This is a genomic window from Neomegalonema sp. (assembly GCF_028688855.1).
GTDB lineage: Bacteria > Pseudomonadota > Alphaproteobacteria > Rhodobacterales > Rhodobacteraceae > Neomegalonema.
The window spans coordinates 1-54,478 of the sequence record NZ_JAQTXI010000003.1 but is presented as its reverse complement, the minus strand read 5'-3'; the positions used below and the strand labels follow the sequence as shown (position 1 = coordinate 54,478).

Annotated in this window: 56 protein-coding genes, 1 tRNA gene and 1 pseudogene (1 of these 58 cut by a window edge); 32 read left to right on the top strand and 26 right to left on the bottom strand. The window is 69.2% G+C overall.

Translation table 11 applies throughout. The annotated features are described in order from the left end of the window. From ychF to PHN62_RS03005, 4 genes are all read right to left on the bottom strand, one after another. Positions 1–227: the start of a redox-regulated ATPase YchF gene (gene ychF, locus PHN62_RS03020; RefSeq protein WP_300146113.1), read on the bottom strand. The gene continues 871 nt to the left of window position 1, outside the view; the window shows 227 of its 1,098 coding nt (coding positions 1–227); the start codon lies at positions 225–227; its stop codon lies beyond the left edge, outside the window. Between the two features lie 68 nt (positions 228–295). Then, complete coding sequence (locus PHN62_RS03015) at positions 296–1,222, bottom strand: DMT family transporter (RefSeq protein ID WP_300146110.1); 927 nt, start codon at positions 1,220–1,222, stop codon at positions 296–298. 93 nt (positions 1,223–1,315) lie between these two features. Continuing rightward, on the bottom strand, positions 1,316–2,188 hold the full coding sequence (gene purU / locus PHN62_RS03010) for a formyltetrahydrofolate deformylase (RefSeq protein WP_300146107.1): 873 nt from the start codon (positions 2,186–2,188) through the stop codon (positions 1,316–1,318). Between the two features lie 233 nt (positions 2,189–2,421). Next, positions 2,422–2,943 carry a CreA family protein gene (locus tag PHN62_RS03005; protein WP_300146104.1) on the bottom strand — a complete coding sequence of 174 codons (522 nt, stop codon included), beginning with the start codon at positions 2,941–2,943 and terminating at the stop codon, positions 2,422–2,424. Positions 2,944–3,137: 194 nt separating this feature from the next. Between PHN62_RS03005 and PHN62_RS03000 the strand changes: the two genes are divergently transcribed. Further along, positions 3,138–3,728 (top strand): ATP-dependent Clp protease proteolytic subunit, encoded by a 591-nt coding sequence (locus PHN62_RS03000; RefSeq protein ID WP_300146101.1) that lies wholly within the window; start codon positions 3,138–3,140, stop codon positions 3,726–3,728. Between the two features lie 58 nt (positions 3,729–3,786). Here PHN62_RS03000 and ispH read toward each other — a convergent pair whose 3' ends face one another. Together ispH and PHN62_RS02990 are read right to left on the bottom strand one after the other, a co-directional pair. Beyond that, entirely contained in the window at positions 3,787–4,734 is a 948-nt protein-coding gene (ispH, locus tag PHN62_RS02995; RefSeq protein WP_300146524.1) for a 4-hydroxy-3-methylbut-2-enyl diphosphate reductase, read from the bottom strand. A gap of 123 nt (positions 4,735–4,857) precedes the next feature. Then, positions 4,858–5,082, bottom strand: coding sequence for a hypothetical protein (locus tag PHN62_RS02990; RefSeq protein WP_300146098.1), 225 nt, complete (start codon positions 5,080–5,082; stop codon positions 4,858–4,860). A 105-nt stretch (positions 5,083–5,187) separates the two neighbouring features. Between PHN62_RS02990 and PHN62_RS02985 the strand changes: the two genes are divergently transcribed. After that, positions 5,188–5,445, top strand: coding sequence for a hypothetical protein (locus PHN62_RS02985; protein WP_300146096.1), 258 nt, complete (start codon positions 5,188–5,190; stop codon positions 5,443–5,445). A 54-nt stretch (positions 5,446–5,499) separates the two neighbouring features. Here PHN62_RS02985 and scpA read toward each other — a convergent pair whose 3' ends face one another. Next, positions 5,500–7,665: a methylmalonyl-CoA mutase gene (gene scpA / locus PHN62_RS02980; protein ID WP_300146092.1), complete on the bottom strand. Its 2,166-nt coding sequence runs from the start codon at positions 7,663–7,665 to the stop codon at positions 5,500–5,502. 212 nt (positions 7,666–7,877) lie between these two features. Here scpA and PHN62_RS02975 point away from each other — a divergent pair, with 212 nt between their 5' ends. Both PHN62_RS02975 and PHN62_RS02970 read left to right on the top strand, forming a co-directional pair. Further along, on the top strand, positions 7,878–8,777 hold the full coding sequence (locus PHN62_RS02975) for a ParA family protein (protein ID WP_300146089.1): 900 nt from the start codon (positions 7,878–7,880) through the stop codon (positions 8,775–8,777). 244 nt (positions 8,778–9,021) lie between these two features. After that, complete coding sequence (locus PHN62_RS02970) at positions 9,022–9,903, top strand: ParA family protein (RefSeq protein ID WP_300146086.1); 882 nt, start codon at positions 9,022–9,024, stop codon at positions 9,901–9,903. Between the two features lie 13 nt (positions 9,904–9,916). On the opposite strand, the gene PHN62_RS02965 is transcribed toward PHN62_RS02970, so the two are convergent. After that, the gene (locus tag PHN62_RS02965) at positions 9,917–10,645 is read right to left on the bottom strand and encodes a GNAT family N-acetyltransferase (RefSeq protein WP_300146083.1); all 729 of its coding nucleotides are present in this window, start codon (positions 10,643–10,645) and stop codon (positions 9,917–9,919) included. Between the two features lie 176 nt (positions 10,646–10,821). On the opposite strand from PHN62_RS02965, the gene rpe reads away from it, so the two are divergent. The 11 genes from rpe (at position 10,822) to PHN62_RS02910 (ending at position 23,672) form a co-directional block, all read left to right on the top strand. Continuing rightward, positions 10,822–11,493: a ribulose-phosphate 3-epimerase gene (gene rpe / locus PHN62_RS02960; RefSeq protein WP_300146081.1), complete on the top strand. Its 672-nt coding sequence runs from the start codon at positions 10,822–10,824 to the stop codon at positions 11,491–11,493. Between the two features lies 1 nt (position 11,494). Beyond that, on the top strand, positions 11,495–12,187 hold the full coding sequence (gph, locus tag PHN62_RS02955; protein ID WP_300146078.1) for a phosphoglycolate phosphatase: 693 nt from the start codon (positions 11,495–11,497) through the stop codon (positions 12,185–12,187). A gap of 124 nt (positions 12,188–12,311) precedes the next feature. Continuing rightward, entirely contained in the window at positions 12,312–12,905 is a 594-nt protein-coding gene (locus tag PHN62_RS02950; protein WP_300146075.1) for a 50S ribosomal protein L25/general stress protein Ctc, read from the top strand. A gap of 83 nt (positions 12,906–12,988) precedes the next feature. After that, positions 12,989–13,714, top strand: coding sequence for an aminoacyl-tRNA hydrolase (gene pth / locus PHN62_RS02945; protein ID WP_367186985.1), 726 nt, complete (start codon positions 12,989–12,991; stop codon positions 13,712–13,714). Continuing rightward, positions 13,714–14,886, top strand: a complete 1,173-nt coding sequence (locus PHN62_RS02940; protein WP_300146072.1) for an aminotransferase class I/II-fold pyridoxal phosphate-dependent enzyme — start codon at positions 13,714–13,716, stop codon at positions 14,884–14,886. The genes pth and PHN62_RS02940 overlap by 1 nt, the downstream gene beginning before the upstream one ends. Positions 14,887–14,931: 45 nt before the next feature. Continuing rightward, complete coding sequence (locus PHN62_RS02935; RefSeq protein ID WP_300146069.1) at positions 14,932–16,389, top strand: NAD-dependent succinate-semialdehyde dehydrogenase; 1,458 nt, start codon at positions 14,932–14,934, stop codon at positions 16,387–16,389. A 190-nt stretch (positions 16,390–16,579) separates the two neighbouring features. Beyond that, positions 16,580–17,881, top strand: coding sequence for a capsule biosynthesis protein CapA (locus PHN62_RS02930; RefSeq protein ID WP_300146067.1), 1,302 nt, complete (start codon positions 16,580–16,582; stop codon positions 17,879–17,881). 35 nt (positions 17,882–17,916) lie between these two features. Beyond that, the gene (locus PHN62_RS02925; RefSeq protein WP_300146064.1) at positions 17,917–19,125 is read left to right on the top strand and encodes a polysaccharide biosynthesis/export family protein; all 1,209 of its coding nucleotides are present in this window, start codon (positions 17,917–17,919) and stop codon (positions 19,123–19,125) included. Further along, entirely contained in the window at positions 19,112–21,202 is a 2,091-nt protein-coding gene (locus PHN62_RS02920) for a capsular polysaccharide biosynthesis protein (RefSeq protein ID WP_300146061.1), read from the top strand. The genes PHN62_RS02925 and PHN62_RS02920 overlap by 14 nt, the downstream gene beginning before the upstream one ends. 209 nt (positions 21,203–21,411) lie before the next feature. Then, positions 21,412–21,741 carry a DUF485 domain-containing protein gene (locus PHN62_RS02915; protein WP_300146058.1) on the top strand — a complete coding sequence of 110 codons (330 nt, stop codon included), beginning with the start codon at positions 21,412–21,414 and terminating at the stop codon, positions 21,739–21,741. Positions 21,742–21,752: 11 nt separating this feature from the next. Then, positions 21,753–23,672, top strand: coding sequence for a cation acetate symporter (locus PHN62_RS02910; RefSeq protein ID WP_300146055.1), 1,920 nt, complete (start codon positions 21,753–21,755; stop codon positions 23,670–23,672). A gap of 352 nt (positions 23,673–24,024) precedes the next feature. On the opposite strand, the gene PHN62_RS02905 is transcribed toward PHN62_RS02910, so the two are convergent. The 5 genes from PHN62_RS02905 to PHN62_RS02885 form a co-directional block, all read right to left on the bottom strand. Then, the gene (locus tag PHN62_RS02905; RefSeq protein ID WP_300146053.1) at positions 24,025–24,237 is read right to left on the bottom strand and encodes a hypothetical protein; all 213 of its coding nucleotides are present in this window, start codon (positions 24,235–24,237) and stop codon (positions 24,025–24,027) included. A gap of 163 nt (positions 24,238–24,400) precedes the next feature. Further along, positions 24,401–25,210 carry an ATP-binding cassette domain-containing protein gene (locus PHN62_RS02900; RefSeq protein ID WP_300146050.1) on the bottom strand — a complete coding sequence of 270 codons (810 nt, stop codon included), beginning with the start codon at positions 25,208–25,210 and terminating at the stop codon, positions 24,401–24,403. Next, positions 25,203–26,267, bottom strand: coding sequence for an iron ABC transporter permease (locus PHN62_RS02895; RefSeq protein WP_300146521.1), 1,065 nt, complete (start codon positions 26,265–26,267; stop codon positions 25,203–25,205). The genes PHN62_RS02900 and PHN62_RS02895 overlap by 8 nt, the downstream gene beginning before the upstream one ends. Before the next feature lie 5 nt (positions 26,268–26,272). After that, complete coding sequence (locus PHN62_RS02890) at positions 26,273–27,178, bottom strand: hemin ABC transporter substrate-binding protein (protein ID WP_300146047.1); 906 nt, start codon at positions 27,176–27,178, stop codon at positions 26,273–26,275. Continuing rightward, positions 27,178–28,257, bottom strand: a complete 1,080-nt coding sequence (locus PHN62_RS02885) for a ChuX/HutX family heme-like substrate-binding protein (protein WP_300146045.1) — start codon at positions 28,255–28,257, stop codon at positions 27,178–27,180. Before PHN62_RS02885 ends, PHN62_RS02890 begins: the two co-directional genes overlap by 1 nt. Here PHN62_RS02885 and PHN62_RS02880 point away from each other — a divergent pair. From PHN62_RS02880 to PHN62_RS02870, 3 genes are all read left to right on the top strand, one after another. Further along, entirely contained in the window at positions 28,241–28,447 is a 207-nt protein-coding gene (locus PHN62_RS02880) for a hypothetical protein (protein WP_300146043.1), read from the top strand. The two genes, PHN62_RS02885 and PHN62_RS02880, sit on opposite strands and share 17 nt — an antisense overlap. A gap of 152 nt (positions 28,448–28,599) precedes the next feature. Then, positions 28,600–28,794, top strand: a complete 195-nt coding sequence (gene hemP, locus PHN62_RS02875) for a hemin uptake protein HemP (RefSeq protein ID WP_300146040.1) — start codon at positions 28,600–28,602, stop codon at positions 28,792–28,794. Between the two features lie 89 nt (positions 28,795–28,883). Continuing rightward, entirely contained in the window at positions 28,884–30,437 is a 1,554-nt protein-coding gene (locus PHN62_RS02870) for an energy transducer TonB (protein ID WP_300146037.1), read from the top strand. Between the two features lie 93 nt (positions 30,438–30,530). Here PHN62_RS02870 and PHN62_RS02865 read toward each other — a convergent pair whose 3' ends face one another. The 10 genes from PHN62_RS02865 to PHN62_RS02820 all read right to left on the bottom strand — a co-directional run bounded on the left by PHN62_RS02865 (position 30,531) and on the right by PHN62_RS02820 (position 37,886). Further along, positions 30,531–30,959, bottom strand: coding sequence for a cytochrome c family protein (locus PHN62_RS02865; RefSeq protein ID WP_300146034.1), 429 nt, complete (start codon positions 30,957–30,959; stop codon positions 30,531–30,533). A gap of 199 nt (positions 30,960–31,158) precedes the next feature. Then, complete coding sequence (locus PHN62_RS02860; RefSeq protein ID WP_300146031.1) at positions 31,159–31,725, bottom strand: rhodanese-like domain-containing protein; 567 nt, start codon at positions 31,723–31,725, stop codon at positions 31,159–31,161. Positions 31,726–31,863: 138 nt separating this feature from the next. After that, on the bottom strand, positions 31,864–32,253 hold the full coding sequence (rplS, locus tag PHN62_RS02855) for a 50S ribosomal protein L19 (protein ID WP_300146028.1): 390 nt from the start codon (positions 32,251–32,253) through the stop codon (positions 31,864–31,866). Beyond that, positions 32,250–33,113 carry a tRNA (guanosine(37)-N1)-methyltransferase TrmD gene (gene trmD / locus PHN62_RS02850; protein ID WP_300146025.1) on the bottom strand — a complete coding sequence of 288 codons (864 nt, stop codon included), beginning with the start codon at positions 33,111–33,113 and terminating at the stop codon, positions 32,250–32,252. Before trmD ends, rplS begins: the two co-directional genes overlap by 4 nt. Further along, positions 33,110–33,688 (bottom strand): ribosome maturation factor RimM, encoded by a 579-nt coding sequence (rimM, locus tag PHN62_RS02845; protein ID WP_300146022.1) that lies wholly within the window; start codon positions 33,686–33,688, stop codon positions 33,110–33,112. Before rimM ends, trmD begins: the two co-directional genes overlap by 4 nt. After that, positions 33,685–34,380, bottom strand: coding sequence for a GNAT family protein (locus PHN62_RS02840; RefSeq protein WP_300146019.1), 696 nt, complete (start codon positions 34,378–34,380; stop codon positions 33,685–33,687). The genes rimM and PHN62_RS02840 overlap by 4 nt, the downstream gene beginning before the upstream one ends. Positions 34,381–34,402: 22 nt before the next feature. Then, positions 34,403–34,774: a 30S ribosomal protein S16 gene (gene rpsP / locus PHN62_RS02835; protein ID WP_300146016.1), complete on the bottom strand. Its 372-nt coding sequence runs from the start codon at positions 34,772–34,774 to the stop codon at positions 34,403–34,405. A gap of 25 nt (positions 34,775–34,799) precedes the next feature. Beyond that, positions 34,800–36,275: a signal recognition particle protein gene (gene ffh / locus PHN62_RS02830; RefSeq protein WP_300146013.1), complete on the bottom strand. Its 1,476-nt coding sequence runs from the start codon at positions 36,273–36,275 to the stop codon at positions 34,800–34,802. Between the two features lie 166 nt (positions 36,276–36,441). Further along, positions 36,442–37,002, bottom strand: a complete 561-nt coding sequence (locus PHN62_RS02825; RefSeq protein ID WP_300146010.1) for a GNAT family N-acetyltransferase — start codon at positions 37,000–37,002, stop codon at positions 36,442–36,444. Next, the gene (locus PHN62_RS02820) at positions 36,999–37,886 is read right to left on the bottom strand and encodes a DMT family transporter (RefSeq protein ID WP_300146007.1); all 888 of its coding nucleotides are present in this window, start codon (positions 37,884–37,886) and stop codon (positions 36,999–37,001) included. The genes PHN62_RS02825 and PHN62_RS02820 overlap by 4 nt, the downstream gene beginning before the upstream one ends. Positions 37,887–38,038: 152 nt before the next feature. Here PHN62_RS02820 and PHN62_RS02815 point away from each other — a divergent pair, with 152 nt between their 5' ends. Continuing rightward, entirely contained in the window at positions 38,039–38,905 is an 867-nt protein-coding gene (locus PHN62_RS02815; protein ID WP_300146004.1) for a tetratricopeptide repeat protein, read from the top strand. 54 nt (positions 38,906–38,959) lie between these two features. On the opposite strand, the gene PHN62_RS02810 is transcribed toward PHN62_RS02815, so the two are convergent. After that, a tRNA-Leu gene (locus PHN62_RS02810) sits at positions 38,960–39,043 on the bottom strand. A gap of 126 nt (positions 39,044–39,169) precedes the next feature. Here PHN62_RS02810 and PHN62_RS02805 point away from each other — a divergent pair. Both PHN62_RS02805 and PHN62_RS02800 read left to right on the top strand, forming a co-directional pair. Further along, positions 39,170–39,847 carry a CPBP family intramembrane glutamic endopeptidase gene (locus PHN62_RS02805; RefSeq protein ID WP_300146001.1) on the top strand — a complete coding sequence of 226 codons (678 nt, stop codon included), beginning with the start codon at positions 39,170–39,172 and terminating at the stop codon, positions 39,845–39,847. A 68-nt stretch (positions 39,848–39,915) separates the two neighbouring features. Next, positions 39,916–40,359, top strand: coding sequence for a hypothetical protein (locus PHN62_RS02800; RefSeq protein ID WP_300145998.1), 444 nt, complete (start codon positions 39,916–39,918; stop codon positions 40,357–40,359). A gap of 37 nt (positions 40,360–40,396) precedes the next feature. Here PHN62_RS02800 and gloB read toward each other — a convergent pair whose 3' ends face one another. After that, on the bottom strand, positions 40,397–41,167 hold the full coding sequence (gene gloB / locus PHN62_RS02795; RefSeq protein ID WP_300145995.1) for a hydroxyacylglutathione hydrolase: 771 nt from the start codon (positions 41,165–41,167) through the stop codon (positions 40,397–40,399). 315 nt (positions 41,168–41,482) lie between these two features. Here gloB and PHN62_RS02790 point away from each other — a divergent pair, with 315 nt between their 5' ends. From PHN62_RS02790 to PHN62_RS02765, 6 genes are all read left to right on the top strand, one after another. After that, a complete protein-coding gene (locus PHN62_RS02790) occupies positions 41,483–42,064 on the top strand; it encodes a YceI family protein (protein ID WP_300145991.1) in 582 nt (193 codons plus the stop codon). A gap of 80 nt (positions 42,065–42,144) precedes the next feature. Continuing rightward, positions 42,145–42,786, top strand: a complete 642-nt coding sequence (locus PHN62_RS02785) for a cytochrome b (RefSeq protein ID WP_300145988.1) — start codon at positions 42,145–42,147, stop codon at positions 42,784–42,786. A gap of 113 nt (positions 42,787–42,899) precedes the next feature. Then, positions 42,900–43,691 (top strand): exodeoxyribonuclease III, encoded by a 792-nt coding sequence (locus PHN62_RS02780; RefSeq protein WP_300145985.1) that lies wholly within the window; start codon positions 42,900–42,902, stop codon positions 43,689–43,691. Between the two features lie 62 nt (positions 43,692–43,753). Continuing rightward, positions 43,754–44,980: a Na+/H+ antiporter NhaA gene (locus PHN62_RS02775; RefSeq protein ID WP_300145983.1), complete on the top strand. Its 1,227-nt coding sequence runs from the start codon at positions 43,754–43,756 to the stop codon at positions 44,978–44,980. A gap of 535 nt (positions 44,981–45,515) precedes the next feature. After that, on the top strand, positions 45,516–45,701 hold the full coding sequence (locus tag PHN62_RS02770; RefSeq protein WP_300145980.1) for a hypothetical protein: 186 nt from the start codon (positions 45,516–45,518) through the stop codon (positions 45,699–45,701). A 255-nt stretch (positions 45,702–45,956) separates the two neighbouring features. Beyond that, a complete protein-coding gene (locus PHN62_RS02765) occupies positions 45,957–46,223 on the top strand; it encodes a hypothetical protein (protein ID WP_300145978.1) in 267 nt (88 codons plus the stop codon). On the opposite strand, the gene carB is transcribed toward PHN62_RS02765, so the two are convergent. Then, on the bottom strand, positions 46,202–49,573 hold the full coding sequence (gene carB / locus PHN62_RS02760) for a carbamoyl-phosphate synthase large subunit (protein ID WP_300145976.1): 3,372 nt from the start codon (positions 49,571–49,573) through the stop codon (positions 46,202–46,204). The genes PHN62_RS02765 and carB overlap by 22 nt on opposite strands. A gap of 290 nt (positions 49,574–49,863) precedes the next feature. Between carB and rpmE the strand changes: the two genes are divergently transcribed. The 5 genes and pseudogenes from rpmE to PHN62_RS02735 all read left to right on the top strand — a co-directional run bounded on the left by rpmE (position 49,864) and on the right by PHN62_RS02735 (position 54,232). Continuing rightward, positions 49,864–50,082 (top strand): 50S ribosomal protein L31, encoded by a 219-nt coding sequence (gene rpmE / locus PHN62_RS02755; RefSeq protein WP_300145974.1) that lies wholly within the window; start codon positions 49,864–49,866, stop codon positions 50,080–50,082. 67 nt (positions 50,083–50,149) lie between these two features. Further along, positions 50,150–50,953, top strand: a pseudogene (locus tag PHN62_RS02750) (division plane positioning ATPase MipZ); the annotation flags it as partial. Positions 50,954–51,331: 378 nt separating this feature from the next. Then, the gene (gene fabA / locus PHN62_RS02745; RefSeq protein WP_300145971.1) at positions 51,332–51,847 is read left to right on the top strand and encodes a 3-hydroxyacyl-[acyl-carrier-protein] dehydratase FabA; all 516 of its coding nucleotides are present in this window, start codon (positions 51,332–51,334) and stop codon (positions 51,845–51,847) included. A gap of 216 nt (positions 51,848–52,063) precedes the next feature. Next, on the top strand, positions 52,064–53,281 hold the full coding sequence (fabB, locus tag PHN62_RS02740; protein WP_300145968.1) for a beta-ketoacyl-ACP synthase I: 1,218 nt from the start codon (positions 52,064–52,066) through the stop codon (positions 53,279–53,281). A 159-nt stretch (positions 53,282–53,440) separates the two neighbouring features. Further along, positions 53,441–54,232, top strand: a complete 792-nt coding sequence (locus PHN62_RS02735; RefSeq protein WP_300145965.1) for an SDR family oxidoreductase — start codon at positions 53,441–53,443, stop codon at positions 54,230–54,232. Positions 54,233–54,478: the final 246 nt, after the last annotated feature.

Below are 54,478 nucleotides of genomic sequence, written 5' to 3'. Positions count from 1 at the left end.
CCCGCGATGTCCACGAAGCCGAGCCGCGCGGGCAGGATCTGCGCCGAGCCCGCGATCTGCGCCAGAGGCGCGAGCCGGGCGTCGGGCACCGAGACTTCGCCCACATTGGGTTCGATGGTGCAGAAGGGGTAATTCGCCGCCTGAGCCGCGGCGGTGCGGGTCAAGGCGTTGAACAGCGTGGACTTGCCCACGTTGGGCAGGCCCACGATGCCGGTCTGAAAGCCCACGGGCGGCTCCTCTGGCTGAAAAGATGGGGTTCTCTCGCAAGGGGCGGCGCGAAAGTCAATGAGTCGGGCTAATGGGTGCGGCCGCTGGAATCGACGGCTCCGGCGCGGGCTCTGGCGTTGAGCGCCCCCGCGCTCGCCGCCGCCGCCACGATGACCGCCGCTCCGGACAGCTTCATCCAGCCGGGAACCTGGCCGAAGATGAAGACGTCGAAGCCCAGAGCCCAGACCATCGCGACATATTCGAAGGCCGCCAGAGCCGAGACCGGCGCCCGCGCCAGAGCCTCCGTCATGGAGATCTGGGCCATGCCGCCGAGGATTCCCGCCGCCATCAGCCACCAGAGCGTCGCGCCCTGAAAGCTCGGCCAGTCGCCCCGCAGAAAGGTCGCCGCCCCCGCCAGAGCGCAGAAGACCGAGAAATAGAAGGCGATGGTCGAGGGGCTTTCGGTGCGGGTCAGATCGCGCACCTGGATCATGGCCAGCACGGTGAATCCCGCGCCCGCCAGGCCCGCCAGCACGCCGATCAGCAGGCCCTGCGGCGTCTCGACCGGCGAGAACCCCGCCTCCGGCGCGGGCGCGAGCAGGATCAGCGCCACGCCGCCGAAGCCCAGAGCCGTCAGCGCCACCACCGAGGCCCTCGGCTTCTCGCCGAGCAGGACCATCGCCGCCGGAACCGACATCAGCGGCGCAAGGAAGCTCATGGCCGTGGCGAGCGTCAGCGGCAGATGCGCCAGAGCCGTGAAGCCCAGGAACATCGAGACGCAGCCGAATCCGCTGCGCAGGGCGTGGCCGTAGGCGTTGCTCGTCTTGAGCGCGCGCGGCAGGCTGCGCCGCCAGGCCATGTAGAGCAGGATCGGCGGAATCGCCATGAAGCTGCGCCAGAAGACCGTCTGGCCGACCGCCGCCCCATCCAGAGCCGCCTTGCGGATGCAAAGCGCCATCAGGGCGAACAGGACCGTCGCCAGAAGGCGCAGCCAGACGGCGCGGGCGTAATTCATGGCGTGAGGAATCCGGAAAATGAAGAGGGGCGCGAAGCCGCGAAACGGACGGCGCGCCCCCTCATGGACCGGAAAGCCGGAGCGGGAAAGAGGTCAGTCGCGGAAGACGACGGTCTTGCGTCCGTTGAGCAACACGCGGCGCTCCAGATGCAGCTTCACCGCCCGCGCCAGCACCCGGGATTCGATGTCGCGCCCGGTGGCCACGAGGTCTTCGGGGCTCTGGGCGTGGCCGACGCGCTCGGTCTCCTGCTCGATGATCGGGCCTTCGTCGAGTTCGGCGGTGACGTAATGGGCCGTGGCGCCGATCAGCTTCACGCCGCGCTCATGAGCCTGGTGATAGGGCCTGGCCCCCTTGAAGCTCGGCAGGAAGCTGTGATGGATGTTGATGGCCTTGCCGAAATGCCGGGCCGAAAACTCGTTGGACATCACCTGCATGTAGCGCGCCAGCACGATGAGATCGGGATTCTCGGCCTCGATCAGGCCCTCGATCAGGCCTTCCTGACGCGCCTTCGTGGCCTTGTTCACCGGCCAGTGATGGAAGGGCAGACCCGCCCGCACGGCGATGATCGCGGCGTCCTCGTGGTTCGAGACGATGCCCGCCACCTCGGCCTTCAGCCAGCCCACCCGGATCTGATAGAGCAGATGCTCGAGGCAGTGGTCGAATTTCGAGACGAGGATGAGAATCCGCGGCGGGCGCGCCAGATCCGTCACCTGAAGATCCAGACCGAACTCCTCGGCGGCGGGCGCGAGCCGCGCCAGGATCGCGTCGCGGTCCACGCCCTTGGGCGAGATGAAGGCGATGCGCATGAAGAAGCGGTTCGGCCCCCGGTCCCAGAACTGCGCGCTCTCGGCGATGTTGCCGCCGAAAGCCGCGATCTCGCCCGCCACGCGCGCCACGATGCCGGGGCGGTCGGCGCAGGAGAGGGTCAGGATATGCGTGGGCTCCGAAGAGACGGTCTCAGACATGATGCGGCGAGCTTTCCCGGCAGGACTCAGGAGCGTCTCCCGATCCTTCTGGATCGGTCGAACGCTCCAACTTCTTTGTGGTCGCGTTTTCGCGACGCGAAGCCGAGGCGGCTTCGCTGGAAAACGCTCAAGGTTCCGCGCGGGTTTACCACCTGTATCTTGTCGAAACATCCCGAAATTCGGGCGGCCGCGTCCGGATCCCGGTTTTTCTCCGGATTCCGGGGGTTTGCGCCTCAGTCGCGATATTCGGGCGGATCGGGCTCCAGCCCCTCGGCGCCCCAGGGCTGGACGGCCACCGCCGAAATCGCGTTCTTGGGCGAGCCCTCGATCACCTTGTCCGAATAGACCAGATAGACCAGCGTCCTGCGCTTGGGGTCATAGAAGCGCACCACCTGGATCGTCTTGAAGAGGATCGAGCTGCGCGCCTGGAACACTTCCTCGCCCGCGTTCAGCCGCTCCTTGTAGCTGATCGGCCCCACCTGACGGCAGGCCACGGAGGCGTCCGAGGTGTCTTCGGCCAGCCCGAGCGAGCCCTTGATGCCGCCTGTCCGGGCGCGGGAGAGGAAACAGGCCACGCCCTCCACCTTGGGATCGTCGAAGGCCTCGACCACGATGCGGTGATTGGCCCCGAGCAGCTTGAAAACCGTGGTCACCTCGCCGATCTGCTCGGCGGAGGCGGGCGCGGCGGAAAACCCGAGGCTCAGGCCCAGGGCCCCGAGCAGGGCGGCGGAGCGGCGGCGAAGGGGAGACGTCATCGACGGAGCCTCTCGAAGGATCTGGCCGCAGGATCCGGCCGCCTCAGAGATAGGGCGTCCTTCCGCTCCGCGAAAGGCCCCTGCGCGACCCCGAAAAGCGCGCCTCCTGCGCAAGCGCGCCTTGACGCGGCCGAGATCGGACGCGAGAACCGCATGCGGCCCTCAGGCCGCATCCCCGAGGAGAAGGACTCCCCATGGCCGAAGACGAGAAGAAATCCGAAGAGCCCGCCGCCGCGAAAGCCGCCGCCGAGCTTCTGTTCAAGAGCCGCAACGTGCTGATCACCGGCCAGATCGACGACAAGCTCGCGCGCGGCGTTGTGGCCCAGCTTCTGGCTCTGGCCGAGGATAACGACAAGCCGATCAACCTCTTCGTCAGCTCGCCCGGCGGGCACGTCGAATCCGGCGACATGATCCACGACGTGATCAAGTTCATCAAACCGGAAGTGCGGGCCATCGGCTCGGGCTGGGTGGCGAGCGCGGGCGCGCTGATCTTCGTCGCCGCCGAGAAGAAGAACCGCTTCTGCCTGCCCAACACCCGCTTCCTGCTCCATCAACCGAGCGGCGGCGTGGGCGGTCAGGTCTCGGACATCTACATCCAGGCCCAGCAGATGCTCTACATGCAGGAGCGTCTGGAGAAGGTCTTCGCCGAAGCCACCGGCCAGACCGTCGAGCGCATCCGCAAGGACACCCAGCGCGACTTCTGGCTGACCACCCAGGAGGCCCTCGATTACGGCCTCGTGGGCTCGGTGATCCGCAGCTCGGACGAGCTGCCCAAGAAGAGCTGAGGCTTCCGGCTTCGAGCCCGAGGCGGGGGGCGCGGCCGAAGCCGCGCCCTTTTCTCGTTCAGATTCTCAGGATCCGGGGCGTCTTGAATTCGACGTCCTCGCGGGCGGTCTCGACCATCTCCACCTCGACCTCGTAGCGGGCGCGGAAGGCGTCGATGACCTCGTTGACCAGCTCCTCGGGGGCGCTGGCGCCGGCGGTCACGCCCACGGAGGTCACGCCCTCCAGAGCGCGCCAGTCGATGTCCGAGGCGCGCGGCGCCAGCTGGGCGTAGGCGCAGCCCGCCCGACGCCCCACCTCCACCAGACGCAGCGAATTCGAGGAGTTCGGCGCCCCGATCACGATCAGGGCCTGGATCTTCGGCGCCACGGCCTTCACCGCCGCCTGACGATTGGTCGTGGCGTAACAGACGTCCTCGCGATGAGGCCCGGCGATCTCGGGGAAGCGGGCGCGCAGGGCGTCGATGGTGGCGGCGGCGTCGTCCACGGAAAGGGTCGTCTGGGTGGCGAAGGCCAGCTTCGCGCGGTCGGCGGGCTCGGGCAGAGCCGCCACGTCGGCGGGGGTGTCCACCAGAGTCACGGCGCCGGGCGGAAGCTGACCCATCGAGCCCACCACCTCGATATGTCCCGCATGGCCGATCAGATAGATGTGGCGGCCCTCGGCGTGATGGCGCGTCATCTCGATATGGACCTTGGACACCAGAGGACAGGTGGCGTCCACGGCGATCATCTCGCGGCGGGCGGCCTCGGCGGGCACGGATTTCGGCACCCCATGCGCCGAGAACACCACCGGACGGTCGTCGGGGCATTCCTCCAGCTCCTCGACGAAGATGGCGCCCTTGGCGCGCAGGCCGTCCACCACGAACTTGTTGTGGACGATCTCGTGACGCACATAGACCGGCGCGCCCCATTTCTCGATGGCCATCTCGACGATGCGCACGGCGCGGTCGACGCCTGCGCAGAATCCGCGCGGCGCGGCGAGATAGAGTTTGAGGGGGGGCTTGGTCATGAGGTTCATGGCGGCGGCTCTCCGACTTGATCGCGCCTTGCCTATCAGAGGCCGAGGCCGAGGCCAAGACAAGCCGGATTCTTGCTAAAGAAGCCTTGCCGCCGGAGGATGCGACGCGCCGCCTCAGCCGGACATGGCCCGGTCCAGCAGGATCAGGGCGATTCCCGCCACCACGCAGAACCAGCCCAGACGCCGCAGCAAGGCCCGGACTCCGGCGTCCGCGAGGGCGCGCAGGCCGCCTCCGGTCTCCGCGACGCCATGGAGGTCCCGACGGTCGATCTCCCGCCGCAGCAGGAGAACCAGAATCCCCGCGCCCATCGCCAGAACCAGGCCGCCCAGAATCGTCATCTTCGCCGCCCTCCGCAGACCATGGACGCCCGAAGCTTGCGGAGAAGCGCCGCCGGACGCAATCTGATTCCTCAAGCTCGAATCAGCCCGCAACGCGAGGAACCCATGGCCCTGACGAAAGACGACTTCCGGCGCGAAAGAGACCGCAGGCTGGCCGAAGCGACCGCGCGGCGCGCGCCCTATGTGGATCTGAACGCGGGCGAGCTGCATCGGGCGCTCGGCGATTATCCCGGCCCGGACCACCGCATGCCCGTCTGCTGCGACGTGCTCCAGCAGGAGCAGCGCCTCGGAGACGTGATCCTCTCGCAGCCTCTCAAGGGCAAGGGCGCCTCCCTGACCATCCGCTTCAAGCTGCCGCGCTGAATCGAAAACGGCCCCTCGCGGGGCCGTTCGTCGCTCCGTCGCCGCCGAAAGGACTCAGGCGGCCTTGTCGTGACGCGCGCGCAGGAGCCGCAGCACCTCGCGGGCGGCGTCGGGAATCGAGGTGCCGGGGCCGAAGATCCCCGCCACGCCCGCCGAGCGCAGATAATCGTAGTCCTGCTGCGGAATCACGCCGCCGCAGACCACCAGAACCTCTTCGGCGCCCTGATCCTTCAGCGCCTTGATCAGCGCCGGAGCCAGGGTCTTGTGTCCCGCCGCCAGCGAAGAGACGCCCACCACATGCACGTCGTTGTCGATGGCGTCCTGAGCGGCCTCTTCGGGCGTCTGGAAGAGCGGCCCCACGTCGACGTCGAATCCGATGTCGGCGAAGGCGGTGGCGATCACCTTGGCGCCGCGGTCATGGCCGTCCTGGCCCATCTTGACCACCATCATGCGCGGACGACGGCCCTCGACCTCGGCGAAATCGGCGATCTCCTTCTGGATGGCGGCGTAATCGGCGTCGCCCTCGTAGGCCGCTCCGTAGACTCCCGACAAGGTGCGCACCTCCGCCCGATGACGTCCGAAGACCTTCTCCAGATAATAGCTGATCTCGCCGACGCTGGCGCGGGCGCGGGCGGCCTCGACGGCGGCCGCGAGCAGATTGCCCTTCCCCGAACGCGCCACCTCTTCGAGATCGTCCAGCGCCTTCTGGCAGACGGCCTCGTCGCGGGTGGAGCGGATCTTCTCCAGGCGGGCGATCTGGGCCACGCGCACCTTGGCGTTGTCCACCTCGAGGATCTCGATGGGGTCTTCCTTCGGCGGACGGAACTTGTTCACGCCGACGATGACTTCCTCGCCGCGGTCCACGCGGGCCTGACGCCGGGCGGCGGCCTCCTCGATGCGCAGCTTGGGCAGGCCCGAGGCCACGGCCTTGGTCATGCCGCCCATGGCCTCGACCTCGTCGATGAGCTTGCGCGCCTCCTTGATGAGCTCGTTCGTCAGGCTCTCGACGTAATAGCTGCCCGCCAGCGGATCCACGACGTCGCAGACGCCGGTCTCGTTCTGCAGGATGAGCTGCGTGTTGCGGGCGATGCGCGCCGAGAAGTCGGTGGGCAGCGCGATGGCCTCGTCAAGCGCGTTGGTGTGCAGCGACTGCGTGCCGCCGAGCGCCGCCGACATGGCCTCGTAGGCGGTGCGGACGACGTTGTTGTAGGGATCCTGCTCCTGAAGGCTGACGCCCGAGGTCTGGCAATGGGTGCGCAGCATCAGGCTGCTCTGCTTCTTGGCGCCGAAGCCCTTCATGATGTCGGCCCAGATGGTCCGGGCGGCGCGCAGCTTGGCGGCCTCCATGAAGAAATTCATGCCGATGGCGAAGAAGAAGGACAGACGCCCCGCGAATTCATCCACGTCGAGGCCCTTGGCCTGAGCGGCGCGCACATATTCCATGCCGTCGGCGAGGGTGTAGCCCAGCTCCTGGGCGAGGGTCGAACCCGCCTCCTGCATGTGGTAGCCGGAGATCGAGATGGAGTTGAACTTCGGCATCTCGGACGCGGTGTAGGCGATGATGTCCGCGATGATCCGCATCGAGGGCTCGGGCGGATAGATGTAGGTGTTGCGGACCATGAACTCCTTGAGGATGTCGTTCTGGATGGTGCCGCTGAGATCCGCCGTGGAGGCGCCCTGCTCCTGGCCCGCGACGATGAAGTTCGCGAGGATCGGAATCACCGCGCCGTTCATGGTCATCGAGACCGACATCTCCTTGAGCGGAATCCCGTCGAAGAGGATCTTCATGTCCTCGACCGAATCGATGGCCACGCCCGCCTTGCCGACGTCGCCCACCACGCGCGGATGATCCGAATCATAGCCGCGATGGGTCGCGAGGTCGAAGGCGACCGAAAGGCCCTTCTGCCCGCCCGCGAGGTTGCGCCGGTAGAAGGCGTTGGATTCCTCGGCCGTCGAGAAGCCCGCATATTGCCGGATCGTCCAGGGCCGCCCGGCGTACATCGTCGCGCGGACGCCGCGCGTGAAGGGGAAAAAGCCCGGCAAGCCGTCCAGATGGGCGATTCCCTCGAGATCCTCCGCCGTGTAGAGCGGCTTGACGGCGATCCCTTCCGGAGTCTCCACCGTGAGGTCGGAGAGGGGACGATCCCGGAGCTCCTTCTGAGCGAGACGCTCCCAATCCCCGAGTTTCGGGGCCGCGGAATCAGGCGTTTTGGAGGTCATGGCGCGGCGCTCTCCATCGAACGAAGATTACGGATGCAAAAATGTTGCGTCGCACGATAGCTTGACGAAAGGAACGAAGGCAAGCGCCGCCAGGCTCCCCGGGCCCCAAACCCGCCAGGCGCCAAACCTGCAAGACCGGACCCGCAAGATCGTGTTAAGCTCGCCCGGAGGCGTCCAGCGCCGGAAAGGCGTCCCAGAAACGGATGAACAAGATGCAGATCGTCGCGTTCTTCAACAACAAGGGAGGCGTGGGCAAGACCACGCTCCTCTGCAACATCGCGGCGGCCTGCGCGCAGGATCTGGGCAAGCGCGTGCTGATCGTCGACGCCGATCCGCAGCGCAACGCCAGCTTCTACACGCTGGAGGCCCCCGCCTTCGCCGCCGTGGCCCGGACGGGCGGCCTGCACCGGATGCTCAGCAATCCGAAGGCGCCTCCGGCCACGCTGCTGGGCAGCGCGCATTTCGGCTGCCACGTGCTGCCCGGCGAGCCCGCCATGGCCGACCTCGCCCCGCAGTTCGACGTCGCCTGGGGCGGCGGAGACGCCCCCTACATCCTGAACCTCAAGAGCGTGCTCGACGCCCAGCGCCCCGATTACGACCTGATCCTGCTGGACCTGCCGCCGACCCTCAACGGCCTGACCCGCGCCGGGCTGATCGCCGCCGACGCCTTCGTCGCGCCCTTCGACATGGACATGTTCAGCCTCGAAGGGCTCAAGCTCATCAAGGACTGGATCCGCCGCTGGGAGCCCGCATGGCGCGGTCTGACCGAAGCCTCGCCCGAATCCTCGGCGCGGGCCCGGTTCATCGGCGGCGTCGCCAACCGCATGACCCGGGATTCGGGCGAAAGCTCCGAGCAATACGGCGTCATCACGCGGCAGATCGATTCGCTGACCACCGCCATGGCCCGCGACCTCGCCGACCGGGTGCGCGGCGCGGATTACGTCATCGCCGAGGTGCCCAACTTCGGAGAGGCCGCCGCTCTGGCCAACCGCCTGCGCCGGCCGATCTTCGACGCCCGGGTGCATCCTGCGGCGCGTCCGGTCTTCGTGCGGGCGGCCGAGCAGATGCTCGCCAATCTGGAGCGCTTCGCCACCCAGGCCAGAGCCGCCTGAAGCGCCCTTGCGGGACGCCCCGTCTTCGGGGCGTCTTCATCCTGTCGCGCCTCCTCACCAGTTCTTCACGCCCCGTCGGCAGAATCGCGACGGGCGATCCGGCGATTCGGCTCCCGCGCGACGCGCGGCGGGCCGGAGCCCAGGCCGGGTCTCGGACGTGATTCCTGCGGCGGAGCGGCGACTCCGCCCGCCCGGATCGCGCCCCGAACGGCGGAGAAGATGCGGCGGACGGAGACGCGGACGGATGCGAATCGTGGCTTTCCTGACCAGCAAGGGGGGCGTGGGCAAAACCACCTTTCTTCTGCATCTGGCGGCTCTCTGCGCGCAGGGAGGGCTGCGCGTGCTGGTGGCCGACGCCGATCCCCAGCGCAACGCCAGCTTCCACAGTCTGGAGACGGGCGCCTTGCGCGGTCTGCGCGAAAGCGCCCTGCGGCGGGCCCTGCGCGACGACGAGGAGCTGGATCCCGCGCCCTTCGTGATGCGCAGCCCGCATTTCGGCTTCGACATCCTGCCGGGCGACACCAGCCTGCTGGAGGTCCTGCCCCGGCTCGAAGCCGCCTGGAGCCGCGGCGACGCTCAGGCGATGCTGCGGATGCGGCGTCTGCTGCTGCGGCTGCATCGGGGCTACGACATCGCCTTTCTGGACCTCGCGCCCGGCCCGAGCGCTCTGGCCAAGGCGGGGCTGATCGCCGCCGACGGCTTCGTGACCGCCTTCGGCATGTCGGCGCAGAGCCTCGACGGGCTGCGCGCCTCCCGGGACTGGATCCTCCATTGGGAGCCCCATTGGCGGACGGCTCTGGGGGCGCGTCCGCGCGGGGGCGTGCGGGCGCGGTTCCTCGGCGGGCTGGCGAATCGCGTCTCCATCGAGTCCCCGGCGCACCGGACCCTGATCGAGGGCGCGGGGCGTCTGACGCGCAGCATGGCCCGCGATCTGGACGACCATGTCCCCGGCGCGAGCTACATTCTCGGAGCGGCGCCGGATTTCGGCCCCCGCACTCTGGCCGCCCAGCTCGCCAAGCGGCCGATCTTCGCCGAGGCGGCTCCGGAATCCCGCGAGATCTTCGCGCGGGCCGCGCGCCGCCTGCTCGACGGCCTCGGCGAGGCGCGCAGCTTCGCGGTGGCGTGACCTCGCCCCGCGATCACTCCGGAATCCCGGCGTAGGCGTAGCTGAAGGCCTCCCGAAACCCGAGCCGCGCGTAGAGCCGCCGCGCCGGAGCGTTGGCCGCCTCCACCTGCACCGTCGCGCGCGCGGCGCCCAGAGCCGCCGCCCGCTCCAGAGCCGCCCCCATCAGCGCCCCTCCGAGTCCCCGGCCCCGCGCCTCGGGCCGCACCGAAACCGCCGAGATCAGCGCCAGATCCTCCGCCGCCGCGACATGGGCCGTCCCCAGAGCCTCCGCCCCCTCGAAGAGCGTGACGAAGCTCCGCCGCTCCGGACGCAGCATCACCGCCAGACGGGCCGGGAAATCCTCGGGGCCATGGGATTCGACCTCCGCCCAGACCGCCGGAGGCTCCGGGGCGGATTCGACGCGCAGGCCCTCCCGGGCGGCCGCGACGGGCGGCCGGACCACCATCACGCAGGTCGCGCCGAAGGGCGTCGAGCCCCGCGCCGCCAGCCAGTCCCGCGCCGCCCGGTCCTCGAGGCGGATCTGCGCCAGAGGCCGACGCCCGCGCGCCGCATACCAGGCCCGGGCCCCCGCCATGGCCCGATCCATGGATTCCTCCGGCGGGCCGAAGACGCCCAGGGCGTTGGCCCTCCTGGTCGTCGAGGGATCGGCCCGCAGCAGCCAAGGCCCGAGCGGCGCCGTCTCGGCGGCGGGCCAGAGCCGGGCGCTCAGGGCGAACAGACGCATCGCCTCCTGTCGGTCCATCTTCCGCCTCCTGCGGCGAACGCCCATATGCGGCGGGGCCATGTGAGGCCGGGATGTTAAGCCCTGCGCGCTCGCGCCGCATCCCCCGAAAAGCGGGCCTGCGCTTCAAGAAAAGCGGTTTCCGTTTCCGGCGGCGCCCCTTAGCCTGCGTCGCAGATGTTCAGAGGAGTCCCTTCATGTCCGCGCGTCAGCTTCGTCTCGCCCCCTCGATCCTCTCGGCCGATTTCGCGAAGATCGGCGAGGAGATCCAGGCCATGGAGGCCGCCGGGGCCGACTGGATCCACGTGGACGTCATGGACAATCATTTCGTGCCGAACCTGACCTTCGGCCCGCCGGTCTGCTCGGCGATGCGCCCGCACATCCGGACCTTCATGGACGTCCATCTGATGATCTCGCCGGTGGACGCCTCGCTGGAGGCCTACGCCAGGGCCGGCGCCGACCTCATCACCGTCCACGCCGAGGCCGGGCCGCATCTCGACCGCACGCTGCAGGCCATCAAGAATCTCGGCAAGCAGGCGGGCGTGGCGCTGAATCCCTCGACGCCGGAAAGCGCCGTCGCCTACGTCCTCGACCGCATCGACCTGATCTGCGTCATGACCGTGAATCCGGGCTTCGGCGGACAGAGCTTCATCCGCAGCCAGATCGAGAAGGTGAAGAACCTCCGCAAGATGATCGGCGACCGGGACATCCGCATCGAGATCGACGGCGGCGTGACTCCCGAGACCGCGCCTCTGGTGGTCGCGGCGGGGGCCGACGTGCTGGTCGCGGGTTCGGCGGCCTTCAAGGGCGGCCCGACCTTCTATCGCTCCAATCTGGCGGAGATCCGCCGCGCCGGGGAGGCTGTCTGACATGCGCAAGGCCGTGATCTTCGACCTCGACGGAACGCTGATCGACAGCGCCCCCGACATCGCCCACGCCCTGAACCGGCTGCTGGAGGAGCGCGGGCTCGAAGCCTACGACCTCCCGACGGTCACCAGCTTCGTGGGCCATGGCGCGCCGCGTCTGCTGGAGCAGGCCTGGGCCGGACGCGGACAGCGCGCGCGCGAGGCTCACGAGGCGAAAACCGATCTCCAGCGTTTCGAAGCCCTCTACGCCGAGGAGCCCACCCAGCGCACGCGGCTTTATCCCGGCGCCCGCGAGGCTCTGACCGCCTTGCGCGCGGCGGGCTATGATCTGGGGATCTGCACCAACAAGCCCGAGGCGCTCACCCATCAGGCGCTCAAACGACTAGGGATAGACGGTCTGTTCAAGGCGGTGGTCGGCGGCGACACCCTGCCCGAGCGCAAGCCCTCTCCGGAGCCTCTGGCGCTTTGCGCGCGCCATCTCGGAGCCGAACCGGCCTCCACGGCCTATGTCGGCGACAGCGAAGTGGACGCCGCCACCGCCGAGGCCGCAGGCGCGCCCTTCCTTCTCCATACGGAAGGCTACCGCAAGGGCCCGATCAGATCCCGGACGCTGCGCGCGGAGTTCTCCGATTTCGCCCGCCTGCCCGAACTCGTCGACCGGCTCACCCGCGAAGGCGAGGCCCGCCACAAGGCGTAAGGCGCGCCTGCGGACGAGGCCTCCGATAAGGCTTCCGATTCGCGCGCGAAGCGCCTATAAGGCGCGCTTCCCGCCCTTTCCCCCCTGGAGGGGGGCGGGTCGCATCGTCATATGGAGAATTCAGATGTCCGACGTCGTCGTCATGGTCGCCGAAGCGCGTCCGGGAGTGGGCAAGGGGGCCGCTCGCCAGACCCGCCGCGAGGGCTATGTTCCCGCCGTGATCTACGGCTCCAAGAAGGAGCCCGTCACCATCCGCCTGCAGGGCAACCAGCTGCTGAAGACGCTGCACAAGGGCGGCTTCTTCACCACGATCTTCGAGATCCAGGTCGGCGGCGACTCGCATCACGCGATCCCGAAGGCGATCCAGAAGGACAAGCTCAACGGCCTGCCGACTCATGTGGACTTCCTGCGCATCGAGCGCGGCGCCCTCATCGAGATCGAAGTCCCGGTGCATTTCGTGAATCACGAAGCCTCGCCGGGTCTGAAGGCGGGCGGCTCGCTGAACGTGGCGCGCCATGTGGTCGAGCTGCGCGTCCCGAACAACGCCATTCCGGATTCGCTCACGGTCGACCTGACCGGGCTCGAGATCGGCGACACGGTGCACATCAGCAAGGTGACCCTGCCCAAGGGCGCCGCGCCGGTCATCGACCGCGACTTCACCGTGGCCTCCATCGCTCCGCCGGCCGAGGCCGAAGCCGAGGGCGCAGCCGAAGCCTGAGACCCTGCGTCTCCGGCCTCGTGAGGTTTCAGCGCCCTCTCCGCCCCCGGAGAGGGCGTCTTCATGTTCGGGAGTCCTTCTTCATGCTGCTGCTCGTGGGCCTTGGCAATCCGGGGCCGGACTATGAACGCACGCGCCACAACGTCGGCTTTCTGGCCGTCGAGGAGATCGCGCGGGAGGCGGGCTTCGGCCCCTTCGGCAAACGCTTCCAGGGGCTGCTCGCGGAAGGCAGGCTCGGGGGGGAGAAGGCGCTGATCCTCAAGCCGCTGACCTACATGAACCTCTCGGGGCAATCGGTCGCCGAGGCGGCGCGCTTCTTCAAGATCCGTCCCGGACAGGTCGTGGTCTTCCATGACGAGATCGACCTCGCGCCGGGCAGGTTGCGCGTGAAGACCGGCGGCGGCCATGCGGGCCATAACGGCCTGCGCTCCATCGGCCAGCATCTCGGGCTGGACTTCCACCGGATCCGGATCGGCGTCGGACATCCCGGCGTGAAGGAGGAGGTGGCGAATTACGTCCTCCACGCCTTCGCCAAGGCCGACGAGGCCTGGCTCGGGCCGATGCTCTCGGCGCTCGGCGCAGAGGCCCCCGCGCTGGTCGAGGAGGATCCCGGCAAGGCCCTCGACAGATATCAGCAAAGGGTCATGGCGCGGCTCCAGCCGCCCAAACCTCCGAAGCCGCCGAGGCCTCCCGAGGCTCCGGCGGGCGAGGGCGGGTCCGGGGCCAGACCTGCGGCCGAAACGCCGCCCGCCGCCCCTCTCGACCCTCTGGAGGCCCTGCGCGCCCGCTTCTCCAAGGATGCTCCCTGATGACCTATCCCGCTCCCGCCCGCCGCTCCGAGGTGGCCCCCTTCATCGTCATGGATGTGATGCGCGCCGCCGCCGCCGAAGAGGCCAAGGGCCGCCAGATCATCCATATGGAGGTCGGGCAGCCCGCCGCGCCCGCCCCCCGCAGGGCCCGCGAGGCCGTGCTGAAGGCGCTCTCTTCGGGCGATCCCATGGGCTACACCCTGGCCACCGGGCGCGAGGATCTGCGCGAGGCCCTCGCGGCGCGCTACAGGCGGCTTTACGGCGTCGCGCCGGATCCGGAGCAGATCGTGGTGACGACGGGCTCCTCCGGCGCCTTCCTGCTGGCCTTCCTCTCGCTCTTCGACCAGGGGGCGCGGGTGGCCATGGCCGACCCCTCCTATCCGAGCTACCGCAACATCTTCAGATCGCTGAACGTCGAGCCCGTGAGCCTGCCTGCGGAGGCCTCGACGCGCTTCCAGCCGACTCCGGCGATGATCGAGGCCGCCCACGCTCAGGCGCCGCTCGCGGGAGTCCTCGCGGCGAGTCCGGCCAATCCCACCGGCACGACTCTCGGCCGCCCCGAGATGACCGCCCTCATCCAGACCTGCGAGAGGCTCGGAATCCCCTATATCTCCGACGAGATCTACAACGGCATCCTCTTCGAGGGCCGGGCGCCGGTCTCGGCGGTCCAGATTTCGGATCGCGCGCTGATCATCGACAGCTTCTCGAAATATCACTGCATGACCGGCTGGCGCGTGGGCTGGATGGTGGTTCCGAAGCATCTGCTGCGCACGGTGGAGCGTCTGGCGCAGAATCACCACATCTGCGCGCCGCATGTCAGCCAGATCGCGGCGCTCGGGGCTCTGGAGGCCGACGAGGAGCTTTCGGCTCATGTCGCGACCTACGCCCGCAACCGCGAGATCCTGCTCGACGCCCTGCCCGGCCTCGGCTTCGCGGACATCGCTCCGGCGGACGGCGCCTTCTACATCTGGACCGACGTCAGCAGATTCACGGCGGATTCCCCCGAGTTCTGCGCGCGGATGCTGCGCGAGGCGGGCGTGGCGGCGACTCCGGGCGTGGATTTCGACCCCGCCCGCGGCCTGAGCCGGATGCGCTTCTCCTACGCCCGCTCCACCACGGACATGATCGAGGGCGCGCGCCGCCTGAAGGACTGGATTCGGGGCGGCGTTTGAGCTCAAACTCCCGGAGAAGCCGAAAACTCTCCGGGGAGACCTTCCATGTCCTACGCTCTGCGCGACCCCTCCTTGCTGAAACAGGCCGCCTGGGTGGCGGGCGAATGGATCGAGGCGAAGGGCCAGGGGATCGCCGTGCGCAATCCCTCGACGGGCGAGATCCTGGGCCATGTCCCCAAGCTCGGCGCCGCCGAGACCGAACGCGCGATCAAGGCGGCGCAGCAGGCCCAGAAGGCCTGGGCCGCCCGCACCGCCAAGGACCGCGCAGGCGTCCTGCGCCGCTGGTACGAGCTGACCATGGAGAATCAGGAGGATCTCGGCGCGATCCTCACCATGGAGCAGGGCAAGCCCTTCGCCGAGGCCAAAGGCGAAATCGCCTATGGCGCCAGCTTCCTCGAATGGTTCGCCGAAGAGGGCCGCCGCGCCTATGGCGACCTCATCCCCGGCCATCAGCCCGACAAGCGGATCCTCGTGCTCAAGCAGCCCATCGGAGTCGTGGGCGCGATCACGCCGTGGAACTTCCCCAACGCCATGATCACCCGCAAGGCCGGGCCCGCCTTCGCCGCCGGATGCGCCATGGTGCTGAAACCCGCCTCCCAGACGCCCTTTTCGGCCATGGCCCTCGCGCTTCTGGGCGACAAGGCGGGCTTGCCCAAGGGGCTCTTCTCGGTGCTGACGGGCGGCGCCGCGGAGATCGGCGCGGCGCTGACCTCCAGCCCCATCGTGCGCAAGATCACCTTCACCGGCTCCACCGAGATCGGCGCGCAGCTCATGGCCCAGAGCGCCCCGACCATCAAGAAGCTCGGGCTCGAGCTCGGCGGCAACGCGCCCTTCCTCGTCTTCGACGACGCGGATCTGGACGCCGCCGTCGAGGGCGCCCTGATCGCCAAGTTCCGCAACAACGGCCAGACCTGCGTCTGCGCGAACCGGATCTACGTGCAGAAGGGCGTCTACGAGGCCTTCGCCGCGAAGCTGGCGGCGGCGGTCGGCCGCATGAAGACCGGCGACGGCTTCGACGAGGGCGTGAACTTCGGCCCCCTCATCGACGCGAAGGCCGTCGAGAAGGTCGAGGCCCATATCTCCGACGCGGTGTCGAAGGGCGCGAAGGTGACGCTCGGCGGGCGGCGCCACGAGAAGGGCGGATTCTTCTTCCAGCCCACCCTGCTGACCGGCGTGACGCCCGACATGGCCGTCTCGCGCGAGGAGACCTTCGGCCCGGTGGCCCCCCTCTTCGCCTTCGAGACCGAAGCCGAAGCCGTCGAGCTGGCCAACGACACGGAGTTCGGACTCGCCTCCTATTTCTACGCGCGGGATCTGGCGCGGGTCTGGCGCGTCTCGGAGGCGCTGGAATACGGCATGGTCGGCGTGAACACCGGCCTGATCTCCACCGCCGAAGCCCCCTTCGGCGGCGTCAAGTCCTCGGGCCTCGGCCGGGAGGGCTCGCGATACGGTCTGGAGGATTTCCTGGAAATCAAGTATGTTTGCCTCGGTGGAATCTCCTGATCGCGTAAAATCTTCACTGCGGCTGCGCCGCGCTCTCCTTTCAGGCGAAACCGCCGCTTCGACGCCTCACCGCCCCGAAGATCCGGGGCGGGAAGACTGTGTTCGGGTAATCTTTCGTTGACGGGTTCCGAGGCGCTTCCTAGGTTTTTTTCACCGATGCCGGGGGGCTTCGTTTCAGAAGGGCGTGCGCGTGTTGAACAAGCCTGGGCATTTCGTGTTTCTGCAGGGGCCTCACGGGCCCTTCTTCGGCGAGCTCGCCGCCGCCCTTCAGGCCGAAGGCGCGCAGGTCTCCCGCATCGGCTTCAACCAGGGCGACCGCTACGAATGGCCGGAGGCCTTCCCCTACGAGGCCTTCAACCGGCCCCTCGCCGAGCTGCAGGACTTCCTGCAGTTCTTCTTCCAGCGCCGCAAGGTCACCGATCTGGCGCTCTACGGAGACACGCGCCCGGCCCACCGGCTGGCTCTGGAGGCGGCGCGTCAGGCGGGGGTCCGCACGCATATCCTTGAGGAAGGCTATCTGCGCCCCCACTGGATCACCTACGAGCGCCAGGGAGCGAACGGCTATTCGCGGCTGATGAGCCTCGGACTCGAGGACATGGGCGCCGCCCCCGCCCGCGACGAGACGGAGATCGAGACTCCGCCGCCCGCGCGCTGGGGCTCGACGCGCCAGCACATCTTCCAGAGCCTGCGCTATCATTTCCGGGTCTGGACCCGCAACGGCGCCTATGCGAATTACGAACGCCACCGCGAACTGACCCTCACGCAGGAGCTGGGCGTCTGGCTCCGGCGCACCCTCCGCAAGCCGCTGGACTGGCCGCGGCGGCGCGTGACCGAACATCTGCTGATGAGGGATCCGCGGCCGAACTTCATGATCCTGCTCCAGCTCGGCTTCGACCCCTCGATGAGCGCCCACAGCGACTTCCGCAACCTCGCGGAGATGGTGGAGTTCTGCCTCGAAGCCTTCGCGGCGGCCCTCCCCGACATGGACCCCGCAACCCGGCTGGTCTTCAAGGCCCATCCCCTGGAGGACGGCCGCGAGAAACTCCACCGGCTGATTCCCGCCGCGGCCCGCCGCCACGGACTCGAAGGCCGCGTGGATTTCGTGGACGGCGGCAAGCTCGGCGAACTGCTCAACCGCAAGACGGTCCGGGGCGTGGTCACGATCAATTCGACCGCCGCGCATCAGGCCATCTGGCGCAATCTGCCGACCATGGCCCTCGGACGCGCGGTCTACGACAAGCCCGGCCTGACTTCGCGCCGACCGGATCTCAAAAGCTTCTTCTCCGATCCTGACGCGCCGGATAAACAGGCCTATCAGGTCTTCCGGAGATTCCTCGAAGCCACCTCTCAGATTCGCGGCGGATTCTACGCCGACAACGAGCGGGGGCCCGGCGTGAAGCGTCTGGTCGGCATGATGCTTGCCAGCGAAGACCCCTATGAGGCCAATCTGCGCCCTTTGGCCGGTGAAGGCTGGCCGGAGGCGGCGGAATAGGCGGGCGAGACGCAGCGAACCTTGAGGGACGGCACATGATTTTCGGTCGATTCATGGCGGCGGCGGTTTTCGCCGCCATGGCGCTTGCTGGATGCGAAAAGACGCCGCGCGGCGGACCGCTCGCCTGGGAGATCTCCGACGCCGCCGTGGAGGGGCAGGTCGCCTACGACCTCATCCCCGTCGACGCGGATGTGGCCCGGCTGGCGCGCATCGATCGCGTCTACGCCATGCCCCCCGACTACATCCGCACCGCGCCGGAGGACTACGCCAAGATCGCGCCGGGCGAAGAGCTCTCGATCCGCATCTGGGAGAACATCGACGAAGGCGTCTTCACCTCGGTGGGCGCGCGCAACTCCGAGATCGGCGCGGTGACGGTGGACGAGGTCGGCCAGATCTTCGTGCCCTACGTGGGCTTCGTGGACGCCGCCGGACGCAGCGTCTCGGACCTGCGCCGCGAGATCCGCGCCAGCCTCGCCGAGAAGACCCTCGATCCCCAGATCGAGATCCGCCGCGCCAAGGAGACGCCCCGCAGCGTCTCGATCCAGGGCGTGGTCTCGAGCCCCGGCGTCTATCCGCTCTCGCCGGGCGAAGACACCATGATGCGCCTTCTGGCGCGGGCGGGCGGCTCGACGCTCCAGCCCGAGGTCACCTTCGTGACGCTCCGCCGCCGGGGCCAGAGCATCCGCCTGCCGCTTTCGGTGATCTACGCCACGCCCCGCTACGACGTGACGCTGGTCAGCGGCGACACCCTGATCCTGGAGCGCGATCCGCGCTTCTACACCGCCATGGGCGCCGTGCGCGGCCCCGGACGCCGCGAATTCAGCGGCCCCGACATGACCCTGATGGACGCCCTCGGCGCGAGCGGCGGACTCAACGACGATCAGGCCAATCCGACGGGCGTCTTCGTCTACCGCTTCGAGGAGGCCGACCGTCTGGCGCGCTACCGCTTCAAGCGCATCATGGCTCCCGACGATCCGACTCCGGTGGACGCCACGGGAATCGAGACCCTCGCCCTGCCGAGCGCCGCCATCGCTCCGGGCCTGCATCGGGTGATCTATCAGCTCGACATGCGCCGTCCGGACGCGCTCTTCTACGCCAAGGCCTTCCAGCTGCGCGAAGACGACCTGATCTTCGTCACCAACGCCCCGATCGTCGAGTGGAGGAAGATCATGAGCCTGATCTCCATGGGCACGGGCGCGGTCAGCACGGCGGGCGGCACCGCCACCACGCTTGGCGTCCAGTGATCTGAGCGCCGCCGCCCTCCCGGCGCGGCGGCTCGGAACCCTCTCGACCTATCTGCTGCGAAACCGGCGCCTGCGCCGGTTTCTGGCCTTGTCGGGGTGGCGTCTGGTCCCGGCCCGGGGCTTCGGCGAGGTCGAGGCTCTGGCGGGCTGGGGCTACAACCGGCGCGCCGAAGCGGCCCGCAGCCTGGCCGCCCGACGCGGCCTTCCCTATCTGGCGCTGGAGGACGGCTTCCTGCGCTCTCCGGGGCTCGGGGTGGAGGGCGCGCCGCCCTTCAGCCTGCTGCCCGACCTGACGGGCGTCTATTACGACTGCTCCGGCCCTTCCGATCTGGAGGCGGCCATCGGCGCGGGGCTCGCGCCGGGAGAGGAGGCCCGCGCCCTGGAGGGAATCGCCCGGCTGAGGCGGCTCAGGCTTTCGAAATTCAACCTCGCGCCGCCGGATCTGGCCGATCCCCCCGAGCCGGGCTTCGTGCTCGTCGTGGACCAGACCTTCGGCGACGCCTCCATCCGCCACGGCGGCGCGGAGCCCCGCAGCTTCGCCCGCATGCTGGAGGCCGCCCGCGACGAGAATCCCGGCGCGCGGATCCTGCTCAAGACCCATCCCGACGTGCTCGCCGGAAAGAAACGCGGCCATTTCGAGGATCCCGCCGCGCTGAAGGGCGTCGGGATCGCGACCGGCGAGGCCTCGCCCTGGGCCCTGATCGAGCGGGCGGCTTCGGTCTATGTGGTCTCCAGCCAGATGGGCGCCGAGGCGCTCTTCGCGCAGAAACCGGTGCGCTGCTTCGGCCTGCCCTTCTACGCGGGCTGGGGCGCGACGCAGGACGATCTCCCCGCCCCCGCCCGCCGCCTCGCCCATGGTCCGCGCGGCGCCCCGGAGATCTTCGCCGCCGGATGGCTGCGCCGACCGCTCTATTACGACCCGCGCCTCGACGCCCTGTCGGATTTCGAGACCATCGCCGATCTGCTCGCCGCGACGCGCGACCGCGACCTCGCCAACCGCCGCCCGACCTTCTGCCTCGGCATGGCCTTCTGGAAGCCGCCGGTGATGCGGGCCTATTTCGGCTCCAGCCGGACGCGGCCGCAGATCCTCCGCAGCCCGGAGACGGCGCTCGCCCGGGCGCGCGCGGCGCCGGAATCGCGGATTCTCGTCTGGGCGGGCAAGGAGCCCCCGGGCCTCGCCGAGGCCGCCGCCGCCCAGAACACGCCGCTGCTGCGCGTCGAGGACGGATTCCTGCGCTCCATCGGCCTCGGCGCGGATCTGCTGCCGCCCGCCTCGCTCGTGACCGACGCGCAGGGGATCTATTACGACCCCACCCGCCCCAGCGACCTCGAATCCCTGATCCAGGAAGGCGGCTTCTCTCCGGAGCTTCTGGAGCGGGCGGCGGCCCTGCGGGGCCTGCTCGCGGCGGGCGACGTGAGCAAATACAATCTCGGCGGCCCGGCGAGGATCGCGATCCCGGAAGGACGGCGCGTGGTCCTCGTGGTGGGGCAGGTCGAGGACGACGCCTCGATCCTGAAGGGCGGCGGCGAGGTGCGGACGAATCTCGGGCTGCTCCAGGCGGCGCGGGCGGCTCATCCGGAGGCCTTCCTGATCTACAAGCCCCATCCCGACGTCGAGGCCCTGCGCCGCAAGGGCGCGGTTCCGCAGGCGGCTCTGACGGGTCTCGCGGAGGCCGTCGCCCGCGACTCGGCGCCGCACGCCCTCATCCTTTCGTCGCATGAGGTCTGGACCATGACCTCCCTTCTGGGCTTCGAGGCGCTGTTGCGGGGCCGCTCCGTGACCTGTCTTGGCGCGCCCTTCTACGCGGGCTGGGGCCTGACGCGCGATCTCGGGCCGATCCCCTCCCGACGGACCCGCCGCGCCACGCTCGACGAGCTGACGGCGGCGGCCCTGATCCTCCACCCCATCTATCTGGACCCCTTGACGGGCCTGCCTTCTTCGCCCGAGCTGACCGCGCGGCGCCTGCTCCGGCGGGACCCCCGGCTGGCGCGCCACGCGACTCCGGCGCGACGCCTGGGAGCGCGGATCCGGGGGGTTCTGCTCGCATTGCGCGCGCGCCTGCGGGGCGAGATCTGAGCCTCGCCGCAGCATCGGGATTTCCGCCGCCGCAGTCCGGATGCGGATGTGATGGACATGCTCGGGCTTTTGGAAGAAAATTGCGCCTTACCGAAAATTCAGTAAAGATGCGGTCGCGGATCGCGTGGGGAATCGGCCCCTGCGCGAATCAAGGTCCGAACCAAAGGGCCGCCCGCGCCGAGCGAAGCATCAGGGAGAGGGAACGCGTTATGACGACACCCAACATCGATTGGGCGCGCGCGGGGCAGGACCCGCGATTTCTGGAGCTGGTCGCGAAGAAGCGGAAATTCCTCTTCTCTCTGATGGCCTTCTCCGTGGTCTTTTATTTCTTGCTGCCGCTCGGGGCCGCCTACGCCCCCGGCCTCTGGGCGACGAAGATCTTCGGCGTGGTGAATTTCGGCCTGCTCTTCGCGATCTCGCAGTTCGTCGTGGCCTGGAGCATCGCCTTCATCTACACGCGCCGCGCCAACCGCGAATTCGACGCCGCCTCCGAAGCCCTCAAGCGCGACCTGCTCGCGCAAGCCGCTCAGCGCGCCTAAGGAGCCCCTCCATGAAGAAACTTCAAGGCGGCGCCTTCGCGCTCGCGGTTTCGACCGCCCTGCTCGCCTCTCCCGCCCTGGCGCAAAGCTCCGGCGTGGTCGCCCCGCAGTATCGCTGGCTGACCTTCCTCGTCTTCGCGGCGATCATCGGCCTGACGATGTTCGTGACCTATCGCGCGGCGAGCAAGGTGAAGTCGGCCTCCGACTTCTACACCGCCGGCGGCGGCATCAGCGGCGTCCAGAACGGCTGGGCGATCGCGGGCGACTATCTCTCCGCGGCCTCGTTCCTGGGCATCGCGGGCCTGATCTCGATCTACGGCTATGACGGCTTCATGTATTCGGTGGGCTGGCTCGTCGCCTACATCACCGTGCTGCTGGTCATCGCCGAGCCCTGCCGCAACATCGGCAAGTACACGCTCGCCGACATCCTGGCCTATCGCAACAATCCGAAGGCCACGCGCATCGTGGGCGCGATCTCGGTCATCGTCGTCTCGACCTTCTACCTCACGGCGCAGATGGTCGGCGGCGGCGTTCTGGTCAAGACGCTGATCGGCATCGACTACAAGATCTCGGTCATCACGGTGGGCATGCTCATGCTCGCCTACGTGATCTTCGGCGGCATGGTCGCGACGACCTACGTGCAGATCATCAAGGCGATCCTGCTGGTCATCGCCTCGATCGTGCTGGTCCTGCTGGTCTGGAGCCAGTACGGCTTCTTCGGCGGCTTCCTGCAGAACGCCGTCAACGACGGCGGCATCCAGGAGCGCGTCCGCCAGCTGCTGGAGGCCAAGCAGGCCGGATCCACGGCGGGGATGTCTCCGACCGAACTCGGCCAGCGCTTCCTCGAGCCCGGCCTCTACTTCACCAGCCCGCTCGACCAGATCTCGCTGGGCCTCGCGCTGGTCTTCGGCACCGCCGGTCTGCCCCACATCCTGATGCGCTTCTTCACCGTGCCTTCGGCGAAGGAAGCCCGCGTCTCGGTGATCTGGGCCATGGCCATCATCGGCGGCTTCTACGTGCTGACCCTCTTCCTCGGCCTCGGCGCCGCGATGAAGGTGGGCGCGCCCAACATCCTCCTCGCCGACCGCGGCGGCAACATGGCGGCGCCGATCCTCGCCCAATATCTGGGCGGCGGCGCGGATTCCATGCTCGGCAACTTCATGCTGGCCTTCGTGGCGGCGGTGGCCTTCGCGACCATCGTGGCGGTGGTGGCCGGTCTGGTGCTGGCTTCGGCCTCGGCCATCGCGCATGACCTCTACGTCGGCGTGATCCGCGGCGGCTCGGCCACGGCCGGAGAGCAGGTCAAGGCGGCGCGCATCGCCAGCCTCGTGGTGGGCGCCATGGCGATCGTCATCGGCATCGCCGCCGAGGGCCAGAACGTGGCCCATCTGGTGGCGCTGGCCTTCGCGGTGGCGGCTTCGGCCAACTTCCCCTGCATCCTGCTGACGCTGTTCTGGAAGCGCTGCAACACGGGCGGCATCGTGCTCGGCATGATCGTCGGCACCCTGTCCGCGATCCTGCTGGTGCTGGCCTCGCCCAACACCCAGTATCCGAACCAGATCCGCGCGGCGGCCAACGGGATCATCGCGACCCAGCAGGCCAACGTCGCGACCCTCAACGCCGAACTGGCGACCAGCACGGACGCCGCCCGTCAGGAGGCGATCCGTCAGGCCGTCGCCGGCGCCGAGGCGACCATCGCCACGCAGCAGGCCCGCATCGCGGCTCTGGGCGACCGCACGACCAACCTCATCGGCCTCACCGAGCCGCTGCTTCCGCTGCGCAACCCGGGCATCATCTCGATCCCGCTGGGCTTCCTCTCGGTGATCCTGGGCTCGCTGCTCTGGCGCGACCGCCGCTCGGAAGAGCTGTGGGACGAGGTCTATGTCCGTCAGAACACGGGCCTCGGCGCCGCAGCCGCCAGCCAGCACTAAACCTGCGCAGGTCCGGAGGCCGGAAGGCCTCCGGGATCCGCAGCCTGAAAACCGGACCGCCCCGCGTCGCAGGACGCGGGGCGGTTTCATTCTGGAGACCCGTTCCCTGCAAGCCGCAGGCGCGGAGCGCATCCCCGAGACGCAGGGCGTCCGGAGATCGGGACTCCGCGCGGCGAAGACAGGTCGGCTTCGCTTGAGGAGGCTTCAGGAGGAGGATGGGGAGATCAGAGGCTCGCGCGCAGGAGCGGAGGCTCTCACGCCCCGGAGGCTTTTCCGGGCTTCGCAGGCTCCGGCTGCTCTCATGGCCGCCTCGTCGCGCGTTCCGGCCCGGCCGGGAGACAGGCGCCGGGACTCAGACCCTGGAGGCCCTTTCGCCGGAGGCGCGTTCGTCCTCGCCGCAGCAGCGGCGCCAGTCGCAGAGCGCCTCCATGGCGCCTTCGCATTCGCAGGGGGGAGCGTCGGGCAGGGATTCGACCAGCTCCGAAGCCTGAAGGGCGGCGGAATCCACGAAGCCCGGCGGAGGCGCGGCGCGGCGCCCGAAGACCATCCCGATCAGACGAAACATCGAAGCCTCCCTTCGAGTCGTCCGGGCCTCCCGCCGTCAAGGGCGCGGCGGCCCGGCTTGCGGTCCGGAGCCTCCGGCTGGAGGGCTCCTTCTCCTGATCCTAGCACCATCCGGCGCGATCTTCGAGAAACGAAGCCCGCCGCCTCTTCGCCTGAGCAGGCGCTCAGGCGGCGCCCCGGATGCGGGCGAAATCCGGCGTGACGCGCAGCCGCCCGCCCTCGCCCTCGGCCACATGGATGGGCGCGCCGTAAGCCTGGCTCAGCAGCGCCTCGGTGAAGACCTCGCGCGGCGGCCCCTCGGCCAGCAGGCGGCCCTGCGCCAGAAGCACCACATGATCCGCGAAGGCCGCCGCGAGATTGAGGTCGTGCAGCGCCGCCACCACCCCCACGCCCTCCGCCGCGAGATCGCGCAGCGCGGCCATGAGGTCGATCTGACGCCCCAGATCCAGAGGCGCCGTCGGCTCGTCGAGCAGCAGCCAGCGCCCGCCCGCCTCCGGCCCGAGCCGCTCGCGGCCCGCCCGGATCTGCGCGAAGACCCGCGCCAGATGCGCCCGCGCCCGCTCGCCGCCCGACAGCTGATTCGCCGGACGTCCCGCAAGCTCCGTCGCGCCCGCCGCGCCCAGAGCCCAGGCCAGGATCCGCCGCGCCTCGACGGGCGGCGGCGCCGCCGCCCAGAGCCCGAGCTCCGCCAGTTCGCGGCCCGTCAGCGCCGAGGCCAGACGCGGCGATTGCTCCAGAACCGCCCGCCGCAAGGCCAGCTGCAAGGCGTCGGCGCGGCAAAGGTCGGCGCCGTCGAGGAAGGCGCCGCCCGAATCAGGCCGCAGCCCGCCGCAGAGCGCCTCCAGCAAGGTGGATTTCCCCGCGCCGTTGGCTCCGCAGAGCGCAACCGCCCGACCGGGCTTCAGACGCAGCGTCACGCCCGAGAGCGTCAGCCGCCCCCCGCGCCGCACGGAAAGTTCGCGCGCTTCAAGCAAGGCCGCCTCCCGCATTGCGGCGGCGAATCAGCAGCCAGAGGAAGAAGGGTCCGCCCATCAGGCCCATGGCCAGGCCCACCGGAGGCTCCGAAGGCGGCGCGACCAGACGCACCGCCAGATCCGCCGCGAGCAGCAGCGTCGCCCCGAGCAGCGCCGAGGCGGGCGCCGCCAGACGATGCCCCGGCCCGACGATCATCCGCGCCAGATGCGGCCCCACCAGCCCGATGAAGCCGATGGGCCCCGCGACCGAAACCGCCGCCCCCACCGCCAGAGCCGCCCAGAGCGCGGCGGCGCGCTTGGCGCGCTCCACGTCGAGCCCCGCATGGAAGGCGGCGCCCTCGCCGAGCTGCAGAAGATCCAGAGGCCGCGCCAGCCGCAGCAGCGCCAGCCCGGAGATCAGCGTCACCACCGCGACCACCGTCGCGGCGCGCATGTCCGCGCCTCCGAGGCCGCCCATGCTCCAGAGGGTGAAGTCGCGCAATTGATTGTCGTTGCTGAGATAGACCGCCACGCCCACCAGAGCGCCCGCGATGGCGTTGACCGCCACGCCCGCCAGAATCAGCGTCGCGGCGGAGGTCATGCCCTCCCGCCGCGCCAGTTTCAGGATGAAGCCCACCGTCAGGGCGGCGCCGATGAAGGCCGCGAAGGCCAGGACCCAGGGGCGAAGAGCCGCCGGAGCCGCCGAAACCATGGTCTCGCCGAAGACTATGGTCGCGACGGCCCCGACGCTCGCGCCGCCCGTCACGCCGATCAAGCCGGGATCGGCGAGCGGGTTTCTCAACACGCCCTGCAAAGCGAGGCCGGCGAGGCCCAGTCCGGCCCCCGCCGCCAGAGCCAGCAGCGCCCGAGGCGCCCGGATCTGGGTGAATATGGTCTGCGCCGCCGCATCGGCCTCGCCGCGCAGCGCGGCGAAGATGCGGTCCAGCGACAAGGGCGTCGGGCCGAGGCCCAGCTCCGCCAGAAGAGCGATCCCGCAGAGCGTCGCCAACAGGATCAGTCCCAGAGGTCCGCGCAATCCGGCCCCCCTGCGGATGAAGGGCGCCGGGTCGCGCGTCATTTCGGTCACGGCGCGGCCGCCGCCAGCGCCCTGGCGAGCTCGGGGGCGAGCTCGGGATGCAGCGCCGTCGCCAGCTCTTCGACCGCCTCGGGCGTGCGCGGGCCGAAGCCGAGCAGCTTCATGGCGTCCATGGCGAGGATCCGGTCCTCGCGCGCCGCCGGAGACGCCGCGAATTCGGGCCGCGCCTTCACCCCCTCGATCCCGCCCATGGAGGCGAGGACGTGATTGGGCACCAGCACGACGTCCGGCGCGATGGCCGCCGCCGATTCGCGCGACAGGGGCTTGTAGCCCTCGTATTCCGTGATGACGTTGCGTCCGCCCGCAAGGGCGATCACCGCGTCGGCCGCCGTGCCGCGTCCCGCCGCCATGGGCGAGCCGCGCTGATCCGACATGATGAAGATCACGCCGGGACGCTCGTCGGTCTTCTCGAGCACCGCCTGAACGGCGGCCATGTGGGTCGTGGTTTCTTCGATCAGCGCCTCGGCTTCGGCGGGACGCTTCAGCGCCTCGCCCACGAAGGCGATCTTGGGCGCGACCGAGTCCCAGCCTTCGCCGTCCGGCGCGACCTTCACCTCAAGCCCCGCCGACCGCAGGCGCTCCAGAGCCAGCTCCGGCCCGGCGTCATGGGCCGCGATGACCAGATCCGGCGTCAGGCCGAGCACGCCCTCGGGGGAGAAGCGGCGCACATAGCCGACCTTCGGCAATTCCGCAGCGGCTTCGGGCCAGGTGGCCGTGTCGTCCGCCGCGACGATGGATCCGCCCGCGCCGAGGGCGAAGGCGATCTCCGTCAGGTCTCCGCCCAGCGAGACGACGCGCGCAGCGGCCGCCTCTTCGGCCCCGGCGGGCGCGGATCCCGCGCCCAGAGCCAGAGCCGCGACCCCCGCGAGGAGGCCCAGGAGCTTGCGCCGCATCACGCGAGTTCTCCCACGGCGGGCGCAAGGCCCGTCGCCAGAGCGCGCCAGTCGGCGCGTTCGGCCTCGTCGCCGTGACGCTCGCCGAAGACGCGCGCGAAGCAGAAGCCGGTCTCGTCGTAAAGCTCGAGCGCATGGACATGGTCCGCGCCCGCAGGCTTGCGCGTCACCCAGGCGGAGGCCACGCGGTCCTCGCGCAGATGCAGGTTGAAGCCCGGATCCAGGATGTTCAGCCAGGGCCCCATGACCTTCACGGTCCTGGGCGCGCCGGTGTGGATCTGGATGCAGCCGCGGTTGCCCACGAAGACCATCAGCGGAACCTCGCCCGCCGCCGCGCCTTCGAGAACGGTCCGGATGGACTCCCGGGCGACAGGCCGGGCGAACTCCTCGCCGACCAGCGCCAGGGCCTGGATCCGGGTGACGTCGTGCTTCTTCAGCAGGGTCTCGAAGTCATGGGGGTCGCGCATGGCGGCCCATCCGGCCCGGAGGGCCTCCAGATCGACCTCGGCGTCCGGGCGTCCGGCGCGGCGCGGGGGGGGGGCGACGTATTCGGGCGCGGCGGGGGCCGGATCGGTCCAGCGGGAGACGAGGGCCTCCCAGGCCTCCAGGTCGGTTTCGGCGGTGGCGTAGATCTTGTGGACGGCCTCGCCCGAGGCGTCGAAGAAATGCAGGCTGCGGCGCGGGCCGCGCTCGGTCTGCTCGGTCAGGGCGTAGCCGAAACGCCAGTTGCTCAGGAAGAGCCGCAGGTCGATGGCGCCGAGCGTCATGCCCATGGCCCCGAAGAGCTGGGGCGCGGCGTAGGCGCCGTAGACCTCGTGGACGCAATGTTCGTTGCGGGTCAGGGCCATCAGGCGGCCGAGAGGGGGCAGCTCCTTGAGGAGCTCGCCGAAACCCTCCGGACTCGTCGGGCGGCGGAGGGACAGCGCTCCGCCCTCGGAGATCCGGAGGGCCTCGACCAGGGCCGCTTCACACACGCCCAGCGCCTCGGCCGCATCGCGCCGACGCAACCCTGGACGGGCGCCGCGCAACTCGACCTCGCGTCGGGCGAGTCCGGTGAAATCGATGACGGTGGTGGACATCCCAGCAATTCCTTCGCGTGATGAACGCCGCCGCATTTCCCCGGGCCGCGTCTTGCTCCGCCAGATCATGGCGCAACCCGACGAGGCGCGAAACGGAAAACGGGAGCCGCCGGAAGGCGGACAAATCCTGATTTCCCGGCTCAAGCCGTTCGCCGCGCTCCTCTCGGAAGCGACCGCCGACCTTGGCTGACCCCGATTTCTAGATATCCGACCAGGGAAGTCAAGATAATTTCCGAGCGTTTTATTCAGGAATTGATTTTCGCGGAACGACGCGTCAATAAGAGGGCGTCGGGTCCGGCCTCCAAGCGAGTCGCGGCCCCTAACCCAACCGGAGAGGTTCCCATGCGCACCCAGTCGCTCGCCAATCCGTCGCCCGTCGCCCCGCCCTCGGTGAGCGCGGTCGTCGCGGCCGCGGTTTCGCCCACCCTGGAGAGCGCGGAGCTTTTCCAGGGCTCCAGCCTGCTGCGCATCGCGCATCGCGGGGAGACCTATCTTCTGCGCGTCACGCGTCAGGGCAAGCTGCTCCTGACGAAGTGAAGCGACCGGCGCCACAAGCCGAATCATCGATTCGCAGCCTCTCGCGCGCGGATCGAGCCAGGGGCGTTTGACGAAAAGGAACTGAATCCATGCGGGTGGGCGCTGTCTTCTCGGGGGCCTTGCATCTGGGCTTGTTGTTTTCGGTCATGCCCGGCGCTGCGCCTCTGGAGGAGCCGCCCCCCGAGCTCCCGCTGGAGATCGAGACGATCACCGTCGAGGAGTTCGAGGCGCTGACCTCGAAACCGCCCGAGCCCGAGACCATCGAGCAGCTGCGCCAGGAGATCGAGCCGCCGCCTCCGCCGGAGATGACGGACGACCTGCCGGAGATCGACCTCGCCGAGGACGAGCCTCCTCCCCCTGCGCCCGAACCCGCTCCCGAGCCGCCTGCGGCTCTGGAGATGGCCGAGCTGGCCGACGAGGAGCCCCTGTTCGAGGACGAACCGGACCTGCCTCCCGCGCCGGAGCCCGAGCCTGCGCCCCCCGCGCCCGAACCCGAGCCCCCCAGCATGGCGCCGGCTTCGGCGCCTCCGCCGCCTGCGCGGCCCATGCCGCCCCCTGCGCCGGAGCCCGTGCAGGTGGCCGAAGCGCCGCCGCCGCCTCCCGCGCCGGAGCCCCCTCCGCCTCCGCCTCCGCCGCCTCCCCCCCCGGAGCCGCCGCCGCCGGAGCCTCCTCCGCCTCCCCCTCCTCCGCCGCCGGTCTATGATCCGCCGCCGCCGCCTCCCGTCTATGATCCTCCTCCGCCGCCGCCCGCGCCCCTGCCGGTCTACGAGCCGCCGCCGGTCTATCAGCCGCCGACGCCCGAGCCCGTGATTCTCGCGGCTCCGCCGGAGGCGACTCCGATTCCCCTGGAGCAGGTCTGGACTCCGCCTCCCGTCTATCAGGCGCCCGCGCCCGTGGTCGCGCCCTCGGAGCCCTTCACCCTGGTGGCCGCGGCGCGCGTGCCCGAGCCCGCCCCCATGCCGACCTACGTCGCGCCGACCCCCTATGTCGCGCCGACGCCTGCGCCTTATGTTCCGGCCGCGGCGCCCGTCTCGGCGCCGCCCGCGCCGACGCCTTACGTCCCTCCGGCGCCCGCCCCTTCGACCATGGCCATGGCGGCGCCTTCGCCCTATCCGGCGCCTTCTGCGGCGCCGGTCGGGGCCTACGCCGCGCCGACGGCGCCGCGTCCCGCCGCGCCGCTTCCGTCTTCGGGCGGAGCGCCGGGCGGCGGATCGGCCTTCGGTTCGCCCACGGGCTCCGCTGCGAGCGCGCCCTCGGCTTCGGGCGGCGGAGTCGCCTGGGGCTCGGCGGGCGGCCAGGCCGGCGGAGTCGCGGGCGGCGTGGCCGGAGGAACCGGCTCGGTGGATCTGAGCAATTACGGATCTCTGGTGCGCAACGTCATCGACCAGGCGCTGAACCGCTCGCCGGACATCCGCACCGCGCGTTCGCGACGCTTCCAGGGCACCATCGTGCTGACGCTCAGCATCCGGCGCGACGGAAGCCTCGTCAGCGCCGAGATCTCGCAATCCTCGGGCAACGGCGCGCTCGACCAGATGGTCCTGCGGGCGGCCCGCACGGCGCCGCGCTATCCGCCGGTTCCGGCGGGGGCCCCTCCGGGCGAGACCTACACCTTCCAGTCGCCGATCCGGATCGACTTCCGCTGACCCCCGGCGCAGGCCCGGAGACGGCCCCCGGACATGACGACGCCGCCGAAGACCCCTTCGGCGGCGCGGTTTCCTTCTCGGGAGCCCCGGGCCTCACTCGGCGGGCGCGGCTTCCTTCTCCTCGGCGGCTCCTTCGGCCTTCTCCGGCGCGACGCTCTCGAGATAGGCGAGGAGGTTGGCGATGTCCTCGGGCTTGCGGAGCCCCGCGAAGGACATGGTGTTTCCCGGGATCATGTCCTTGGGCTTGACCATGTATTCGGAGAATTTCTCCTCGGTCCAGATGAGGCCTTCCTCGCCGGCCTTGGCCATGGCGGCGGAATACTTGAAGCCCTCGACGGCGCCGGCGTGACGCCCGATGACTCCATGCAGACTCGGCCCCGCCTTGTTGGCGTCCTTCTCGGCCTCATGGCAGGCCTTGCAGCGGTTGAAGACCTTCTTGCCGGCTGCGACGTCGCCCGCCGCGACCGCCGGAGCCGCAAAGCCCGCCACGGCGCACAGCGCGAGCGCGATCCCACGAAACATGCCGTTCCTCCCTAAGCGCGTTTCTCATCTCGCTCCGGCGATGAAGCCGGCGCATTGAACCTGCATCATGCCACCATTGGCTTCATGAACGAATTAAGACCTTCGGCGGAAGGCGGATCGCCCTGCGCGCAAGCTCCGCGCGCATCCTCCGGAGGCGCCGCTCGGGGCCGGGCCGGGACGGCCCTGCGCTCCGGAGGCCTCAGGGATCGAGGAAGTTCAGGGGCTCTCCCGCGACGAGCTCGCCGCCCGCCTCCAGCCAGCCGTCCGTCCCGAGCGGATACCAGGCGACCTTCTCATAACCCCAGAGAATCGCCCGACGGGCGGCGTTCCAGCTCTGCCAGCAATCGGACATGCAATAGAACATCAGTCCGCGCGCCTTGTCGCCTTGGGTGATTCGCTCCAGAGCGCGGCGGAAATAGGCTTCGGTCGCCTCGTCCAGAGCCCCGCCGCCCACGCCCGGCAGCCAGATCGAGCCCGGCAGATGCAGGCGGTCGTTGAAGATCGCCCATTCTCCGCTGTCCGGCACGGGCTTCATGCCCTCGGCGTAGACGTCCACGAGCTGATAGACGCCCCTTTCGGAGGCCGCTTCGGCCATCTCCAGATGGGCCACCACCCCGCCGGGCAGGGAATCGGGAGTCGGGGCGCGGAAGTTCTCCATGCGGAATCCCGTGACCGGATCGACGCCATGGAGGGATTTGGGCGCTTCGGCGCGGGCCGGAGCGGCGCAGAGCGCCAGAATCGTCAGGGCGAGAGCGGCGAATCGCATGGCGGAGACTCCTTCGCGGTCATCCTGCGCGCTCCGCGCCGATGCGCCAACGCGCCTTTCGGCCAGACGAAAACCGCCCCCTCCTTGCGGAAGGGGCGGCGCGGTCTGCGGCCTGAAGGCGGATCGCCCGGCGCCGAATCACTCGGCGGCGGGGGCCTTGGGCTTGTAGTTGGTCTTCTCGATGATGCGGGCCGACTTGCCGCGACGCTCGCGCAGGTAATAGAGCTTCGCGCGACGCACGCGGCCGCGACGCACCACCTCGATGGAGGCGATCACCGGGCCGTAGAGCGGGAAGACGCGCTCGACGCCCTCGCCGTAGGAGATCTTGCGGACGGTGAAGTTCGCATTGAGCGTCACGCCGCCGGAGCGGGCGATGCAGACGCCCTCATAGGCCTGGACGCGGCTGCGGTCGCCTTCGCGGATGTTGACGTTCACCTTGATGGTGTCGCCGGGGGCGAAGTCCGGGATCGGGCGGGCGGCCTTGAGCTTCGCGAGCTCTTCGGCTTCGATCTGCTGAAGAACGTTCATGGGGTCTCTCCTGTGTTCTTGGCGCGCCCGGCTTTCGTCCGCGAGGCGCCTGTCCGATTGCTCTGGTCTCCCTCGGCGTCCTGATAGGCCCGCCAGAGATCGGGACGTCTTTCTTGGGTCGCGGCTTCGGCCTGGGCGCGTCGCCATCCGGCGACTCTGGCGTGATGCCCCGAGAGGAGAATCTCGGGAATCGGACGCCCTTCCCAGTCCACGGGCCGCGTATATTGCGGGTGCTCCAGCAGACCGGCGGAGAAGCTTTCCTCCGCCGTCGATTCGATCTTGCCGAGCACCCCGGGCAAGAGCCGAACCGTCGCGTCGATCAGCGCCATGGCGGGGATGTCTCCCCCGGTCAGCACGGCGTCGCCGACGCAGATCTCCTCGACGTTCCGCGCCTCGAGGACGCGTTCGTCGATCCCTTCGAATCTTCCGCAGAGCAGCAAGGCGCCGCCTTGCTCCGCCAGCCTGCGCACCCGCGCCTGAGAGATCGGGCGTCCCCGGGGCGTCAGCGCGATGACGGGCAGCTCCGGCGCATCCTCGCGGGCCGCGTCGATGGCGGCGGCGACGACGTCCGCGCGCAACACCATGCCGGGGCCGCCGCCCGCCGGGGCGTCGTCCACGCTGCGGTGCTTATCGCGTGCGGAGGCGCGAATGTCCAGCGCCTCGCAGGACCAGAGCCCCAGCTCCAGCGCCTTGCCGATCAGGCTGTAGCCCAGAGGCCCCGGCCACATGGCGGGAAACAGCGTCAGGATCTTCGCCCGCCAGAGCGGTTCGGGGCGCAGCTCCTCCAGCGGCTCGGGACGGCGGGTCGTCCGCACGGCCAGACGGCCCGCGGCGCGCGCAGGCGTCGCTTCGTCGGTCATGAGGATTCGGCGTCCTCTCCGGCGGGTTTCGGCGGTTTTTCATCTTCGCCGAAGACGCCTTCCGGCGGATCGGCGACGAGGCGTCCGCCCTTGAGGTCGATCTTCGGGGTGGTCTCGCGGGTGAAGGGCATCAGCGCCGGAGCCTTGCGGCCCGGAGTCACGATCTCGAGGAAATCCCCGGCGCCGTAATTCTGCACCGAACGCACCACCCCGAGGGGCTCGCCCTTCAGATCCTCGACCTTCAGGCCGATCAGATCGGCGTGGTAGAATTCGTCTTCCTCGGGCTCCGGCAGGGCCTCGCGGGAGACGTAGAGCCGCGTTCCCTTCAGGGCCTCGGCTTCCTCGCGGGTCTTCACGCCCGACAGCCAGACCGCCAGGCCGTCGCCGATGGGCCGCGAGATCTTCAGCGTGAAGCTGCGGGCGCCGTCCTCGGTCTCGACCGGGCCGTAGGAGGCCACGGCCTGGGGATCCTCGGTGAAGGGCTTGAGCCGCGCCTCTCCGCGCACGCCGAAGGCGCCGGCGATGGCGCCGACGCAGACGCGGTCTTCTCTGGCCTTGCCTTCGGGCTCGCTCATGTCAGGGACTCCCGGATTTCGGCCAGGCTCCGTCTGCGGCGCCCCTCCGCGTCGAAATTCTCCGGCGCGAGCCAGAGTCCGAAGGCGGCTCTGGCGCGGGGCCATTCGCCGTCCAGCATGGAGAACCATGCGGTGTCGCGGTTGCGGCCCTTGACGATCATGTGCTGACGGAAGAGCCCCTCCTCGACGAATCCCAGCCGCAGGGCGGCCTGACGCGAAGGAAGATTCCGCGAATCGCATTTCCATTCGAGGCGGCGCAAGCCGAGATCCTCGAAGGCGTGGCGCATCATGGCCGCGAAGGCCGCCGTGGCGAGCGCGCCGCCCGCCAGAGACCGGGACAACCAGATGGAGCCGATTTCGCCCACCCGATGGGGAGGGTCGAAGCGCATGTAGCTCATGACGCCCGCAGCGGAGCCGCCTTCGGGGCGGATCGCGTAGAAGGCGGCCGCCGAGGAGGCGGCGCAGGCCGCGAGCCACTCCTGAAAGGCGGCGGCTTCGGCCCAGGGGCCGACCGCCATCCAGGCCCAGCGCTCCGGAGAATCCGCCAGAGCGGCGGCGGTCAGATCCGCGCCATGCTCCGCCGGATCGAGGCGCTCCAGGACCACCCCCGCGCCCTGAAGCCGCAGGGCCTCGCCCGGCGCTTGCGCGCCGGGGAAGCTCGGGACTTCGGGAATCGGCGCGGATGCGGCCATGGAGCTTGTCCTCGACGCAGGATCAGGAAGCGGCTTCTTCCTTGGCGGCTTCGAGGGCCGCGGTCTTCTCGGCGCGGGCCTTGGCGCGCTCGACGGACTTCTTGCCGGGCTCGCCCTTCTTGAGGTTGGAGCGGTCGGCCTTGGCGATGACGCCGGCGTTCTCCAGGAAGCGGGTCACGCGGTCGGTGGGCTGGGCGCCCTTGGCGATCCACTCCTTCGACTGCTCGACGTCGAGGCGGACGCGGATCCCGGAGTCCTTGGCGAGCTGCGGCGTATAGGTGCCGAGGCGCGCGATGAAGCTGCCGTCGCGGGGCGAGCGGGCGTCGGCCACGACGATGTGGTAATGGGGACGCTTCTTGGCGCCCGCGCGGGCCAGACGGATCTTCAGAGCCATGGTTCTTCTTCCTTAGCGAGGTGATTCAGGGTTTGCGACGGCCGAGGCCGGTCAGGTTGGGCGGCAGCCGCAGCCCGGAGAGCGCGCCGCCGGGCAGACCCGCAGGAGCGCCGGACGCCGAAGGATCGGCGCCCTGAGGCATCCCGGCCTTGCCCATCAGCGAGGAGAGTCCCCCGCGCAGCAGGCCGGATTTGCCCATCTTTCCCATCTTCTTCATCATGTCGGCCATCTGCCGGTGCATCTTCAGAAGCTTGTTGATCTCGGAGACCTCGACGCCCGCGCCTGCGGCCACGCGCTTCTTGCGGCTGGCCTGGAGCAGGTCGGGGTTCTTGCGCTCCTTTTTGGTCATCGACTGGATCATGGCGATCTGGCGGCGGATCGCCTTGTCGTCCATCTTCGATTCGTCGATCTTCCCGGCCATCTTGCCCATGCCGGGGAGCATCTCCATCATGCCCTTGACGCCGCCGAGCTTGCGCATCTGTTCGAGCTGGGCGTGCAGGTCGTTGAGGTCGAAGAGGCCCTTGGCCATACGCCTGGCCATACGCTCGGCTTCGCGCTGCTCGATGTTCTCCTGAGCCTTCTCGACGAGGGCGACGATGTCGCCCATGCCGAGGATGCGGCCCGCGACGCGCTCGGGATGGAACTCCTCGAGGGCGTCCATCTTCTCGCCGACGCCGATCAGCTTGATCGGCTTGCCGGTGACGGCGCGCATCGAGAGCGCGGCGCCGCCGCGTCCGTCGCCGTCCATGCGGGTGAGCACCACGCCCGAGACGCCCACCTGGCCGTCGAATTCGCGCGCGACGTTCACCGCGTCCTGGCCGGTGAGGCTGTCCACCACGAGAAGGGTCTCATGGGGCTTCACGGCGGCCTTGACCGCCTGGACCTCGGCCATCAGCTCGGCGTCGACGTGCAGGCGGCCCGCCGTGTCGAGCATCACCACGTCATAGCCGCCGAGATGGGCCTGGGTCATGGCGCGCCGGGCGATGGCGACGGGATCCTGTCCGACGATGATCGGCAGGACGTCCACGCCGACCTGAGCGCCGAGAATGGCCAGCTGCTCCATGGCGGCGGGGCGGCGGGTGTCGAGCGAGGCCATGAGCACGCGCTTGCGGCTGCGCTCGGTCAGGCGTCTGGCGATCTTGGCGGTGCTGGTGGTCTTGCCCGAGCCCTGGAGGCCGACCATGAGGATCGGCGCGGGGGGCGAACCGATGTCGATCTCGCCCGCCTTGTCCCCTTCGCCGCCGAGCGTCGCGACGAGTTCGTCATGGACGATCTTCACGACCTGCTGGCCGGGGGTGATGGATTTCAGCACCGCCTGCCCCACCGCCCTTTCGCGGGCGCGGGCGATGAAATCGCGGGCGACGGGCAGAGCCACGTCCGCGTCGAGCAGGGCGAGGCGCACTTCGCGCATGGCGGCGTCGACGTCGGCCTCGGTCAGCGCGCCCTGACGGGTGAGCTTGTCGAAGACGCCTGAAAGGCGTTCGGAGAGGTTTTCGAACATCGCGCGCTCCTGTGAGATTCGCGGCGGGATCTCCGGAACGCCCCAAGACCGAACGCGCCCGTGAGCGCATCGCGCCGACGGACGTCGATCCCCGGAACGCCCCGAGGACCGGGAAACGCAAAGCCTCCCGGAAACGGGCGTTTTTTACGCGCGCGGAGGCGGCGCGTCAAGCCTCCCGGTCAGGCTTCTCGCGCCAGAGGATCGCCGAGACCTCGCCGTTCAGCTTCGTCGCGCCCGAAGAGCGGTAGCCGAGCCGCTCGGCGACCCGCAGCGAGGCCAGATTCGCCGGAGCGATGAGGCAGAAGCTCCGGCGATGCGCTGTCTCGGCGTCGAGCCAGCCCAGAGCCGCCGTCATGGCCTCGGTGGCGTAGCCGCGCCCATGGGACCAGGGCGCCAGCACCCAGCCCGCTTCGGGCGCAGGCTCCAGAGGCGGGTCGAGGGGCCTCCTGGCGTCCTGAAACCCGATGTCGCCGACGTAGCGCCCCGTCGCCTTCTCGCGCAGCGCCCAGAAGCCGTAGCCGAGCACCTGCCAGAGCCCCGCATGGCGCAGGATCCGGAACCAGCTCGTCTGAAGGTCCGAAACCGAGCCCAGCACATGGCGCATGGCCTCCGGATCGGCCCAGATGGCGGCGTGGTCCGCCAGATCCCCGGCCTGGTGGGCGTCGAGGATCAGGCGCTCGGTCTCGATCTTCGGGATGGGGCGCGGCGCGCGGGCGGGAAAGCTCATGAGGGGAGTCCTGTGCGGGAGATCGGGCGTTTCCTGCGGGCCTCGCGCAGGGCGGTGGCGACGCTCGCGCCCACGATGAGCGTCGCGCCGAAGAGGGTCCGGGCGTCGGGAGTCTCGTCGAAGAGAAGCCAGGCGCCGACCGCCACGAAGATCAGGCGCAGAAAGGAGAAGGGCGCAAGGAACCCCGCCTCGCCCAGATCATAGGCCTTGATGTCGGCGAAGGAGCGGATCGAGCCCGCCAGAATCGCCGCCGCCAGCACGCCCCAGAGCCAGGGCGCCGAAGGCGTCCCCCAGGCGCTCAGAGCCCAGGGCAGGCCCGCCAGAGCCCCCACCACGTTGGACGAGACCATCACGCTGAGGGCGCCGTCCTCGCGCGAGAGCGGCCGCCCCACCAGAAGCGCCGCCGCGAAGAGCGCCGAACTCCCCACGGCGTAGAAGGCGCCGAGCGACAACCCCTCCCCGCTCGCCGGACGCAGGATGATCAGCGCCCCGAGAAAACCCGCCGCCGAGGCTCCCCATCGCCAGATTCCCACCTTCTCCAGCCGCAGCAGCGCCGCGAAGGCGGTCACGAAGATCGGCGCGAGGAAGAACAGCGCGGTCGCGGTGGCCAGAGGCATGCGCGTCAGGGCCTCGAAGCCCCAGACCGTCGAGACCCCCACCAGAGCCCCGCGCAGGACATGCCGCCAGGGCCGCGAGAAGCTCAAGGGCGCCTGTCCGGGCCTCAGCAGCAGCGGCAGGAAGAGCAGACTCCCGAAGGCCATGCGCAGAAAGGCCACGGAAGCGCCCGAAAGCTCGACGCTCAGCCCCCGCACCGCGAAGTTCATGAAGGAGGCGCCCAGCGCCGAAAGCGTCATCCAGAGCGCCGCCTGAAGCGGAAGTGACATGGCCCGCTCCCTGGGTCGGGGGATTCTCGCGCAGAAGAGATTCGCGCCCTCGGCGCGGCGCCTCGATTTCGCCTCAGGCCAATCCCAGATACAAGAGCCTCAAGTCTGAAGATTCGCCATCGAATTCCGGGCCGAAATCAGGAGTCCCCTCAATGCCGCATCAGCCGCGCCCGCCGTTCCGACTGCGCCCCGCCCTTCTGGCCGGCGCCGTCCTGGCCTTCTCCGCCCCGACGGCCCCCGCCTTCGCCCAGGTCGAGACCTACGCCGAGGCCTGCGGCGTGGCGAAGACTCCGCTTCAGGTGATCACCACCTGCACCCTGGCCGTCAAGAGCGGGAGGCTCTCGCCGCGCGGCGAGGCTCAGGCCTACGTCAACCGCGCCTGGGCCTTCGCCGAACGCGGACAGGACTCCCTCGCCGCCCGCGACGCGAGCCTCGCCATCCGGGCCTCGCCCGACCTCATGGAGGCCTGGCTGAACCGCGGCAACGCCCTGACCCGCATGGGCCGCTACGGCGAAGCCGCTTCGGATCTCCAGCGCGCGGCCTCCCTGGCGCAGCCGAACGACCCCGAGCCGCTGATCGCCCTGGGGGCGGCTCTGGTTCTGGCCGGAGACGGAAACGGCGCGGCTCAGGCTCTGGACCGGGCGGCGGGGATCAATCCGAATCGCCGCGATCCGCGGATCTTCTTCAACCGCGGCCGGGCCTTCGTGCTGCTGGGGCGGCCTCAGGAGGCGATCCGCGATTTCGACGCCGCCGTGGCGCTCAACGCCTCCGACGCCCAGGCCTACGCCTTCCGGGGCGACGCCCGTCTGCTCGCGGGCGACCGTCAGGGCGCCTACGCCGATTACGGACAGGCCATCCAGGCCGATCCGGCCTACGCCGACGCCTTCCTGCGGCGCGGAAAGATCGCCTGGGAGGCCGGACAGCAGGCTCAGGCGGCGCCGGATCTGCGTCGGGCCTACGAACTGGGGGCTCAGGACGCCTGGCTGGCCCAGACCATCGTCGAGCTGGGCGGCCGCTGAGCTCCTCGGCGGAGGCGCGCGCCGGGCTTCTCCGTCCGGGCGGAGGGGGAGTCCTGGTGCCCGCCGCCGGGCTCGAACCGGCATGACCGAAGTCGAGGGATTTTAAGTCCCTTGCGTCTACCATTCCGCCAGGCGGGCGCCGGAAGCGTCGTGAGGCGGCATCATAGGCGCCGCGCCGCCGCGCGCAAGATTCGAAACTCCGCGGAGTCCGCCCGACGCGGGCTCCGCGCCCGAAGACCCGACGCCCATGCAGGACCTGACCCCATGACCGACCTTCTATGGAAAATCGACGGCGCGCCCCTGTCCGCTTCGCGCCGCAGGCTCTGGGCGGAGTTTCTGGCGCTGTATGTGGCGGCGCCTGCGGCTCTGGCGGCCCTGATCGCGCAGGTTCCGCTTTTCGCGGCGATCATCGGCACCTCGCTGCTGGGGCTGGCGCTTCTGGCGATCACGCCGGGATTCCGCTGGCGCGAGCTGGTCGACTTCAGCGGGCTGAAGGGACAGGGGCGTCTGATTCTCGGCTTCTCGCTGATCGCGGCGGCCTTCCTGTCGCTGATGGTCCTGTGGCTGGCGCCGGACCAGCTCCTGGCGATGCCGCGCCAGAATCCGCGGCTCTGGATCGCGATCCTGATGCTCTATCCGTGGTTTTCGGTGCTGGGTCAGGAGATCCTCTACCGGACGCTGTTCTTCCGCCGCTACGGCGCCCTGCTGCCCAACGACGCCACGCGGATCCTGATCAATGCGGCGGTCTTCGCCTTCGCCCACATCCTGTTTCAAAGCTGGGTTCCGGTGGCGATCACCTTCGCGGCGGGGCTGATCTTCGGATGGGCCTATCTGCGGGCCTGGTCCTTTCCGCTGGTCTTCGTGCTGCACTGGATCGGGGGCGGGCTGGTCTTCACGCTGGGACTGGGGCGGTTCTTCTATCACGGCGCGGTGGGGGGCTGAGCCTTCCGCGCTCTTGACGCTCCGGAGGATCCGGAGCTTTTCAGGCCTGCACAACGGAGGAGACCGGCATGGATGCGATTCTCAGGGGCGTTCCGGCCTATGTCTGGGCGGGATTGATCTATGTGGCGGCGCTGTTCGGAGCGGGCCACCTGTTCAACACGGCGCCGGACGCCGGGCCTGCGCTGGACCGCTTCTTCCAGAGCACCATCATCCAGATCCCGCTGATCAACGGAACCTTCGCGCTGAGCTGGCTGACCTTCTTCATCGTGGCGGGCTTCATCTCGGTGGGGGTGGAGACCATGCGCGCCACGCGCGGCGTCGAGGATCGTTCGGGCAACGACTGGATGTCGCTGGTCTTCACGCTGGCGGCGACGGTGCTGTTCGCCGCCGTCCCGAAATTCCAGACCACGGCCTTCCTGACCGTGGTCCTGGCGGGGATCTGCGATCTGCTGCTCGACCGCTACGTCGGCCAGAAGACCGCGCGCCGCGAGATCGGACTCGGCGGACGCTAGAGCGTTCTCCAGCGCAGCCGGAAAGGCTCCCGGCCTTTCAGAATCTGTCCCGGCGGCGGCGGAGTTCGGCGAAGACCTCGACCTCCGGCGCGCCGCTCAGGCCGAGCGCCGCCGCGAGCTCCGGCCGATCCGCGCGCAGGAAGGGATTCACCGCCAGCTCCCGCGCCAGCGTGCTCGGCGTCGAGCGCCCGGAGGCCTTCACTTCGGCCAGATAGGCGCGGGCGGCTTCGTTCTCCGGCTCGACCGTGGCGGCGAAGGCCAGGTTGGTCGCGGTGTATTCATGGCCGAAGCCGATCCGCGTCTCGGGCGGCAGGGCCTTGAGCCTCCGGAGCCCCGCGAAGGCCATGGCGGCGTCGCCCTCGAAGAGCCTGCCGCAGCCCGCCGAGAACAGGGCGTCTCCGGTGAAGACCATCCCCCCCTTCGGCCAGTGAAAGGCCAGATGCCCGAGCGTATGGCCGCCCGTGGCGATGGTCCAGAGAAAGCCGCCCGCGAAGGGAATCTCCGCGTCGGGTTCGAGCGCCCGGTCCAGAGGCGGCAGCTTGTCTACTTCGGCGGCGGGGCCGAAGACCGCGCTGCCGTAGGCCGCCCGCAGAGGCTCGGCCGCCGCCTTGTGGTCGTCATGGTGGTGGGTCAGGATCACCTTGTCGAGCCGCCCGCCCAGCTCCTCGACCGCCGCGCGGATGGGCCCTTCCTCGGGGGCGTCGATCAGCAGCGTCTCGCCGGAGGCCGGATCGCGCAGCAGATAGGCGTAGTTGTCCTTCAGGCAGGGAATGATCCGGAGCGTCGCGGCGGAGCTTGCGAGGGCCATGGGGGGGCGTCCTTTCGGCGGGAGGAGATCGGCGGCGCAGTCTAGGCGGTTTCGGAAGAGGCGGAAACGCCTTCCTCCCGCGCCCGGAGGCCTCCGCCCGCCCCGCGCCTCACGCGGAGGTGAAGGCTCCCGGGGGATTGTCCGCCCGGGATGAACGCAGAGTCTCGCGCGCGCCTCTGGTTTTCCGCGCTGGCGCAGCCTATTTCCTTTCGCGCTGCGGAAGAGCCCCCTCCCGAGAGGAGCGCATGGGTCTCCCCCTTCGCGGCGACGAATTCGCAGATCCGTTTCGCACCCGCAAGGAAGGATTCCCCACTCATGCGCCGCATCCTGACCGCTCTCCCGGCCGCCGCCCTTTTCGCCGCCCTCTCCGTTTCGGGCGCCTCGGCGGCCCCCTGGGCGCTCGACAAGAGCCACAGCCTCGTGAGCTTCACGGTCAACCACTTCGGCTTCTCCGACACGCTGGGCGTCTTCCGCACCCTCGACGCCCAAGTCGATTACGATCCCGAGGCCCCGGCCGAAGCCAAGGTGAGCTTCGAGATCGACGCCGCCTCCGTGGACACCTTCTTCGCGGCCCGCGACGATCATCTGCGCACCGCCGATTTCTTCAACGTCGAGAAATTCCCGAAGATCACCTTCATCTCGAAGTCGGTCGAGACGACCGGCGACGACACCGCGAAGGTCACCGGCGACCTGACCCTGCTCGGCCAGACCCACGAGGAGACCTTCGAGGTCCGCATCCTCCAGCTCGGCCCGAACCCGGCCTCCCAGACCGAGACCCTCGGCGTCGAGGCCACCGGCGTGATCGACCGCACGAAATACGGCATGAGCACCTACGCCCCGGCCATCGGCGCCGAGATCCCGGTCCGCGTCAGCCTCGAACTGACCCCCGGCTCCTGAGCCTCTTCCGGGCGCGCAGGGGGCTTCCTCCGCGCGCCCGACGCCTTCGCAGCACCTCAGCCATCGCCGGAGCGAGAGCCATGCCCATCCGCAACACGCCCGAGCGCTGGGGCGCTCCGGCCAAGTTCCTCCACTGGACCCTCGCGATCCTGATCATCGGCCTGTTCTTCTTCGGGCTCTACATCGCGGACGTGCTGAAGGGCTTCGACAAGATCGAACCGACCAATCTGCACAAATCCCTCGGGCTGATCGTGCTGGGCCTCGCGCTGGCGCGGATCTTCTGGCGCTTCGCCGGAGGCGCGGCGCCCAGGCTGCCGCGCGGCATGCCGGTCTGGGAGAAGGGCGTGGCCCATCTCGGACATCTGGCGCTTTACACGCTGATGATCCTCATGCCGCTTTCGGGCTGGTGGTCGGTTTCGGCCTCGCCCCTGACCACGCCGGTCAAGATCTTCGACTGGCTGACCCTGCCCCACCTCACCACGCCGCAGGCGGCCGCCCAGCTCGCCCAGAGCCTCGGGCTGATCGGGGCCGAGCTGACCGGATCGCGGCTGATGAACGCCTCGTGGAATCTCTGGAAGGAGGTCCATAGCCTGATCGCCTGGGGCCTCGTGCTGGTGGTCGCCGGACACGCCCTCGCCGCGCTGAAGCATCAGTTCGTCAACCGCGACGGAGTCCTGCGCCGGATGCTGCCTTTCGGCGGCGCGGTTCCGCAGAAGGACTGACCTCCGCCTGCGGAAGGCCGTCTCTTCCCACCCCGCGCCCGGGCTTTCAGCCTTGGGCGCGGAGCCGTTTTCAGGCTAGACCCTTGCGCGAATCCACGAAGGGAGAAAACGTCATGACCCGGCTGCGCGTCGCCACCTGGAACGTCAATTCGGCGCGGCTCCGTCAGGACCAGATCCTCCGCTATCTTCGGGAGGCCGCTCCGGATGCGCTCTGCCTCCAGGAGATCAAGTGCAGGACCGAGCTTTTCCCCGGCGAGGCCTTCGCGGCGCTCGGCTACGCGCATCAGGCGGTGAGGGGGCAACCGGGCTACAACGGCGTGGCGATTCTCTCGAAACATCCGCTGCATGACGTCGAATCGCAGGATTTCGGCCGCGCCGGAGACGCCCGCCACATCGCCGCCACCATGGCCCAGGGCCTGAGGCTCCACAACTTCTACATCCCCGCCGGGGGCGATCTCGCCGACCCGCAGGCCAATCCGAAATTCGCGCACAAGCTCCGCTTTCTGGAGGACCTCGGCGAATGGTCCGCGAAGGGCGCGGCCTCCAGCATGGCCATGGGCGATTTCAACATCGCCCCTCAGGAGCATGACGTCTGGTCGCACAAGGCGCTCCTCGACGTGGTGAGCCATACGCCCCTCGAAACCTCCACCCTCGACGCGATTCAGGCGGCGGGCGGCTGGATCGATTCGGCGCGCCGGTTCACGCCCGCTCACGAGAAGCTCTATTCCTGGTGGTCCTATCGCGCGCCGGACTGGGCCGCCGCCGACAAGGGCCGCCGTCTCGACCACCTCTGGCTGACGCCGGATCTGGAGGGCGCGCTGAACTCCGTCGAGATCCATCGTCCCGCCCGCGGCTGGGAGCGTCCTTCGGATCATGTCCCGGTGCTGGTCGAGATCGAGATCTAGAACATCTTGCGGTTCGCCCGATTGCGCTCCAGGCTGGCCCGCGAAACCTCCGGGAGGACTCCATGCGCTTCGTCGCCTTCATCCGGGAATATTCCCTGCTGCTGCTGGGCGGCGCGCTCACCGGACTGATCTGGGCCAATCTCTCTCCTCTCAACTACCATCATTTCATCGAGAGCGTGCTGGCGGACGACTCCATCGTCGGCCAGCTCCATGACGGCCGGCGGACCCTGACGCTCCATTACCTGATCAACGACCTGCTGATGGCCCTGTTCTTCGCCATGGCGGGCAAGGAGGTCTGGGAGGCGGTGGCGCTCAAGGGCGGCGCCCTGCGCGGACGCAAGGCCCTCACGCCGCTCATCGCCACGGCGGGCGGCGTGATCGGCCCGATCTGCGTCTATCTGCTCGGCGCGATGCTGATCGGCCAGATGAGCGACCTCGGGCGCGGCTGGGCGATCCCCACGGCGACGGACATCGCCTTCTCCTATCTGGTGGGGCGGCTGGTCTTCGGCGCGCGACATCCGGCGGTGGCCTTCCTGCTGCTGCTCGCCATCGCCGACGACGCGGTCGGGCTGATCATCCTCGCGATCTTCTATCCCACGGGCGAGCTCCAGCCGCTCTGGCTGGTCTTCTCCTTCGCCATGGCGGGGGCGGCCTGGCTCCTGTTCAACAGGCTGCCGCGCCTTCTGGACGGAGCGGACCCGCTGAAGCCGCGCGCCACATGGATCCGCGACCGCCTGAGCTTCTGGCCCTACCTCGTCTTCGGGGCGCTCTGCTGGTGGGGATTCCAGCAGGCGGGGATTCATCCGGCGCTCGGACTTCTGCCGATGATTCCGGCCATTCCTCACGCCGATGCGCGGTTCGGGCGTCCCGAAGGCGGGCCGGACCTGCTCAACCGCATGGAGCATGCGCTCAAGCCCTTCGTGGACGTGATCCTCTTCTTCTTCGGGCTCGCCAACGCCGGAGTCCAGCTTTCGGCCATGGGCGCCGCGACCTGGCTTGTGCTGGCGGGTCTGCTGATCGGCAAGCCTCTGGGGATCGCGCTGATGGGCTGGATCGCGGCGCGGCCTCTGGGTCTGGGCCTGCCCGAGGGCATGCGCATGACGGATCTGGCGGTGCTGGGCTGCGTGGCGGCGGTCGGCTTCACGGTGGCGCTCTTCGTGGCCGGAGTCGCCTTCCCCTCCGGGCATGAGCATCAGGATTCCGCCAAGATGGGCGCCCTGCTCTCCTTCGCGGCGGCGATTCTCGCCCTTGCGGCGGGGCGGCTCTTCAGGGTCGAGAAGCGGGCCTGAACCGCGCCGGATCCTCCCGGCCGACCCACCCATTGCGACCCTCAGGACACATGGTCGGGCGGATTTCCGTGTTCCGGGAATTTTCCGGTTGCGGAGCGTCCTTTCCTGAACCAGATTCGAGGAATTACTTCGAATCCACCCTCGACTCGTCCATAGCGTCCACAATTCGCACAGGAGGCTCCCATGACTGCATCGCTTTCTGTCTGCGCGCCTCCGTACGGGATCCTGCTCCGACAGAATCCCTGGACCGGGGCTCTTCGCTCCTGATTTCAGGGCGAAGCCGGACGGAGCGCAATCTCCGCGCCGTTTCCCTGGCGATCCTCTGACCCCGCTCCCGCTCCGCAGGACGCTGCGCGTCCCGCCGCCCGGGCCCGCCAGACCCTCTCCCCTTCCGGGGCGAGCCCGCATCCGGGCGCGGTTCCGCCCGGACGCCCCACAGCCCGTTTCCGGATCCTTCGCGCCGCTCCGGCGCGATCCGCTCCCGGATTCCTTCGCCTCAGACCCGAGACCACACCTTGATCGAGGAGGATGACCCATGCGCGCCATCGTCCTGGCGTTCAGAACGGCGTTAGCCGTCTCCACCGCCTTCGCTCCGCAAGCCGCGAAAGCCGCCGTCTGCGTGCGCGTGACCCTGCCCGGCGGAAAGGAGCATCTGGAATGCTCGCCCCTGTGGGCGCTCCCCTACGCCGCGGCTCCGTCGACCGCCGCGCCTCACGCCTGAACTCAGGCGGGGGGCGTCCGCGCCCCCCGCCCCGATCCTGCCGATGCGGCCGCCTGATTCGACCGCCTGATTCGGGCGCCCGATTCGCGTGCGGAGCGAGCCCTCCGGACCATCCTCGCGCGGCGAGGCGCCTACACTTCGTGGATGCGGAAATCTTTCGGATATCACAGGGGACGCATTGACTTTCCGTCCCCGGACGACGATTTTTCCTTACATCGTAAGGATAGAAATTCCGACAAATAACGAGATAGACGAATGACGCATCCGCCTTTTCTCGCGCTCTGCCTTTGCGCGGCCCTGGTCCCCTTCTCCGCGCAGGCTCTCTGCCGCCCTCAGTTCCGTCCCGTCGAGGGCGACATGCGGATGCAATGCGCGCCGGATTTCTGGGAACGCGGCTTCGGTCACGGGAGCATGCTGCGCTCCGGCCTGCATTTTCACGCCCCGGCGAATCCGGACCGGCGGGAGCGGGCGCAGCTGACGCCCGCCCTGCCCGTCTGCCGTCAGACCGCCTTGCGGGCGTAGCTCTGGAGCGGCGCCACGTCGAGTCCGCCCTTGCGCAGGTTCTCGATGGCGAGGGCGGCCGATTTTCCGCCCTCTCCGGTGGTGAAATAGGGGATCTTCAGCGCAAGGGCCGTGGCGCGGATGTCGTAGGAATCCTTGATCGCCTGGGCGCCCTCGGTGGTGTTGATGACCAGCTGGACCTGCTTGTCCTTCATCCGGTCGACGATGTTGGGCCGCCCCTCGTAGACCTTGTTCACCCGCTCGACCTTCACGCCGCCCGCCTTGAGATGAACCGCCGTCCCCTCGGTGGCGAGGATCGAGAAGCCGAGATGGTCGAGGATGCGCGCCGCCGCGAGGGCGTCCTCGCGGTCGCCCTCCTTCACCGAGATGAAGGCGGCGCCCGTGCGCGGCAGATCCACCCCGGCGCCGATCTGGCTTTTCAGGAAGGCCCGCGCGAACTGCCGGTCGAGGCCCATGACCTCGCCGGTCGAGCGCATCTCCGGCCCGAGGATGGTGTCCACGCCCGCGAAGCGCGCGAAGGGAAAGACCGCCTCCTTCACCGCCACGTGGTTCAGCGGCTGGTCCTTCAGCTCGAAGACCGACAGCGGCTCGCCCGCCATGAGCCGCGCCGCGATCTTGGCGATGGGCGCGCCGATGGTCTTGGCCACGAAGGGCACCGTGCGCGAGGCCCGCGGATTGACTTCGAGGATGTAGATCTCGCCGTTCTTGACCGCGAACTGCACGTTCATCAGTCCGACCACATGCAGCGCCCTGGCGAGGGCCTCGGTCTGGCGCTTGATCTCGGCGATGGTCTCCGGCGAGAGGGAATAGGGCGGCAGGACGCAGGCGGAATCGCCCGAATGGACGCCCGCCTCCTCGATATGCTCCATGACGCCCGCCACGAAGACTTCATGCCCGTCGCAAAGGGCGTCCACGTCGACTTCGGTCGCCTGGGAAAGATAGGAATCGAGCAGCACCGGGCTGTCGCCCGAGACCACCACGGCCTCGGTGATGTAGCGCTCCAGCTGGGCCGGATCGCGCACGATCTCCATCGCCCGGCCGCCGAGCACGTAGGAGGGGCGCACCACCAGCGGATACCCCACCGTCGCGGCCACGTTCCGGGCCTCCTCGCGGGTGCGGGCCACGCCGTTCTTCGGCTGGAGCAGCCCCAGCCGCTCGATGAGCTTCTGGAAGCGCTCGCGGTCCTCGGCGAGGTCGATGGCGTCCGGCGAGGTGCCGAGGATCGGAATCCCGGCGCTCTCCAGAGCCTGGGCCAGCTTCAGCGGCGTCTGTCCGCCGAACTGCACGATCACGCCATGGAGCGTCCCGTTGGTCTGCTCGACGCGCAGCACCTCCAGCACGTCCTCGACGGTCAGGGGCTCGAAATAGAGGCGGTCCGAGGTGTCGTAATCGGTGGAGACGGTCTCCGGATTGCAGTTGATCATCACGGTTTCGTAGACGATCGGCTTGGACGGCAGCGGGAAGCTTTCGCGGTCCTTGTCCTTGGCCTTCTCCTCGCCGAGCGCATAGCAGGCGTGGCAGCAGCAATAGTCGAATTCGATGCCCTGGCCGATGCGGTTCGGGCCGCCGCCGAGAATCACCACCTTCTTGCGGTCGCTCGGACGGGCCTCGCATTCGGCCTCGCCCATGTGGTCGACCTCGTAGGTCGAATACATGTAGGGCGTCTGGGCCTCGAATTCGGCGGCGCAGGTGTCGATGCGCTTGAAGACCGGCGTCACGCCGAGCGAGCGCCTCAGGCTGCGGACCATGCTCTCCTTCGAGCCCGCCAGCTTCGCCAGGCGCGCGTCGGAGAAGCCCATGGCCTTGAGCCGCCGCAGCGCCGATTTCTCGCGGGGCACGCCATGGGCGGCCACCTCGCGCTCGGCCTCGACGATCTCGCGCATCCGGGCGAGGAACCAGGGATCGAACTTCGTGACGGCGTGGATCTCGGCGTCGCTCATGCCCTCGCGGATGGCCTGGGCCGCCATGCGCAGACGATCCGGCGTGGCGCGCGCGAGGGCGCCCCGAAGGACCGCCGCCCGGGCGTCGGGCGAATCCCCCGCCTCGGCGAGCCCGGGGACGAGGATCTCGTCAAGGCCGGAAAGCCCGGTCTCCAGCGAGCGCATGGCCTTCTGGAGGGCCTCGTTGAAGCTGCGGCCGATGGCCATGGCCTCGCCCACCGACTTCATGGCGGTGCTCAGCTCCGGCGAGGAGCCGGGGAACTTCTCGAAGGCGAAGCGCGGGATCTTGACCACCACGTAGTCGATGGCGGGCTCGAAGCTGGCGGGCGTCGCCATGGTGATGTCGTTGTCCAGCTCGTCCAGCGTGAAGCCCACGGCCAGCTTGGCCGCGATGCGCGCGATGGGGAAGCCCGTCGCCTTGCTCGCCAGAGCCGAAGAGCGCGAGACGCGCGGATTCATCTCGATGACGATCATGCGGCCGTCGGCGGGGTTCAGCGCGAACTGCACGTTCGAGCCGCCGGTCTCGACGCCGATCTCGCGCAGCACCGCGATGCTGGCGTCGCGCATGCGCTGATATTCCTTGTCGGTGAGCGTCAGCGCGGGGGCCACGGTGATGGAGTCGCCGGTGTGGACGCCCATCGGGTCGATGTTCTCGATGGAGCAGACGATGATGGCGTTGTCCATCTTGTCGCGGACCACCTCCATCTCGTACTCCTTCCAGCCGAGAAGGGATTCGTCGACGAGGATCTGGCCCACCGGAGAGGCCTCCAGCCCGGTGCGGCAGATGCGCTCGTAGTCCTGGCGATTGTAGGCCACGCCGCCGCCCGTGCCGCCCAGCGTGTAGGCGGGGCGGATGATCGCGGGCAGACCCACCTTGTCGAGCGCCCGCAGGGCCTCGGCCATGCCCTCGGCGTAGTCGAAGCCGAGGGTGCGTCCGGCGGAATCCCGGATGCGCGGCGCCGCGACGATCTCGGCCCTGGGGTTCTCGAGACCGATGCGGTCCATGGCCTCGCGGAAGAGCTTGCGGTCTTCGGCCATCTCGATGGCGCGGGCGTTGGCGCCGATCAGCTTGACGCCGTATTTCTCCAGCACGCCGTTCTCGACGAGGGCCATGGCCGTGTTGAGGCCCGTCTGTCCGCCCATGGTGGGCAGGATGGCGTCGGGACGCTCCTTCGCGATGATCTTTTCAAGGATCTCGGGCGTGATGGGCTCGATGTAGGTGGCGTCGGCCAGCTCGGGATCGGTCATGATCGTGGCCGGATTCGAATTCACCAGCACCACCCGGTAGCCCTCCTCCATGAGGGCCTTGACCGCCTGGGCGCCGGAATAGTCGAATTCGCAGGCCTGTCCGATGACGATCGGGCCCGCGCCGATGATGAGGATGGTGTGGAGATCGGCGCGTCTGGGCATGTGCGGGGTTTCCGTCAGGGCGCGCCCGGCGCCAGGGCGACGGGGCGTCGATTCGCGGGAAGGGGCGGTTTGCGCGCGGTTATAATCTCTTTGCGCCTCATGGCAAGGCGGAGGGGGCGGACGCCGGGCCGCAGGAGACCCCCGCGCAGGCCCGATCTTCTCCGGATACGGATCTCCTGCGCCCCCCCGTCTTGCGCGCGGGACCCGAAGCGCCTATAAGCCCGCCTTTGAGGATAACGCCGCGCCTGACCTGGGCGACGGCTGGTTCACGCCCGCTCCGGAGCGACGTCATGAAGAAGAACATCCACCCCGCCTACAACGTCATCGACGTGAAGATGACCAACGGCGAGACCATCCAGATCCGTTCGACCCTGAACCGCCCCGAGGGCATGCAGCTCGACATCGATCCGCTGACCCATCCGGCCTGGACCGGCGGCAACCAGCGCCTGCTCGACACCGGCGGCCGCGTCTCGCGCTTCAAGGAAAAGTTCAAGGGCTTCGGCTTCTGATCCCTGCGCCGGCCAAGGCCTTCCCGCCGGTCGGCGGCGGAGCGACTCAAACGCAAGGGGCCGCGCTATGCGTCAACGCGCGCATGTCATCGTCTTCGGCAATGAAAAGGGCGGATCGGGCAAATCCACCACCGCGATGCATGTGTTCGTGGCGCTGGCCCGCAAGGGAAGGCGCGTCGGGGCCATAGACCTCGACGTGCGTCAGCGCAGCCTCTACCGCTATCTCGAGAACCGGCGGAACTGGTCCTCGCGCAAGGGCGTCAACCTGCTCACGCCGCTGCTGGCCGAGATCCGCCCGAGCCTCGATCCCGACCGCGCCAAGGCCTGGCGCGAGGAAGCCGCCATCTTCGACGAGGCGCTGGAGCGTCTCGCCGAGCAATGCGACGTCATCATCATCGATTGTCCCGGCGCGCATTCGAATCTCTCGCGGCTCGGCCATAGCGCCGCGGACACGCTCATCACCCCGATGAACGACAGCTTCGTCGACTTCGACCTGCTCGCCCGCATCGACCCCTACAGCTACCAGATCTCCGGCCCCTCGGTTTACGCCGAGATGGTCTGGGAGAGCCGCAAGCTGAGGGCTCAGGCGGGGCTCGGGCCCATCGACTGGGTGGTGGTGCGCAACCGCATGCCGCTCGACGACGCCAACAACAAGCGCCGCGTCGGGGCCATGCTGGAGCAGCTCTCCAGCCGCATCGGCTTCCGCATCGCGCCGGGGCTCTCGGAGCGGACGATCTTCCGCGAGCTCTTCCTCTCGGGGCTGACGCTGCTCGATCTGCGCGAGCCCAACGCCGGACCCGCCGCCGACATGTCGCATGTGGCGGCCCGTCAGGAGGTGCGCGAGCTGCTGGCCCATCTGAACATCCCCGGCTCGGGCTACGGCCGCGCCGGCCTGGAGCCGCCGCGCCCCATCGGACCGCCCGCCCGGATCCAGGGCGCCGGATCCTACCGGCCGCCCATGCCCGCCGCGCCGCTGCTCTCGCCGACGCCCCAGCCCAGGCCCCCCGCCGAGGCCGCCCCCGCGAGCGCCGCCCCCGCTCCGGAGCCCGTCGGCCCGACCCCCGCCCTCCCGGAGGCCGCCGCCTCCGGATCGAAGGCCGCGCCCCTTCCGGAGTGAGCCCGCCGCCTTCGGGGCGGCGTTTTCTTTCGTCGCGCGCGTCTTTCCGGGAATCATGAGCCGCGTTCGTCTTGTAAAGGCGCCCTTGGGGATGCTAGGGCTTCGCGAAGTCCCTTTCCTTCAGGATCGCGCATGACCGCCCGCCCTTCGAGCCTCTCTTACGACGATCTTCTCGCCTGCGCGCGGGGAGAGATGTTCGGCCCCGGCAATCCGCAGTTGCCCGCTCCGCCGATGCTCATGTTCGACCGCATCGTCGAGATCTCCGAAAGCGGGGGCGCGCATGGCAAGGGCAAGGTCGTCGCCGAACTCGACGTGAAGCCGGAGCTCTGGTTCTTCCAATGCCATTTCATCGGGGATCCGGTGATGCCCGGATGCCTCGGGCTGGACGCGCTCTGGCAGCTGACCGGCTTCCACCTCGGCTGGCTGGGGCTCAAGGGCCGCGGCCGGGCGCTCGGCGCGGGCGAGGTGAAGTTCACCGGCATGGTGACTCCCGCCACGAAGCTCGTGCGCTATGAAGTGGACGTGAAGCGCGTGATCAACCGCAAGCTCGTGCTCGGCGTGGCCGACGGAACCATGTTCGCCGACGGCGAACCCGTCTATGCGGTCGGCGACATGCGCGTGGGGCTCTTCGGCGCGCCCGAGGGCTGATCCTCCGCCATCTTCCTCACTTGACGGCCTCTCCGGCGCATCCGGCCTTCCAGATCCGGGCCCCGGGGGGGTATCATGCCGTCCCATCGGCCTCAGGGCGCGATCCGCAGATCGGGAGCCGGTTTCCGGAGCCATCGCGCGACCCAACAAGGAATGAGAGCGTCCGGAAGATCCAGCCGGATCGGAGGACGCTCCGGAACATCAGGAGTATGCGCCATGCGCCGCGTCGTCGTCACGGGCCTCGGAATCGTCTCCTCCATCGGCGCGGACGCCGGAGAAGTGACGCAATCCCTTCGCGAGGGGCGTTCGGGGATCGTCGCCGCGCCGGATTACGCGCGGCTCGGCTTCCGCTCCCAGGTGCATGGCGCGCCCGGCGTCGACATCGAGGCTCTGGTGGACAAGCGCATGCGCCGCTTCATGGGCGACGGAGCCGCCTGGAACGCCATCGCCATGCAGCAGGCCATCGCGGACGCCGGACTCGCCCCCGACGAGGTCAGCCATGAACGCACCGGCCTGATCATGGGATCGGGCGGCCCCTCGACGAAGAACCTCTTCGAGGCGGGCAGGATCACCCTGGAGAAGGGCCCCAAGCGCATCGGCCCCTTCATGGTGCCGCGCTGCATGTCCTCGACCAATTCGGCCACTCTGGCGACGCCCTTCAGGATCAAGGGCCTGAACTATTCGATCAGCTCCGCCTGCTCGACCTCGGCCCATTGCATCGGCGCGGGCGCCGAACAGATCCAGTGGGGCAAGCAGGACATCGTCTTCGCCGGCGGCGGCGAGGAGCTGGACTGGACCCTCTCCTGCCTCTTCGACGCCATGGGCGCCATGTCCTCGAACTTCAACGAGACGCCCGCCCTCGCCTCGCGCGCCTATGACGCCGATCGCGACGGCTTCGTCATCGCGGGCGGCGCGGGCGTGGTCGTGCTGGAGGAATACGAGCGGGCCAGAGCCCGCGGCGCGAAGATCTACGGCGAGCTCATCGGCTATGGCGCCAATTCCGACGGACATGACATGGTCCAGCCCTCGGGCGAAGGCGCCGTGCGCTGCATGCGTCAGGCTCTGGCGACGGTGGGCGGACGCAAGGTCGGCTATCTGAATGCGCATGGCACCTCGACGCCCATCGGCGACGTCCGGGAGATGGAGGCCGTCCGCGAGGTCTTCGGCAAGGAGGCGCCGCCCGTCTCCTCGACCAAGTCGTTGACCGGCCATTCGCTCGGCGCGACGGGCGTTCAGGAAGCGATCTACTGCCTGCTCATGATGCAGGAGAACTTCCTCGCCGCTTCGGCGAACATCCGCAATCTGGATCCGGTCTTCGCCAACGACTCCATTCTCCTCGCCCGCGAGGACAACGCCAACATCGACGCCGCCATGTCCAACAGCTTCGGCTTCGGCGGCACCAACGCCACCCTGATCTTCGGGCGCGCGGACTGACTTTCGGCGGCCCGGAGGGCGGTTCGTCGCCCTCCCCCGCCGGAAGAACCTGCGGATCGCGCGCCATGGACGGCGCTCGCATTCGGACGGGTGGATTGATCCCCGGAAGATCGGCTATAGGCTCTCCCGATGGACGGCGTATGTTTCAAGGAGAGAGCCATGGCGCTCATGCAGGGCAAGCGGGGATTGATCATGGGCGTGGCCAATGATCATTCGATCGCCTGGGGGATCTCGCGGCGTCTGGCGGCGGAGGGCGCGGAGCTGGCCTTCACCTACCAGGGCGAAGCCTTCGGCAAGCGGGTGAAGCCTCTGGCGGAGAGCGTGGGCTCGAAGCTGGTCCTGCCCGCCGACGTCTCGGACCCCGCCTCCCTCGACGCCCTGTTCGCAGAGCTTCAGGCGCGCTGGGGCAAGCTCGACTTCCTGCTGCACGCCATCGCGCATTCCGACAAGAACGAGCTCAAGGGACGCTACGTCGAGACCAGCAGGACGAACTTCCTGCATTCGCTGGACGTCTCCTGCTTCTCCTTCGTGGATCTGGCGCGGCGGGCTCTGCCGCTGATGACCGGGGGCGGCGCGCTGCTCACGCTGAGCTATCTGGGCTCCGAGCGGGTGCTCCCCAATTACAACGTGATGGGCGTGGCCAAGGCCGCGCTGGAAGCCAGCGTGCGCTATCTGGCGGCGGACCTCGGGCCTCAGGGGGTGCGGGTGAACGCGCTCTCGCCGGGCCCCATGCGGACTCTGGCGGGCTCGGCGGTGGGATCGGCGCGCAAGGTGTTCAGGTTCAACGCCGAGAACGCTCCCCTGCGCCGCAACGCCTCGCTGGACGAAGTGGCCGGAGCGGCTCTCTTCGCCCTCTCGGACCTCGGCGGCGGCGTGACGGGCGAAATCGTCCATGTGGACAGCGGCTATCACGCCATGGGCATGCCCATCGAGGAGAGCCTCCCGGAGTGACGCCTTGCGCCGCCTCTACCCTGCGCAGGGGCGGCGACAGGGTCCGGCCCGCGGCCGAGGCGCTCCTCCGCCCCCGCTCAGGGCTCGCGGCGGAGCCTCAGGATGACGTCCACCCTTGCGAGCCGCGCGCCTTTGGGCGGATCCGGCAGTCGGGCGATGGTCACGGATTCGGGCGGTGCGTCCTCGATTTCACCGGTTTCCTCCCAGAAGAAATGGGGATGGTCGTTGAGTCGGGTGTCGTAATAG

Bases quoted from the DNA above. Each gene is read 5' to 3' on its own strand.
- PHN62_RS02910 (WP_300146055.1), top strand. From the start codon at position 21,753: ATGAAGAAACTTCAAGGCGGCGCCTTCGCGCTCGCGGTTTCGACCGCC.
- PHN62_RS02775 (WP_300145983.1), top strand. From the start codon at position 43,754: ATGCGCTTCGTCGCCTTCATCCGGGAATATTCCCTGCTGCTGCTGGGC.
- PHN62_RS02860 (WP_300146031.1), bottom strand. From the start codon at position 31,725: ATGCGATTCGCCGCTCTCGCCCTGACGATTCTGGCGCTCTGCGCCGCT.
- PHN62_RS02735 (WP_300145965.1), top strand. From the start codon at position 53,441: ATGGCGCTCATGCAGGGCAAGCGGGGATTGATCATGGGCGTGGCCAAT.
- PHN62_RS02825 (WP_300146010.1), bottom strand. From the start codon at position 37,002: ATGAGCTTTCCCGCCCGCGCGCCGCGCCCCATCCCGAAGATCGAGACC.
- PHN62_RS02950 (WP_300146075.1), top strand. From the start codon at position 12,312: ATGTCCGACGTCGTCGTCATGGTCGCCGAAGCGCGTCCGGGAGTGGGC.
- rplS (WP_300146028.1), bottom strand. From the start codon at position 32,253: ATGAACGTTCTTCAGCAGATCGAAGCCGAAGAGCTCGCGAAGCTCAAG.
- PHN62_RS03000 (WP_300146101.1), top strand. From the start codon at position 3,138: ATGGCCGAAGACGAGAAGAAATCCGAAGAGCCCGCCGCCGCGAAAGCC.
- PHN62_RS02765 (WP_300145978.1), top strand. From the start codon at position 45,957: ATGACGCATCCGCCTTTTCTCGCGCTCTGCCTTTGCGCGGCCCTGGTC.
- PHN62_RS02820 (WP_300146007.1), bottom strand. From the start codon at position 37,886: ATGTCACTTCCGCTTCAGGCGGCGCTCTGGATGACGCTTTCGGCGCTG.
- carB (WP_300145976.1), bottom strand. From the start codon at position 49,573: ATGCCCAGACGCGCCGATCTCCACACCATCCTCATCATCGGCGCGGGC.
- PHN62_RS02865 (WP_300146034.1), bottom strand. From the start codon at position 30,959: ATGTTTCGTGGGATCGCGCTCGCGCTGTGCGCCGTGGCGGGCTTTGCG.
- PHN62_RS02805 (WP_300146001.1), top strand. From the start codon at position 39,170: ATGACCGACCTTCTATGGAAAATCGACGGCGCGCCCCTGTCCGCTTCG.
- pth (WP_367186985.1), top strand. From the start codon at position 12,989: ATGCTGCTGCTCGTGGGCCTTGGCAATCCGGGGCCGGACTATGAACGC.
- PHN62_RS02905 (WP_300146053.1), bottom strand. From the start codon at position 24,237: ATGTTTCGTCTGATCGGGATGGTCTTCGGGCGCCGCGCCGCGCCTCCG.
- PHN62_RS02985 (WP_300146096.1), top strand. From the start codon at position 5,188: ATGGCCCTGACGAAAGACGACTTCCGGCGCGAAAGAGACCGCAGGCTG.
- PHN62_RS03005 (WP_300146104.1), bottom strand. From the start codon at position 2,943: ATGACGTCTCCCCTTCGCCGCCGCTCCGCCGCCCTGCTCGGGGCCCTG.
- hemP (WP_300146040.1), top strand. From the start codon at position 28,600: ATGCGCACCCAGTCGCTCGCCAATCCGTCGCCCGTCGCCCCGCCCTCG.
- PHN62_RS02965 (WP_300146083.1), bottom strand. From the start codon at position 10,645: ATGGACCGACAGGAGGCGATGCGTCTGTTCGCCCTGAGCGCCCGGCTC.
- PHN62_RS02915 (WP_300146058.1), top strand. From the start codon at position 21,412: ATGACGACACCCAACATCGATTGGGCGCGCGCGGGGCAGGACCCGCGA.
- rpsP (WP_300146016.1), bottom strand. From the start codon at position 34,774: ATGGCTCTGAAGATCCGTCTGGCCCGCGCGGGCGCCAAGAAGCGTCCC.
- PHN62_RS02970 (WP_300146086.1), top strand. From the start codon at position 9,022: ATGCGAATCGTGGCTTTCCTGACCAGCAAGGGGGGCGTGGGCAAAACC.
- trmD (WP_300146025.1), bottom strand. From the start codon at position 33,113: ATGACCGACGAAGCGACGCCTGCGCGCGCCGCGGGCCGTCTGGCCGTG.
- purU (WP_300146107.1), bottom strand. From the start codon at position 2,188: ATGTCTGAGACCGTCTCTTCGGAGCCCACGCATATCCTGACCCTCTCC.
- ispH (WP_300146524.1), bottom strand. From the start codon at position 4,734: ATGACCAAGCCCCCCCTCAAACTCTATCTCGCCGCGCCGCGCGGATTC.
- PHN62_RS02815 (WP_300146004.1), top strand. From the start codon at position 38,039: ATGCCGCATCAGCCGCGCCCGCCGTTCCGACTGCGCCCCGCCCTTCTG.
- PHN62_RS03015 (WP_300146110.1), bottom strand. From the start codon at position 1,222: ATGAATTACGCCCGCGCCGTCTGGCTGCGCCTTCTGGCGACGGTCCTG.
- gph (WP_300146078.1), top strand. From the start codon at position 11,495: ATGCGCAAGGCCGTGATCTTCGACCTCGACGGAACGCTGATCGACAGC.
- PHN62_RS02770 (WP_300145980.1), top strand. From the start codon at position 45,516: ATGCGCGCCATCGTCCTGGCGTTCAGAACGGCGTTAGCCGTCTCCACC.
- PHN62_RS02975 (WP_300146089.1), top strand. From the start codon at position 7,878: ATGCAGATCGTCGCGTTCTTCAACAACAAGGGAGGCGTGGGCAAGACC.
- PHN62_RS02885 (WP_300146045.1), bottom strand. From the start codon at position 28,257: ATGTCCACCACCGTCATCGATTTCACCGGACTCGCCCGACGCGAGGTC.
- PHN62_RS02890 (WP_300146047.1), bottom strand. From the start codon at position 27,178: ATGCGGCGCAAGCTCCTGGGCCTCCTCGCGGGGGTCGCGGCTCTGGCT.
- ffh (WP_300146013.1), bottom strand. From the start codon at position 36,275: ATGTTCGAAAACCTCTCCGAACGCCTTTCAGGCGTCTTCGACAAGCTC.
- PHN62_RS02880 (WP_300146043.1), top strand. From the start codon at position 28,241: ATGACGGTGGTGGACATCCCAGCAATTCCTTCGCGTGATGAACGCCGC.
- fabB (WP_300145968.1), top strand. From the start codon at position 52,064: ATGCGCCGCGTCGTCGTCACGGGCCTCGGAATCGTCTCCTCCATCGGC.
- PHN62_RS02840 (WP_300146019.1), bottom strand. From the start codon at position 34,380: ATGGCCGCATCCGCGCCGATTCCCGAAGTCCCGAGCTTCCCCGGCGCG.
- PHN62_RS02800 (WP_300145998.1), top strand. From the start codon at position 39,916: ATGGATGCGATTCTCAGGGGCGTTCCGGCCTATGTCTGGGCGGGATTG.
- PHN62_RS02940 (WP_300146072.1), top strand. From the start codon at position 13,714: ATGACCTATCCCGCTCCCGCCCGCCGCTCCGAGGTGGCCCCCTTCATC.
- PHN62_RS02925 (WP_300146064.1), top strand. From the start codon at position 17,917: ATGATTTTCGGTCGATTCATGGCGGCGGCGGTTTTCGCCGCCATGGCG.
- PHN62_RS02990 (WP_300146098.1), bottom strand. From the start codon at position 5,082: ATGACGATTCTGGGCGGCCTGGTTCTGGCGATGGGCGCGGGGATTCTG.
- rimM (WP_300146022.1), bottom strand. From the start codon at position 33,688: ATGAGCGAGCCCGAAGGCAAGGCCAGAGAAGACCGCGTCTGCGTCGGC.
- fabA (WP_300145971.1), top strand. From the start codon at position 51,332: ATGACCGCCCGCCCTTCGAGCCTCTCTTACGACGATCTTCTCGCCTGC.
- PHN62_RS02870 (WP_300146037.1), top strand. From the start codon at position 28,884: ATGCGGGTGGGCGCTGTCTTCTCGGGGGCCTTGCATCTGGGCTTGTTG.
- PHN62_RS02785 (WP_300145988.1), top strand. From the start codon at position 42,145: ATGCCCATCCGCAACACGCCCGAGCGCTGGGGCGCTCCGGCCAAGTTC.
- scpA (WP_300146092.1), bottom strand. From the start codon at position 7,665: ATGACCTCCAAAACGCCTGATTCCGCGGCCCCGAAACTCGGGGATTGG.
- rpe (WP_300146081.1), top strand. From the start codon at position 10,822: ATGTCCGCGCGTCAGCTTCGTCTCGCCCCCTCGATCCTCTCGGCCGAT.
- PHN62_RS02790 (WP_300145991.1), top strand. From the start codon at position 41,483: ATGCGCCGCATCCTGACCGCTCTCCCGGCCGCCGCCCTTTTCGCCGCC.
- rpmE (WP_300145974.1), top strand. From the start codon at position 49,864: ATGAAGAAGAACATCCACCCCGCCTACAACGTCATCGACGTGAAGATG.
- PHN62_RS02935 (WP_300146069.1), top strand. From the start codon at position 14,932: ATGTCCTACGCTCTGCGCGACCCCTCCTTGCTGAAACAGGCCGCCTGG.
- gloB (WP_300145995.1), bottom strand. From the start codon at position 41,167: ATGGCCCTCGCAAGCTCCGCCGCGACGCTCCGGATCATTCCCTGCCTG.
- PHN62_RS02780 (WP_300145985.1), top strand. From the start codon at position 42,900: ATGACCCGGCTGCGCGTCGCCACCTGGAACGTCAATTCGGCGCGGCTC.
- PHN62_RS02895 (WP_300146521.1), bottom strand. From the start codon at position 26,267: ATGACGCGCGACCCGGCGCCCTTCATCCGCAGGGGGGCCGGATTGCGC.